Source organism: Geodermatophilus sp. URMC 60 (genome assembly GCF_053502585.1).
Genome location: NZ_CP199958.1, coordinates 3,191,950 through 3,249,620 on the forward strand (window position 1 = coordinate 3,191,950; position 57,671 = coordinate 3,249,620).

The 57,671-nt window shown below is 74.4% G+C and carries 46 protein-coding genes and 3 rRNA genes (2 of these 49 only partly in view); 41 read left to right on the plus strand and 8 right to left on the minus strand.

Going from position 1 to position 57,671, the window contains the following annotated elements; genetic code table 11:
- On the minus strand, positions 1-2,186 hold the 5' portion of the coding sequence (locus ACWIX3_RS15185) for an EAL domain-containing protein (RefSeq protein WP_448608187.1). It extends 79 nt beyond the left edge of the window; only the first 2,186 of its 2,265 coding nucleotides appear in the window; it begins with the start codon at positions 2,184-2,186; its stop codon lies off the left edge, out of view.
- A gap of 150 nt (positions 2,187-2,336) precedes the next feature.
- Here ACWIX3_RS15185 and pheS point away from each other — a divergent pair, with 150 nt between their 5' ends.
- The 3 genes from pheS to ACWIX3_RS15200 are packed head-to-tail and all read left to right on the plus strand — an operon-like array spanning position 2,337 to position 6,683.
- Positions 2,337-3,404: a phenylalanine--tRNA ligase subunit alpha gene (gene pheS / locus ACWIX3_RS15190; RefSeq protein ID WP_448608188.1), complete on the plus strand. Its 1,068-nt coding sequence runs from the start codon at positions 2,337-2,339 to the stop codon at positions 3,402-3,404.
- On the plus strand, positions 3,401-5,887 hold the full coding sequence (pheT, locus tag ACWIX3_RS15195; protein WP_448608189.1) for a phenylalanine--tRNA ligase subunit beta: 2,487 nt from the start codon (positions 3,401-3,403) through the stop codon (positions 5,885-5,887). Before pheS ends, pheT begins: the two co-directional genes overlap by 4 nt.
- Positions 5,880-6,683 carry an SDR family NAD(P)-dependent oxidoreductase gene (locus ACWIX3_RS15200; protein WP_448608190.1) on the plus strand — a complete coding sequence of 268 codons (804 nt, stop codon included), beginning with the start codon at positions 5,880-5,882 and terminating at the stop codon, positions 6,681-6,683. The genes pheT and ACWIX3_RS15200 overlap by 8 nt, the downstream gene beginning before the upstream one ends.
- 45 nt (positions 6,684-6,728) lie before the next feature.
- Here the strand turns inward: ACWIX3_RS15200 and ACWIX3_RS15205 are convergent, their stop codons facing one another.
- A complete protein-coding gene (locus ACWIX3_RS15205; RefSeq protein ID WP_448608191.1) occupies positions 6,729-7,610 on the minus strand; it encodes a diacylglycerol/lipid kinase family protein in 882 nt (293 codons plus the stop codon).
- Between the two features lie 313 nt (positions 7,611-7,923).
- Between ACWIX3_RS15205 and ACWIX3_RS15210 the strand changes: the two genes are divergently transcribed.
- The 16 genes from ACWIX3_RS15210 to ACWIX3_RS15285 all read left to right on the plus strand — a co-directional run bounded on the left by ACWIX3_RS15210 (position 7,924) and on the right by ACWIX3_RS15285 (position 29,402).
- Complete coding sequence (locus tag ACWIX3_RS15210) at positions 7,924-9,540, plus strand: P-loop ATPase, Sll1717 family (protein ID WP_448608192.1); 1,617 nt, start codon at positions 7,924-7,926, stop codon at positions 9,538-9,540.
- Positions 9,533-11,674: a hypothetical protein gene (locus ACWIX3_RS15215; RefSeq protein ID WP_448608193.1), complete on the plus strand. Its 2,142-nt coding sequence runs from the start codon at positions 9,533-9,535 to the stop codon at positions 11,672-11,674. Before ACWIX3_RS15210 ends, ACWIX3_RS15215 begins: the two co-directional genes overlap by 8 nt.
- Positions 11,675-11,769: 95 nt before the next feature.
- On the plus strand, positions 11,770-12,810 hold the full coding sequence (argC, locus tag ACWIX3_RS15220) for an N-acetyl-gamma-glutamyl-phosphate reductase (protein WP_448608194.1): 1,041 nt from the start codon (positions 11,770-11,772) through the stop codon (positions 12,808-12,810).
- Positions 12,807-13,958, plus strand: coding sequence for a bifunctional glutamate N-acetyltransferase/amino-acid acetyltransferase ArgJ (gene argJ, locus ACWIX3_RS15225; RefSeq protein WP_448608195.1), 1,152 nt, complete (start codon positions 12,807-12,809; stop codon positions 13,956-13,958). Before argC ends, argJ begins: the two co-directional genes overlap by 4 nt.
- Positions 13,955-14,965, plus strand: a complete 1,011-nt coding sequence (gene argB, locus ACWIX3_RS15230; protein ID WP_448608196.1) for an acetylglutamate kinase — start codon at positions 13,955-13,957, stop codon at positions 14,963-14,965. Before argJ ends, argB begins: the two co-directional genes overlap by 4 nt.
- Positions 14,962-16,149, plus strand: coding sequence for an acetylornithine transaminase (locus ACWIX3_RS15235; protein WP_448608197.1), 1,188 nt, complete (start codon positions 14,962-14,964; stop codon positions 16,147-16,149). Before argB ends, ACWIX3_RS15235 begins: the two co-directional genes overlap by 4 nt.
- Complete coding sequence (gene argF / locus ACWIX3_RS15240) at positions 16,146-17,090, plus strand: ornithine carbamoyltransferase (protein ID WP_448608198.1); 945 nt, start codon at positions 16,146-16,148, stop codon at positions 17,088-17,090. The genes ACWIX3_RS15235 and argF overlap by 4 nt, the downstream gene beginning before the upstream one ends.
- A 64-nt stretch (positions 17,091-17,154) precedes the next feature.
- A complete protein-coding gene (locus ACWIX3_RS15245; RefSeq protein ID WP_448608199.1) occupies positions 17,155-17,691 on the plus strand; it encodes an arginine repressor in 537 nt (178 codons plus the stop codon).
- Positions 17,688-19,202: an argininosuccinate lyase gene (gene argH, locus ACWIX3_RS15250; protein WP_448608200.1), complete on the plus strand. Its 1,515-nt coding sequence runs from the start codon at positions 17,688-17,690 to the stop codon at positions 19,200-19,202. The genes ACWIX3_RS15245 and argH overlap by 4 nt, the downstream gene beginning before the upstream one ends.
- 38 nt (positions 19,203-19,240) lie before the next feature.
- Positions 19,241-19,843, plus strand: coding sequence for a DNA-3-methyladenine glycosylase (locus ACWIX3_RS15255; RefSeq protein WP_448612474.1), 603 nt, complete (start codon positions 19,241-19,243; stop codon positions 19,841-19,843).
- A gap of 95 nt (positions 19,844-19,938) precedes the next feature.
- Entirely contained in the window at positions 19,939-21,234 is a 1,296-nt protein-coding gene (gene tyrS / locus ACWIX3_RS15260) for a tyrosine--tRNA ligase (RefSeq protein WP_448608201.1), read from the plus strand.
- Between the two features lie 454 nt (positions 21,235-21,688).
- Positions 21,689-23,212 (plus strand): 16S ribosomal RNA (locus tag ACWIX3_RS15265).
- Positions 23,213-23,771: 559 nt separating this feature from the next.
- Positions 23,772-26,906, plus strand: a 23S ribosomal RNA gene (locus tag ACWIX3_RS15270).
- Between the two features lie 139 nt (positions 26,907-27,045).
- Positions 27,046-27,162: ribosomal RNA gene (gene rrf, locus ACWIX3_RS15275) — 5S ribosomal RNA — on the plus strand.
- Together the 16S, 23S and 5S rRNA genes form the textbook arrangement of a ribosomal RNA operon.
- Before the next feature lie 901 nt (positions 27,163-28,063).
- Positions 28,064-28,945 carry a tetratricopeptide repeat protein gene (locus tag ACWIX3_RS15280; protein ID WP_448608202.1) on the plus strand — a complete coding sequence of 294 codons (882 nt, stop codon included), beginning with the start codon at positions 28,064-28,066 and terminating at the stop codon, positions 28,943-28,945.
- A gap of 100 nt (positions 28,946-29,045) precedes the next feature.
- Positions 29,046-29,402: a single-stranded DNA-binding protein gene (locus ACWIX3_RS15285; protein ID WP_448608203.1), complete on the plus strand. Its 357-nt coding sequence runs from the start codon at positions 29,046-29,048 to the stop codon at positions 29,400-29,402.
- 8 nt (positions 29,403-29,410) lie between these two features.
- On the opposite strand, the gene ACWIX3_RS15290 is transcribed toward ACWIX3_RS15285, so the two are convergent.
- Positions 29,411-30,691 carry a DUF1015 domain-containing protein gene (locus tag ACWIX3_RS15290; RefSeq protein ID WP_448608204.1) on the minus strand — a complete coding sequence of 427 codons (1,281 nt, stop codon included), beginning with the start codon at positions 30,689-30,691 and terminating at the stop codon, positions 29,411-29,413.
- Positions 30,692-30,799: 108 nt separating this feature from the next.
- Between ACWIX3_RS15290 and ACWIX3_RS15295 the strand changes: the two genes are divergently transcribed.
- Positions 30,800-31,195, plus strand: coding sequence for a tetratricopeptide repeat protein (locus tag ACWIX3_RS15295; RefSeq protein ID WP_448608205.1), 396 nt, complete (start codon positions 30,800-30,802; stop codon positions 31,193-31,195).
- Complete coding sequence (locus ACWIX3_RS15300; RefSeq protein WP_448608206.1) at positions 31,192-32,262, plus strand: HAD-IIA family hydrolase; 1,071 nt, start codon at positions 31,192-31,194, stop codon at positions 32,260-32,262. The genes ACWIX3_RS15295 and ACWIX3_RS15300 overlap by 4 nt, the downstream gene beginning before the upstream one ends.
- A 128-nt stretch (positions 32,263-32,390) precedes the next feature.
- Here the strand turns inward: ACWIX3_RS15300 and ACWIX3_RS15305 are convergent, their stop codons facing one another.
- Entirely contained in the window at positions 32,391-32,708 is a 318-nt protein-coding gene (locus tag ACWIX3_RS15305; RefSeq protein WP_448608207.1) for an alkyl sulfatase C-terminal domain-containing protein, read from the minus strand.
- A 299-nt stretch (positions 32,709-33,007) separates the two neighbouring features.
- Here ACWIX3_RS15305 and ACWIX3_RS15310 point away from each other — a divergent pair, with 299 nt between their 5' ends.
- From ACWIX3_RS15310 to ACWIX3_RS15330, 5 genes are all read left to right on the plus strand, one after another.
- The gene (locus tag ACWIX3_RS15310) at positions 33,008-33,253 is read left to right on the plus strand and encodes a hypothetical protein (protein WP_448608208.1); all 246 of its coding nucleotides are present in this window, start codon (positions 33,008-33,010) and stop codon (positions 33,251-33,253) included.
- Positions 33,253-34,050 (plus strand): TlyA family RNA methyltransferase, encoded by a 798-nt coding sequence (locus tag ACWIX3_RS15315; protein ID WP_448608209.1) that lies wholly within the window; start codon positions 33,253-33,255, stop codon positions 34,048-34,050. Before ACWIX3_RS15310 ends, ACWIX3_RS15315 begins: the two co-directional genes overlap by 1 nt.
- 156 nt (positions 34,051-34,206) lie before the next feature.
- Positions 34,207-35,241 (plus strand): NAD kinase, encoded by a 1,035-nt coding sequence (locus ACWIX3_RS15320; protein WP_448608210.1) that lies wholly within the window; start codon positions 34,207-34,209, stop codon positions 35,239-35,241.
- Positions 35,216-37,045: a DNA repair protein RecN gene (gene recN, locus ACWIX3_RS15325; protein WP_448608211.1), complete on the plus strand. Its 1,830-nt coding sequence runs from the start codon at positions 35,216-35,218 to the stop codon at positions 37,043-37,045. Before ACWIX3_RS15320 ends, recN begins: the two co-directional genes overlap by 26 nt.
- Before the next feature lie 128 nt (positions 37,046-37,173).
- Entirely contained in the window at positions 37,174-37,890 is a 717-nt protein-coding gene (locus tag ACWIX3_RS15330) for a methylase (protein ID WP_448608212.1), read from the plus strand.
- 10 nt (positions 37,891-37,900) lie between these two features.
- Here ACWIX3_RS15330 and ACWIX3_RS15335 read toward each other — a convergent pair whose 3' ends face one another.
- Both ACWIX3_RS15335 and ACWIX3_RS15340 read right to left on the minus strand, forming a co-directional pair.
- Positions 37,901-38,605, minus strand: coding sequence for a hypothetical protein (locus tag ACWIX3_RS15335; protein ID WP_448608213.1), 705 nt, complete (start codon positions 38,603-38,605; stop codon positions 37,901-37,903).
- Positions 38,606-38,848: 243 nt separating this feature from the next.
- Positions 38,849-39,709 (minus strand): TetR/AcrR family transcriptional regulator, encoded by an 861-nt coding sequence (locus tag ACWIX3_RS15340; RefSeq protein ID WP_448608214.1) that lies wholly within the window; start codon positions 39,707-39,709, stop codon positions 38,849-38,851.
- Positions 39,710-39,874: 165 nt separating this feature from the next.
- On the opposite strand from ACWIX3_RS15340, the gene steA reads away from it, so the two are divergent.
- The 8 genes from steA to ACWIX3_RS15380 are packed head-to-tail and all read left to right on the plus strand — an operon-like array spanning position 39,875 to position 50,470.
- A complete protein-coding gene (gene steA / locus ACWIX3_RS15345; RefSeq protein WP_448608215.1) occupies positions 39,875-41,062 on the plus strand; it encodes a putative cytokinetic ring protein SteA in 1,188 nt (395 codons plus the stop codon).
- Positions 41,059-42,012 carry a copper transporter gene (locus ACWIX3_RS15350; RefSeq protein ID WP_448608216.1) on the plus strand — a complete coding sequence of 318 codons (954 nt, stop codon included), beginning with the start codon at positions 41,059-41,061 and terminating at the stop codon, positions 42,010-42,012. Before steA ends, ACWIX3_RS15350 begins: the two co-directional genes overlap by 4 nt.
- On the plus strand, positions 42,009-43,016 hold the full coding sequence (locus ACWIX3_RS15355; protein ID WP_448608217.1) for a hypothetical protein: 1,008 nt from the start codon (positions 42,009-42,011) through the stop codon (positions 43,014-43,016). The genes ACWIX3_RS15350 and ACWIX3_RS15355 overlap by 4 nt, the downstream gene beginning before the upstream one ends.
- Positions 43,013-44,638 carry a murein biosynthesis integral membrane protein MurJ gene (gene murJ, locus ACWIX3_RS15360; protein ID WP_448608218.1) on the plus strand — a complete coding sequence of 542 codons (1,626 nt, stop codon included), beginning with the start codon at positions 43,013-43,015 and terminating at the stop codon, positions 44,636-44,638. Before ACWIX3_RS15355 ends, murJ begins: the two co-directional genes overlap by 4 nt.
- Positions 44,631-45,752 carry a glycosyltransferase family 4 protein gene (locus ACWIX3_RS15365; protein WP_448608219.1) on the plus strand — a complete coding sequence of 374 codons (1,122 nt, stop codon included), beginning with the start codon at positions 44,631-44,633 and terminating at the stop codon, positions 45,750-45,752. Before murJ ends, ACWIX3_RS15365 begins: the two co-directional genes overlap by 8 nt.
- A complete protein-coding gene (locus ACWIX3_RS15370) occupies positions 45,749-48,163 on the plus strand; it encodes a hypothetical protein (RefSeq protein ID WP_448608220.1) in 2,415 nt (804 codons plus the stop codon). Before ACWIX3_RS15365 ends, ACWIX3_RS15370 begins: the two co-directional genes overlap by 4 nt.
- Positions 48,156-49,877, plus strand: coding sequence for a CTP synthase (locus ACWIX3_RS15375; RefSeq protein WP_448608221.1), 1,722 nt, complete (start codon positions 48,156-48,158; stop codon positions 49,875-49,877). The genes ACWIX3_RS15370 and ACWIX3_RS15375 overlap by 8 nt, the downstream gene beginning before the upstream one ends.
- Entirely contained in the window at positions 49,877-50,470 is a 594-nt protein-coding gene (locus ACWIX3_RS15380) for an NUDIX domain-containing protein (RefSeq protein WP_448608222.1), read from the plus strand. The genes ACWIX3_RS15375 and ACWIX3_RS15380 overlap by 1 nt, the downstream gene beginning before the upstream one ends.
- A 69-nt stretch (positions 50,471-50,539) precedes the next feature.
- Here ACWIX3_RS15380 and ACWIX3_RS15385 read toward each other — a convergent pair whose 3' ends face one another.
- Entirely contained in the window at positions 50,540-51,187 is a 648-nt protein-coding gene (locus ACWIX3_RS15385; protein WP_448608223.1) for a hypothetical protein, read from the minus strand.
- Positions 51,188-51,231: 44 nt separating this feature from the next.
- Entirely contained in the window at positions 51,232-51,864 is a 633-nt protein-coding gene (locus ACWIX3_RS15390) for a hypothetical protein (RefSeq protein ID WP_448608224.1), read from the minus strand.
- A 96-nt stretch (positions 51,865-51,960) separates the two neighbouring features.
- Here ACWIX3_RS15390 and ACWIX3_RS15395 point away from each other — a divergent pair, with 96 nt between their 5' ends.
- From ACWIX3_RS15395 to scpB, 7 genes are all read left to right on the plus strand, one after another.
- A complete protein-coding gene (locus ACWIX3_RS15395; RefSeq protein WP_448608225.1) occupies positions 51,961-52,380 on the plus strand; it encodes a GlcG/HbpS family heme-binding protein in 420 nt (139 codons plus the stop codon).
- 219 nt (positions 52,381-52,599) lie between these two features.
- The gene (ald, locus tag ACWIX3_RS15400; RefSeq protein ID WP_448608226.1) at positions 52,600-53,715 is read left to right on the plus strand and encodes an alanine dehydrogenase; all 1,116 of its coding nucleotides are present in this window, start codon (positions 52,600-52,602) and stop codon (positions 53,713-53,715) included.
- 20 nt (positions 53,716-53,735) lie between these two features.
- Entirely contained in the window at positions 53,736-54,659 is a 924-nt protein-coding gene (gene xerD, locus ACWIX3_RS15405; protein WP_448608227.1) for a site-specific tyrosine recombinase XerD, read from the plus strand.
- 213 nt (positions 54,660-54,872) lie between these two features.
- A complete protein-coding gene (locus ACWIX3_RS15410; RefSeq protein WP_012949033.1) occupies positions 54,873-55,781 on the plus strand; it encodes a ParA family protein in 909 nt (302 codons plus the stop codon).
- Between the two features lie 73 nt (positions 55,782-55,854).
- Positions 55,855-56,352, plus strand: coding sequence for a hypothetical protein (locus tag ACWIX3_RS15415; RefSeq protein ID WP_448608228.1), 498 nt, complete (start codon positions 55,855-55,857; stop codon positions 56,350-56,352).
- A gap of 59 nt (positions 56,353-56,411) precedes the next feature.
- Complete coding sequence (locus ACWIX3_RS15420) at positions 56,412-57,218, plus strand: segregation and condensation protein A (protein WP_448608229.1); 807 nt, start codon at positions 56,412-56,414, stop codon at positions 57,216-57,218.
- Between the two features lie 73 nt (positions 57,219-57,291).
- Positions 57,292-57,671 carry the 5' end (the start) of an SMC-Scp complex subunit ScpB gene (gene scpB / locus ACWIX3_RS15425; RefSeq protein WP_448608230.1) on the plus strand. It continues 454 nt past the right edge of the window, so 380 of the gene's 834 nt are visible here — the first part of the coding sequence; the start codon lies at positions 57,292-57,294; the stop codon falls past the right edge of the window.

Sequence of the window (57,671 nt, forward strand, 5' to 3'; positions counted from 1 at the left end):
ACGCCGACGCTCGCCCGGACGACCACCTCCCGGTCGCCCAGCAGCACCGGGCCGGCGACCACCGCGGCCAGCTCGTCGGCGATCCGCCGCGCCTCGGCAGCCGCCGTGGCCTGGGGGAGGCCGGCGAGCGCGACGAGGAACTCGTCGCCGCCGAGGCGGGCCAGCAGGTCGTCGCGGCGGAGCCGGCCGCGCAGCCGGTCGGCGACCGCGACCAGCAGCTCGTCGCCGGCCGCGTGGCCGAACCGGTCGTTGACCGCCTTGAACCCGACCAGGTCGACGAACAGCAGCGCCACCGCCTCGTCGCGGGCCCGGGCGTTCCAGACCGCGGTGTCGACCTGCTCGGCCAGGCGCCGCCGGTTGGGCAGGCCGGTGAGCGGGTCGGTGCAGGCCAGCTCCTCGATGCGGGCCAGGCAGCTCCGGGTGCGGTCGCGCTCCTGGACGAGCGCCCGCTCGGCCTCCACGCGGGCGGTGACGTCGACCTGGGTGCCGATGTAGTGGGTGACCGTGCCGTCGGGCCCGGTGACCGGCGCCAGGTGCAGCTCGTTCCACCACGGCGTCCGCGCGGGGCCGCGGTGGTTGAGCATCGTCACCCGGCACTCCTCGCCGACGTCGATCGCCCGGCGGACGGCGGCGACCGCGGCCGGGTCGGTGTCCGGGCCCTGCAGGAACCGGCAGTTGCGGCCCAGCAGCTCCGACCTCGGCAACCCGGCCAGCCGCTCGAAGGCCGGGTTGACGTAGACCAGCGGCTGGTCGGGCAGCCGGACGTCGACGATCGCCACCCCGCTCGGGGTGGCCGCCAGCGCGCCGTGCACGAGGGTGTCGCCGGTCGCGCTGACCAGCACCCCGACGTCGAACCGGTCGCCGGTGGACGTCGCGGGCAGCACCGGCGCCGCGGACGGGGGGTGCGGGGCCGGCGGGAGCGGCTCCTGCCGCGGGGCCACCCGGGCCAGCAGCGCCGCGGTCGCACGGACGACGGTGTCGCGGTCGTAGGTGAGGGCGTAGGCGAACCGGCGCCCGGCGTCGGGGCCGTCGTCCCCGAGGTCGCGGGCGAGCAGCGCGGCGGCGAAGTGCGGGCCGAGCACGGTGACGTCCCACTCGCCCCGGACCGGGTCCGCGGGGTCGAGCGCGGCGCCGCGCAGGCCGGGCATCGGCTCGACCGGCAGGTCCTCCCCGAGGGCGCAGACGAAGCCGGTGCGCTCGACCAGGTCGCGGTAGCGCAGCGCCGTCGCCGGGGTGAAGTGCCGGGCCTCCTGGAAGGTCGCGGCCACGACCGAGGCGGCGCCCAGCCGCAGCGCCTCCCGCTCGAGCTGCTTGGACAGCTCGATGAGCAGCGCCTTGGGGGCCTCGCGCAGCGGGACGTCGATCGGCAGGCAGGCGAACGGTGAGACGTCGGCGTCCTCGGTGACGGTGTCCGGGCGCTGGGAGGGCAGCACCAGCGAGCCGGGGACCGCGCCCGCGACCGGGCCGGGGCCGGGACGGCCGAAGAACCAGCCCTGGCCCAGGGTCGCGCCCAGCGCGCGGGCCGTGGCGAGGTGGGCCTCGTCCTCGATGCCCTCGGCGAGCAGCACCGAGCCGGTGCGCTCGGCGTGCGCGTTCACCGCGTTCATGATCTCGGCGATCGCCGGACCGGGGCGCTCCTGCACCAGCCGCAGGTCCAGCTTGACCACGTCCGGTCGCAGCAGCGGCATGAACGCCAGCGACATCGGCTCGGCGCCGACGTCGTCCACCGCGACGCCCCAGCCGACCGCGCGGACCCGCTGGACCGTGCGCAGCAGCTCGGCCGGCCGGGTGGCCAGCGCCCGCTCGGTGATCTCCAGGACCACGCGCAGCCCCCCGGGAGCGGCCTGGGCGATGGACAGCAGGTCCTCCATCGGCGCGCGGTCGAGGACCTCGGGCTCGACGTTGACGAAGAGGGTCAGCGGCGCCTGCAGGCCGGCCGCGAGCGCGCCGGTGAGCGCCGCGTTGCGGCAGGCGGCGTCGAGCTCGGCGAGCCGGCCGGCCTCCCGGGCAGCGGCGAAGAGGTGATCGGGCCGCTCGAGCGGGCCGTGCGGGCCGCGGGCGAGCGCCTCGTAGGCCACCACGCGGCCGGTGTCGAGCTCGACGATGGGCTGGAAGACGCTGCGCACCGTCCCGTTCCGCAGGACGTCGTCGACGGTCGTCACCGGAGCGGCGGGGGTGAGGGTCACGTCCTCCCATCGGACCGTCCGCGCCCGCGTTGAGCGGACCCCCGACGGACTCGCCCCATCGGGGGAGGTCGGGACGGCGGCGCCCGCACGGACGCGTCCGGGCCGAGCCCGGCAGCAGCGCCCGCGCGGACCCGGGCAGAATGGCCTCCCGTGTCTGGCGCCAACGACCCCTACGACCCCAAGCAGGTCGCCGCCCTCTCACCCGAGGCCCTCGACGCCGCGGTCGCCGAGGCCCACCGGGCGTTCGCCGGCGCCGGGGACCTCGAGCAGCTGGCCGCCGTCCGCCCGGCCCACCTCGGGGACCGGGCACCGGTGCTGCTGGCCCGCCGCGAGCTCGGCGCGCTCCCCCCGGCCGCCCGGTCCGACGCCGGCAAGCGGGTCAACGCCGCCCGGGTCGCGGTCACCGAGGCCTACGAGGCCCGCAGGGCCGACCTCGAGGCCGAGCGCGACGCCCGGGTGCTGGCCGAGGAGCGGGTCGACGTCACGCTGCCGTGGGACCGGCTGCCCCGCGGCGCCCGGCACCCGCTGACCACGCTGACCGACCGGATCGCCGACATCTTCGTCGGGATGGGCTACGAGGTCGCCGAGGGTCCCGAGCTCGAGGCCGAGTGGCTGAACTTCGACGCGCTCAACATCGGCCGCGACCACCCGGCGCGCACGATGATGGACACCTTCTTCGTCGCCCCGGAGGACTCCGGCCTGGTGCTGCGCACGCACACCAGCCCGGTGCAGGCGCGCACGATGCTCTCCCGCACGCCGCCGATCTACGTCGTCGCGCCGGGCCGGGTGTACCGGACCGACGAGCTCGACGCGACGCACCTGCCGGTGTTCCACCAGGTCGAGGGCCTGGCGGTCGACCGCGGGCTGACCATGGCGCACCTGCGCGGCACGCTGGACCACCTCGCCCGCTCGCTGTTCGGCGCCGACGCGGTCACCCGCTGGCGGCCGTCGTACTTCCCGTTCACCGAGCCGTCGGCGGAGTTCGACGTGTGGTTCCCCGAGCACCGCGACGGCCCGCGCTGGGTCGAGTGGGGCGGCTGCGGGATGGTCAACCCGCGGGTGCTGGTCGCCTGCGGCATCGACCCGGAGGAGCACTCCGGCTTCGCGTTCGGCATGGGCATCGAGCGGGCCCTGCAGTTCCGCTCGGCCGTCGGCGACATGCGGCACTTCGCCGAGGGCGACACCCGGTTCACTTCTGCGTTCGGAGTCGAGCAGTGAGAGTCCCCATCGGCTGGCTGGCCGAGCACGTCGACGTCCCCGCCGGCGTCGGTGTCGAGGACCTCGACGCCACCTTCGTGCGCCTCGGCCTGGAGGTCGAGGAGATCCACCGGCCCGCGGAGGTCACCGGCCCCCTCGTCGTCGGGCGGGTGCTGGAGATCGAGGAGCTGACCGGCTTCAAGAAGCCGATCCGGTACTGCCGGGTGGACGTGGGCGAGGGCGGTGTCGCAGGCGGCGGTGGGCGGGACGTACGTGGCATCGTCTGCGGCGCCCGCAACTTCGTCGTCGGTGACGCCGTGGTGGTGGCGCTGCCCGGCGCCGTGCTGCCCGGTGGCTTCGAGATCGCCGCGCGGAAGACCTACGACCGCGTCTCCGACGGGATGATCTGCTCGGTCCGCGAGCTCGGCGTCGGCGAGGACCACGCCGGGATCCTGGTGCTGGGCGACGACGCCCCGGCCCCCGGCACCCCGGCCGGCCCGGTGGTCGGCCTGGACGACGTGGTCATCGAGCTCGCCGTCACCCCCGACCGCGGCTACTGCCTGTCCATGCGCGGCATCGCCCGCGAGATGGGCACCGGCCTCGGGGTCGAGTGGCGTGACCCCGGCGCGCTGACCCCGCCGGCCTGGTCGGGTGAGCCGGCGTGGCAGGTCACGGTGGAGGACGCCGACCGCTGCGACCGCTTCTCGATGGTCGCGCTGGAGGGTCTGGACCCGAGCGCGCCGAGCCCGTGGTGGATGCGCCGCCGGCTGGCGCAGTCCGGCGTCCGCAGCATCTCGCTGGCCGTCGACGTCACCAACTACGTGATGCTCGAGCTGGGCCAGCCGATGCACGCCTTCGACCGCGACCGGGTGAGCGGGCCGATCGTCGTCCGCCGGGCGCGGGAGGGCGAGCGGCTGAGAACCCTGGACGGCGTCGACCGCGCGCTCTCCTCCGACGACCTGCTGATCACCGACGACTCCGGCCCCATCGGGCTGGCCGCGGTCATGGGCGGTGCGTCGACCGAGATCGGCGACGGCACGTCCGACGTGCTGCTGGAGGCCGCGCACTGGGAGCCGACCGGGGTGGCGCGCACCGCCCGCCGGCACCGGCTGCCCAGCGAGGCGGCCAAGCGGTTCGAGCGCGGCGTCGACCCGCAGATGACCGTGGTGGCGCTGGCCCGCGCCGCCGCGCTGCTGGCCGAGTACGGCGGCGCGCGGGTCGTCGGCTCGCCGGTCGACGTCGACACCCGCGGTCCGCGGCCGACGATCGCGCTCGACCCCGCGCGGCCCGGCCGGGTCGCCGGCGTGCCCTACGAGCCGGCGCGGGTCACCGAGCTGCTGGCCGCGGTCGGCTGCACGGTCGACGGGAGCGCCGGTCCGCTCACGGTCACCCCGCCGTCCTGGCGCCCCGACCTCACCGACCCGGCCGACCTGGTCGAGGAGGTCGTGCGGCTGGCCGGCTACGACGACGTCCCCTCGGTGCTGCCCACGGCACCGCCCGGGCGCGGGCTGACCGAGCGGCAGCGGCGGCGCCGGGCCGTCGGGCGCGCCCTGGCGGAGTTCGGCTACGTGGAGGCGCCGTCCTTCCCCTTCGTCGGGACGGCGGCCCTCGACGCGCTGGGCCTGGCCGAGGACGATCCGCGCCGGCAGGTCGTGCTGGTGCGCAACCCGCTGTCGGAGGAGGAGCCGGCGCTGCGGACGACGCTGCTGCCGGGCCTGCTGGCCGCGCTGGCGCGCAACCTCTCCCGTGGCATCAGGGACGTCGCGCTCTTCGAGCACGGCGCGGTCTTCCCGGGTGGGGAGCGGTCCGCGGCTCCGCTGCCCGGCGTCGACCGGCGCCCGGACGACGAGACGCTGGCCGCGCTGCTGGGCGCGGTCCCGGAGCAGCCCTGGCACGTCGCCGTGGCGCTGGCCGGCAACCGCGAGCCGCGCGGCTGGTGGGGCGCGGGCCGGCCGGCCGTCTGGGCCGACGCGGTGCAGGCCGCTCACCGGGTCGCCGAGGCCGCCGGGATCGCGCTGACCGTGCGCGCGGGGGAGCGGGCGCCGTGGCACCCGGGCCGCTGCGCGGAGCTCCTGGTCGACGGCCGGGTCGTCGGGCACGCCGGCGAGCTGCACCCGCGGGTGTGCGCGGCCCTCGACCTCCCGGCCCGCACCGCGGTGATGGAGCTGGACGTCGACGCGCTGCCGCCCGCGCGGGTGCCGACGGGCCCGCACCTGTCGAGCTTCCCGCCGGTCTTCGTCGACCTGGCCTTCGTGCTGGACGCGCAGGTGCCGACCGCGGCGGTGGAGGGGTCGATCCGCGAGGCCGCGGGCGACCTGCTCGAGGCGGTGCGGCTGTTCGACGTCTACACCGGGCCGCAGGTCGGTGAGGGACGCAGATCGCTGGCCTGGTCGCTGACCCTGCGCGCGCCCGACCGGACGCTGTCCGGCGAGGAGGCCGCCGAGGTCCGCCGGCGCGTGGTGGCGTTCGTCGAGGGCGCCCAGCAGGCGGAGCTCCGTGGCTGAGCTCGCCGGCGTCGCGCTGGTCACCGGTGCGTCGAGCGGGATCGGCCGGCACCTGGTGCAGGGCCTGGCCGAGCGCGGCGCGGCGGTGGCCGGCCTGGCCCGCAACGGCGAGCGGCTGGCGGCGGCGATGGACGAGGTCGCCGCCGCCACCGGCGCGCGCACGCTGGCCGTGCCCGCCGACGTCACCGACCGGGCCGCGGTGGACGACGCGGTCGCGCGGGTCCGGGAGGAGCTCGGGCCGGTCGACCTGCTGGTCAACAACGCCGGGGTGATCGACGCGGCCGAGGAGCCGCTGTGGGAGGCCGACCCCGACCAGTGGTGGTCGGTCGTGGAGAGCCACGTCCGCGGGGCCTTCCTGCTCGCCCGCGCCGTCGTCCCGTGGATGGTGCTGCGCAACCGCGGCCGCGTGGTGGACCTCGCCAGCGGGATGAGCGTGCGCGCCCGCCCGGAGTACTCGGCCTACTCGGTGGCCAAGACCGGCCTGATGCGGATGACCGAGGCGCTGGCCGGCGCGCTCGAGGGCCTCGACGTGCGGGTGTTCGACGTGGCGCCCGGGGTCGTCGACACCCCGATGACCCGCGCGATGCCGATGTGGCGGGGCTTCACCGACTGGACGCCGCCGGAGCGCGTGGTCGAGCTGGTCACCGCGATCGCCGCCGGTGAGCTCGACCAGTGGTCGGGCCGCTTCCTGCGGGCGGGCGCCGACGACCTCGCCGTCCTGCGGGCCACCACGCCGGAGGACGCCGCCCGGCAGCTGCGCCTGCGCCCCTACGGGGACGACGACCCGCTGGCCTGACCGGCGGCGCGGAGCCCTCGTCGGCCCGCGACCGCCGGCGGTCGGTCAGACGACCGTGGCCAGCGCCCGCGGTGCGATGTCGACGGCGACCGGTGTGTCCGCGTCCAGCTCCACCAGCTCGCCGTCCAGCTGGAGCGGCATGGGGACGAGCGCCGTGAACGCGTAGTGGGTGGCGCTGGGCTGCGGGCCGAGTCCGCGGGTCGCCGCCCGGATGAGCGTCCCCAGCACCCGGAGCTTGCCGGCGCGCCGCTGCGTGATGACCTCGAACCGGCCGTCGTCGGGGCGGCCGCCCTCGCTGAGCGTCGCGTACTTGGCCATCTCGTCGATGTTGGCGAAGACCAGGCTGTCGATCGTGCGCCGCCTGCCGTCCTCGAGCCTGATGGGGAACGGCCGGAAACGGGAGAAGGACCGCACCACGGTCACGATCTCCCGCCACGACCCCTTCCCGCCCTTCTCCAGGTCGACCGCGACGACGGGGGTCAGGCCGACGCCGATGTAGGAGTGCGCGTAGCGGGTCTGCGCCTCGGCGCCGCTGCCGATGGTCAGCCGGAGGAGGTCGATCCGCCGGACGTCCCCGGCCACGATCGCGTCGGCCAGCGGTCGCTGCCGCGTCACCCGGCGGTGGTCGTTGGCGTTGCCGGCGGCCCGCACGGCGCACACGGCCTCGCTGTTCCCGGCCTGCATGACGCCGTCGACGACCTCGTTGTACCCGCCGTCCCCGCTCACCGAGACCAGCAGCGGGCGCCCCGTGCCGGCGACCTCCCTCGCCAGCTCGCGGGCGTGCCCGGCGTGCTGGGTGGGGCAGAGCTCCACCGGCACGGCCGGCAACCGGCGGGCCAGTTCGGCGCGCAGCTCCTCCGCGGACCGCGGCGCGTCCCCGGTGCTGTTCGGATTGAAGATGATCATGATGCGGTCGTACGGACTCACGGTGGGGCTCCTCCAGGGGGCGGGCGCCCGTTGGCTGTGCACCGTCATGCCCGCGGGGCGACCCGGGCACTCGCGAGGGCGCCGGACGCCACCCCGTCGGCTGACCGCTGTGCCACCGGTCTCGCGAGGACGGCGACCCGCTGTCCCGAACGCCGCTGCGGCAGCTCTGCGGAGTCGGCGCTGCACAGCCCTCAGCCGGCCCCGTGGCTCGCCGTGGGCGGTATCTGAGGCAGTCGCCCGCGCCTCCTCCGAGTACAGGTCCCTGCGCTGAGCGTCGCGGGGCTCGTGCTCTTCCCGGACCTTGGGGGACGCCATGGGCGCAGCGCCAGAGGAGCTGATGCGGATCCTCACGCGGAATCAGCCCCTGGGCCCGCCATACACGGAGGAACTGCTCCGGAGCCCGCGCGGCATCTTCGAGCAGCTCTACGACCGCATGAACGGCTGCCACGGCAGTGCCGAGCGTGACGACCCCCTCTACGTCGTCGGTCGCAAGGGCTCCGGCAAGACGGCCTTCCTGGTGGGAACGGCCTTCGTGGACGGCGCGAAGGTCATCCTCATCAAGTCCGAGGACGCCTACCACGAGATCGAGCGGCTCCGGATCCGTTACGCGCGCGAGGTCGGTCCTCTCTTCGCGGAGAACCTCGCGCACGTGTGGCAGGTGCTCCTGACCCACGCCGCGATGCTGCTCTCGTACCGGGTGCCCGGGCTGAGACACACGGACGAGGGCCGGCTCATCGCGTCCTACCTCAGCTCCTACGGCAACCCGTCGAGTCTGGAACCGGGGAAGCTGCTCGCCCGTGTCGGCAGTGCGCTGTCCGACGTCCTCGTCCGGTCGGTCCCCGGTCTCACGGTCGAGGAGATGTGCGCGTCCCTGCGGACCGACGTCGCCACCTATGAGGTCGCCTACCGGTCCTTCGTCGACCTGATCAGGCGCAAGCGGGTGCGCCTGTACGTCGTCGTGGACAACCTCGAGGACCTGCACGTGCACGTGGACGAGCTGCGGACGACCCTGTCCGGGCTGTTCCGGGCCACCCGCGAGTTCGCCACCACGGCCGGGACCCGACCGTTCAAGGTCCGCTTCGCCTTCCCCGCGGAACTCGTGCAGCGCCTCCGGGACCTCACGGCCAATCCCGAGAAGGACTTCCTCGACTACCTCGTCATCCGGTGGACCGCGGCGGAGCTGATGACCATCGCCGGCAACCGGCTGCGGCGCTACCTCGACCTGTACCACCAGGACGAGCTGGAGCGCCTGGGGTTGCCGCACCAGCACGACGAGCGTGACCACCAGATGGCCGAGGTCACCCTGAGGTCGCTGCTGCCCCGGGGAGGGATGAGCACGGGCCTGGGCTCCGACGAGGACCCGGTCGCCTACATCATGCGGCACACGCAGCTCCTGCCGCGCCACCTCATCCAGATCCTGAACGAGATCCTGGCGCGCGCGGCGCGACACCGCCGTGGTGTCCCCGTCGCGACTCCCCTGGACGTCCTGGAGGGCGTTCGGGAGGCGGAGCTGCGCATCGTCGACGGGATCCTGTCCAGCTACTCGCACGACTACCCCTACATGGCAGCGGCACTCGGGTACCTCAAGAACCACATCCCGAACACGCTCACGTGCAGCGAGCTCCATCGCGCCTTCAACGCGGCGGGAGTCGCCCGGTCGGGCGTCGACTACAGCGACTTCCTGGAGGCCGCCCTCGACGTGGGCGTCCTGGGCATCGTCGACGGCTCGACCTCGAGGTACACCGTCGGCCGCTTCTCCTACACCTTCACCGAGACGCTTCGTCCGGTCGAGGACGAGGACGAGGTCTGTGTGCACCCGCTCTTCATGTTCCGGCTCTTCGACCGGGGAGGGATCCGCCGCCTCCGGGACCAGGGGAGGCTCCCGGTGTACCCGTACGGTTCTGACACGGGGCAGTTCGACCGTGACTAGCGGCGGGCGGTGGGCCTACCTGGACGGCGGCTCCGAGGGCCGCAGCGTGCTCGGCATCTCCTTCTCCGGAGGCGGCATCAGGTCGGCGGCCTTCTGCCTGGGTGCGTACCAGGCCCTGTCCCGGCAGGGGCTGTTCCAGAGGGCGCGGTACCTGTCCGCCGTCTCCGGGGGCAGCTACATCGCCGGTGCCCTCACGGTCGCTCAGGGCAAGTCCGATGCCGAGGCCCTTCGCGGGGAGGCTGCGCCCTGGTCCCGGGGCAGTCCGGAGGAGTGGTACCTCCGGACCCACCTCAGCTACCTGGCTCCCGGGCTGGCCGGTCGGCTGTGGCTGGTGGTGAACTTCGTCTACGGACTCCTGCTGAACCTCCTGCCGCTCGTGGTCGGGTCCTATCTCGGCGGCCGGGTCGTCGGGCTGGTGTACGGGGCCACGATCCCTGGCATCGGGAGGCCCGACGGCCGACTGGCCGGCGCGGTCGCGTGGGGGAGCGCCGCGGCGGCCGGCCTCTTCCTGGCCGCGATCGTGCTCGTGGGCGTGCGGCGGTTCTTCGACAAGGGCCGGTTCCGCGCCGTGCCAGGGGAGCGGCCGCTCAGGAGGACCGCGACAGCCCTCGTCGCGGGCTCCGGGCTCGTCGCCGTCCTGGCCGTCTGCCTCCCCCTCCTGGTGCACCTCCTCGGTCTGGCGCTGGCCGATGACCGGCTCTGGGTGGGGAGGGTCGACGACCTGGGGTCCCGTCGCCTGCTCGTGACCGTGGGCATGGTCGTGGGAGTGGTGCTGCTCGGAGCCCTCGCCGTGCTGCTGATGCGGTTGGGCAGGGCCCGTGCGTTCCAGGGCGTCCTCGCGTTCCTGGGCGGCTGGGGGATCCTCGCCGTCCCCTTCCTGCTGGCGGCCGAGGACGAGGCGCGCAGCGGGTGGGACGCCGCGCTGGACGGGTGGGTGCTCCTGGGGCTGCTGGCCACCTTGGCCGTCTGCGGCTTCTTCATCCACAACCGTCGGTACTCCATGCACCTGTACTACCGGGAGCGCCTGAGCCACGCGTTCGTCCTGAAGCGGACCAGTTCGGCCGGTGGCGTGCGGGTGGCGCCCGTCCCCTACGACGACGAGGTGAGACTCAGCGACGTCGGCCGGGAGATCGAGGCCAAGCGCAGGTCGGGTCTGCCGTTCCCCGAGCTCATCGTCTGCGCGGCGGTGGCGGCCCGGGAGGGGGACGTGCCCAACAAGAGCTGGGCTGCCCCCTTCACGTTCGACGCGTGCCGGTCGGGGTGCGTCGACCTGGCACCTCTCGTGGAGACCTCCGAGCTGGAGCGGACGCACACGAGGGGCGGCAGCGGCCTCACGCTGCCGTCGATGATGGCGATCTCGGGGGCCGCCATATCGCCGACCATGGGGCGCTTCACCCTCCCCGCGCTGCGGCTGCTGATGGCCCTCGCGAACCTCCGCCTCGGGGTGTGGATCCCCAACCCGTTCCGGCGCGGTGACGTGGCGGCTCCTCCGCCGGTCGGCCGCTCGCGGGTGCGCCGGGTGGGACGGGCGCTGGCCGCGGGGTGGCGCGAGCCGGGCGGGCTGTACGTGCTGAAGGAGGCGATGGGGCTGGCGGGGACCCGGGGGCGCTTCATCCACGTGTCGGACGGCGGGCACTGGGAGAACCTCGGCCTGGTGGAGCTGATCAGACGCCGCTGCACGCACATGATCGTCGTGGACGCCAGCGCCGGTGGTCTGAGTCCTCTGCAGGACATCGCCCGCGCAGCGGCCCTGGCCCGGTCCGAGCTCGGTGCCGAGGTGCGGCTGGACCCTGCGGCCACCCTGCCGGCGGCCGATACCGGCATGGCCGAGGAGCCGGTCGCGGTGGGGAGCGTGACCTATCCCGACGGCAGCATGGGGGTCATCTACTACGCACGCTGCGTCCTGTGGGACGGCGTCCCGATGGACCTCGCGGTGTTGCGGGAGAAGGACCACCAGTTCCCCCAGCACCCGACGGCGAACCAGTTGTTCTCGGGCGAGCAGTTCGACGCCTACCGGGCGCTGGGTTGGGAGGTGGCTGTCGCACTGGCACAGCGCGCCAACGTGCCCCTCGACCAGTTCGACGGTGGGGAGGCCGACACCGAGGAGGCGGACGACTCGGTGCTCGTCGTGTGAGGGTTCCCGGTGGGGTGGACCTGGGCCGCCCGGCGGGCAGGGCGGCCGTGGACCCCTCATGAACAGTCATGCATGGCCGTGTATGGTCATGCACCGTGAGCGGAACGCGGACGTGGACGGTCGGGGTCACCGGCGCCACCGGGTACGCGGGGGGTGAGGTGTGCCGGTTGCTGGCCGGGCATCCGGACCTCCGGCTGGCCGGGGTGCACGCCAACGCGAGCGCCGGCCGACGCCTGGGTGAGCTGCAGCCGCACCTGCTGCCCTTCGCCGATCTGGAGGTGCGGCCCAGCGGGGTGGCGGACCTGGCCGGTTACGACGTCGTGGTGCTGGCGCTGCCGCACGGGGAGTCCGCCGCGATCGCCGCGGGGCTGCCCGCCGACACCCTGGTGATCGACTGCGGCGCCGACCACCGGCTGAACGATCCGGCGGCGTGGGCGCGGTGGTACGGCGGCGAGCACGCCGGGTGCTGGCCCTACGGGCTGCCCGAGCTGCCCGGCCGGCGCGAGCAGCTGGCCGGCGCGCGGCGGATCGCGGTGCCGGGCTGCTATCCGACCTCGGTCACCGTGGCCCTGGCCCCGGCGCTGGCCGCGGGCCTGGTGGAGCCGGAGGTGGTGGTGGTCGCCGCCAGCGGCACGTCCGGCGCCGGCAAGTCGGCCAAGCCGCACCTGCTGGGCAGCGAGGTGATGGGGTCGGTGAGCGCCTACGGGGTGGGTGGGGTGCACCGGCACACGCCGGAGATGGTGCAGAACCTCTCGGAGGCCGCGGGCGAACCGGTGGTCGTGAGCTTCACCCCGACGCTGGTGCCGATGAGCCGGGGCATCCTGGCCACCTGCTCGGCGAGGCTGCGGGCCGGTGTCGACGCCGCGTCGGCCCGCGCCGTGTACGAGAAGGCCTACGGCGACGAGCCGTTCGTGCACCTGCTGCCCGAGGGGCAGTGGCCGGCGACGGCGCAGGTGCTCGGCGCCAACACCGTCGCGCTGCAGGTCGCGGTCGACCCCGACGCCGGGCGGCTGGTCGTGGTCGCCGCGGTGGACAACCTGACCAAGGGCACCGCCGGCGCGGCGATCCAGTGCGCCAACCTGGCCCTGGGCCTGCCCGAGACCACCGGCCTGCCGGTCGTGGGGGTCGCCCCGTGACGACGACGGCTCCCAGGGGCTTCCGGGCGGCCGGGGTGGCCGCCGGGCTCAAGAGTTCCGGCGGCCTCGACGTCGCCGTGGTGGTCAACGACGGTCCGGACGACGCCGCGGCGGCGGTGTTCACCACCAACCGGTTCCCGGCCGCGCCGGTGCTGTGGAGCCGGCAGGTGCTGGCCGGTGCGCGGGCCCGGGCGGTGGTGCTCAACTCCGGCGGCGCGAATGCCTGCACCGGACCGGAGGGGTTCGCCGACACCCACGCCACCGCCGAGCACGCCGCGAAGGCCCTGGGCCTGGGCGCGATCGACGTGGCGGTGGCGTCCACCGGGCTGATCGGGATCCGGCTGCCGATGGAGAAGCTGACCGCCGGGGTCACCGCCGCGGCCAAGGAGCTGTCCGAGGACGGCGGGCCGGACGCGGCCCGGGCGATCATGACCACCGACAGCGTTCCGAAGACGACCGTGCAGGCCCGCGACGGCTGGACCGTCGGGGGGATGGCCAAGGGCGCGGGCATGCTGGCGCCGAGCCTGGCCACGATGCTGGTCGTGCTCACCACCGACGCCGTCGTGCCGGCGGAGATCCTGCAGACCGCGCTGAAGCAGGCGACCGGCGTGAGCTTCGAGCGGGTGGACTCCGACGGCTGCCTGTCCACCAACGACACGGTGATCGTGATGGCCAACGGCGCCAGCGGGGTCACCCCGTCCGCCGCCGAGGTCACCGAGGCGCTCACCGCGGCGTGCACGGACCTCGCGATGCAGCTGCTGGCCGACGCGGAGGGCTCGACCAAGGACATCGCGATCACCGTCCGGGGTGCGGCCAGCGTCGAGGACGCGCTCACCGCCGGCCGGGCGTGTGCGCGCAACAACCTGCTCAAGACCGCGTTGTTCGGCAACGATCCGAACTGGGGGCGGGTGCTGGCCGCGATCGGCACCACCGACGCCGCCTTCGAGCCCGACCGGGTCGACGTGACCATCAACGGGGTCACCGTCTGCCGGGGTGGCGCGATCGGCGATCCCCGCGAGGGGGTCGACCTCACCGGCCGGGCCATCGCCATCGACGTCGACCTCGGCGCCGGCGGCGAGCAGGCCACGATCTGGACCAACGACCTGTCCATCGCCTACGTGCACGAGAACTCGGCCTACTCCACATGAGCGAGCACCAGGACCCGACGCCGCCGGACGTCCGGATCGACGAGCCGACGCCGCAGCCGCGGCTGCCGCGGACGATCGGGACCCGCCGGGTCATGCGGAAGAACGATCCCGAGGGCGATGCGCTCAAGGTCGCCGTACTGACCGGGGCGCTGCCGTGGCTCAAGGAGTTCCACGGCAACGTGGTGGTGATCAAGTACGGCGGCCACGCGATGATCGACGAGGCGTGCCGCCGGGCCTTCGCCGAGGACATGGTCTTCCTGCGGACCTGCGGCATCCTCCCCGTGGTCGTCCACGGCGGCGGACCGCAGATCACCAGCATGCTGCGCCGGCTCGGCATCAAGAGCGAGTTCCGCGGCGGGCTGCGGGTGACCACGCCCGAGACCGTCGAGGTCGTCCGCATGGTGCTCACCGGGCAGGTCGGCCCGGACATCGTCGGGCTGATCAACGAGCACGGCCCGATGGCCGTGCACCTGTCCGGCGAGGACGGCGGGCTGTTCACCGCCGAGCGGACGACGGCGGTCGTCGACGGCGAGCCGGTCGAGATCGGCCTGGTCGGCGACATCGTGGCGGTCGACCCCACACCGGTGCGCGCGCTGCTCGAGGTCGGGCACATCCCGGTCGTGGCCAGCGTGGCACCCGACGTGGTCGGCGTGGTGCACAACGTCAACGCCGACACCGCGGCGGCCGCACTGGCCGCCGCGCTGGGCGCGGTCAAGCTCGTCGTCCTGACCGACGTCGAGGGGCTCTACGCCGACTGGCCGAACCGCGACTCGCTGGTCCAGCAGATCGACAGCCGCGAGCTGGCCGAGATCCTGCCGACCCTGGACGCCGGGATGCTCCCGAAGATGGCCGCCTGCCTGCGCGCGGTCGAGGGCGGGGTGCGCCGGGCGACCGTGGTCGACGGCCGCACCCCGCACGCCCTGCTGCTCGAGATGTTCACCACCGAGGGCACCGGCACGATGGTCGTGCCGGCCCTCCCGGCCACGGAGGAGGGGTCGGCGACATGACGCACACGGAGGAGCTGGCCGCCCGTTGGTCGGCGGTGATGATGGGCAACTACCGGACCCCGCCGGTGGCACTGGCCCGCGGCGCCGGGGCCAGGGTGTGGGACGTCGACGGGCGGGAGTACACCGACCTGCTCGGCGGCATCGCCACCACCATCCTCGGCCACGCCCACCCCCGGGTCGTCGAGGCCATCACCGCCCAGGCGCGGACGCTGGGGCACGTGTCCAACCTGGCGGTGCACGAGCCCGGCGTGGCCCTGGCCGAGCGGCTGATCGAGCTGGCCGGCCGGCCCGGGCGGGTGTTCTTCGGCAACTCCGGCGCCGAGGCCAACGAGGCCGCCTTCAAGCTGTCCCGGCTGACCGGGCGCACCGAGGTGGTCACCGCCGAGGGCTCCTTCCACGGCCGCACCATGGGCGCGCTGGCGCTCACCGGCCAGCCGGGCAAGGCCGCCGCCTTCGCCCCGCTGCCCGGCGGCGTGCGGCACGTGCCCTACGGCGACCCCGACGCGCTCGAGGGCGCCGTCTCCGCGGCCACCGCGATGGTGCTGCTCGAGCCGCTGCTCGGCGAGGGCGGCGTGCAACCGGCGCCGCCGGGCTACCTGCCCGCCGCCGCGCGGACCGCCGCGGCGGCCGGCGCGCTGTTCGCCGTGGACGAGGTGCAGACCGGCACCGGGCGCACCGGGCACTGGTTCGCCCACCAGGCCGAGGGCCTGACCCCCGACGTGATCACCCTGGCCAAGGCGCTCGGCGGCGGCCTGCCGCTGGGCGCCACGCTGGCCTTCGGCGACGCCGCCGAGCTGATGGGCGCCGGCAGCCACGGCTCCACCTTCGGCGGCAATCCGATCGCCGCCGCCGCCGCCCTGGCCGTGCTCGACACCATCGCCGAGGAGGGCCTGCTGGAACGGGCCAAGGAACTCGAGCACCGGTTCACCGCCGGCATCGAGGGCCTCGGCCATCCCGGCGTGGCCGGGGTGCGGGGGCGGGGCGCGCTGCTGGGCGTGGTGCTCACCGCCGAGGTCGCCGCCGGGCTGGAGACCAGCCTGCGGCAGGCCGGCTTCCTCACCAACGCCGTCGCGCCGGGCGTGCTGCGCCTGGCGCCGTCGCTGGTGCTCACCGACGCCCAGGTCGACGCCTTCCTCACCGCCCTACCGGCCGCCCTCGACGCCGCGATGGAGAGTGCCCCGTGACCCGGCACCTCCTCCGGGACGACGACCTCGGTCCCGCCGAGCAGGCCGAGGTGCTGGCCCTGGCCGCCGACCTCAAGCGCACCCGGCACACCGAGGCCGCGCCCACCCCGCTGCGGGCGGCCGGAGGCGTCCCGCGGGCGGTCGCGGTGCTGTTCGACAAGCCCTCGACCCGCACCCGGGTGAGCTTCTCGGTCGCCGTCGCCGAGCTCGGCGGCCACCCGCTGGTCGTCGACGGCGGGAGCAGCCAGCTCGGCCGGGGCGAGTCGGTCGAGGACACCACCCGCGTGCTCGACCGGCAGGTCGCCGCGATCGTCTGGCGCACCTTCGGCCAGGACCGCATCGAGGCGATGGCCGCGGTCAGCCGCGTGCCGGTCGTCAACGCGCTGACCGACGCCTTCCACCCCTGCCAGATCCTGGCCGACCTGCAGACCGTCGCCGAGCGCAAGGGCGTCCTCGCCGGGCTGACCATGAGCTACCTCGGCGACGGCGCCAACAACATGGCGCACTCCTACCTGCTGGGCGGCGCGACGGCCGGCATGCACGTGCGGATCGGCTCGCCGGCGCCCTTCCAGCCCTCGAAGGAGGTGCTGGAGCGCGCCGAGGAGATCGCCGCGGGCACCGGCGGCTCGGTGCTCTGGACCGACGACGCCGCGGCCGCCGCCGACGGCGCCGACGTCCTGGTCACCGACACCTGGGTGTCGATGGGGCAGGAGGACGAGTACGACGCCCGGATCGCGCGGTTCCTGCCCTACGCGGTGGACGACGACGCGCTGGCCCGGGCCGCCGACGACGCCGTCGTCCTGCACTGCCTGCCCGCCTACCGCGGCAAGGAGATCGCGGCCGGCGTCATCGACGGGCCGCAGAGCGCGGTGTGGGACGAGGCGGAGAACCGGCTGCACGCGCAGAAGGCGGTGCTGATCTGGCTGCTGGAGAACTCATGAGACCAGCCGCCGCCTGTCGCGCCCCTGAGGGCGCGCCTCCCTCGCGACACCTGGAGCGATCGGGATGACGACGACCCTGACCCGCTCCGCCCGCCAGGCGCGCATCCGCGAGCTGATCGAGGCCCAGCCCGTCACCTCGCAGACCCAGCTGGCCGCGCTCCTCGCCGAGGACGGCATCGAGGTCACCCAGGCCACGCTCTCGCGCGACCTCGAGGAGCTGGGCGCGGTCAAGCTGCGCGGTTCCGACGGCGCCCCGGCGTCCTACGTGCTGCCGCCGGAGAACGCCCCGCTGCGCCCCGCGCAGGCCGCCCCGGCCCGGCTCACCCGGCTGCTGGGCGACCTGCTGACCTCCGCCGAGGGCAGCGCCAACCTCGCCGTCGTCCGCACGCCGCCGGGCGCCGCGCAGTTCCTGGCCTCCGCGATGGACAAGGTCGGCCTCCCCGACGTCCTGGGCACGATCGCGGGGGACGACACTCTGCTGGTCGTCTCCCGCCGTCCCGACGGCGGAGCCGCCCTCGCCGACCGGCTGCGGGCGATGGCCGAGCGCACCCCGGCCGCCGACGCCCGACCGAGGAACGACCTGGAGGACCCCGCACCGTGAGCCCGGCCGACCCCGCTGTGCCCGCTGCCGCCGGACCCGGCACCCCCGCCGTGCCCGCCGCCGCCGGACCCGGCACCCCCGCCGGGCCGTCGCAGACCCGCCTCTGGGGCGGTCGCTTCGGCGGCGGCCCCTCGCCGGCGATGGCCGCGCTGTCCAAGTCGACGCACTTCGACTGGAAGCTCGCGCCCTTCGACCTGGCCGGCTCGCGGGCGCACGCGCGCGTCCTGCACCGCGCCGGGCTGCTCACCGACGACGAGCTGGCGCAGATGCTCGGCGCGCTGCACGAGCTGTCGGCCGAGGTCGCAGCCGGCACCTTCACCGCCGTCGAGTCCGACGAGGACGTGCACGAGGCCCTCGAGCGTGGTCTCACCGAGAAGCTCGGCACGCTCGGCGGCAAGCTGCGCGCCGGCCGCAGCCGCAACGACCAGATCGCCACGGACCTGCGGCTGTACCTGCGCCACTCCGTCCGGGCGCTGGTCGGCGAGCTCTCCTCGCTCGAGTACGCGCTCGTGGGCCTGGCGGAGCGCTACCAGGACGTGCCGGCCCCCGGCATGACGCACCTCCAGCACGCCCAGCCGGTGCTCATCGCCCACCAGCTGCTGGCCCACGCGCACGCCATCGCCCGGGACGTCGACCGGCTGCGCGACTGGGACCGCCGCACCGCCGTCAGCCCCTACGGCTCCGGCGCGCTGGCCGGCTCGTCGCTGCCGCTGGACCCCGACGCCGTCGCCGCCGAGCTCGGCTTCGACCGCGCCTCGGACAACTCCGTCGACGGCGTCAGCGACCGCGACTTCGCCGCCGAGTTCTGCTTCGCGGCGGCGCTCATCGGCGTCCACCTCTCCCGGCTGGGCGAGGAGGTCGTCCTCTGGACGTCGACGGAGTTCGGCTGGGCCCGGCTCGACGACGCCTGGGCCACCGGGTCGTCGATCATGCCGCAGAAGAAGAACCCCGACATCGCCGAGCTGGCCCGCGGCAAGTCCGGCCGCTTCGTCGGCAACCTGACCGGCCTGCTGACCATGCTCAAGGGCCTGCCACTGGCCTACGACCGCGACCTGCAGGAGGACAAGGAGCCGGTCTTCGACTCCATGGAACAGCTCCTCCTGCTGCTGCCCGCGGTCACCGGGATGGTCGCGACCCTGACGCTGCGCCCCGAGGTGCTGGAGGCCGCCGCGCCCCAGGGCTTCGCGCTGGCCACCGACGTCGCGGAGTGGCTGGTCCGGCAGGGCGTGCCGTTCCGCTCGGCGCACGAGATCTCCGGGGAGATGGTCGCCTTCTGCGAGCAGGCCGGTCTCGAGCTCGACCAGCTCGACGACGACCAGCTCGCCGGCATCGACGAGCGGCTCACCCCCGAGGTGCGGTCGGTGCTCTCCGTGCCGGGCGCGCTGGCGGCCCGCAGCGCCCGCGGGGGGACGGCGCCGGAGCGGGTCGCCGGCCAGATCGCCGCGCTGGAGGAGCTCGCGACCGAGCACGCGCACTGGTCGTCGGCCTCGCCCGTGGCGGCAGCGCTCTGAGCGACCTCGAGCCCGGGCCGCTGCTGACGCCCGCCGAGCTGCTCGGGCCACCGGAGGCCGTGGCGCCCACCCTCCTCGGCTGCTGGGTGGTCACCGAGCGCCCTGCCGGCCGGGTCGGGCTGCGGCTGACCGAGGTCGAGGCCTACGCCGGGAACGGCACCGACCCGGCGGCGCACTCGCACCGCGGGCCCACGCCGCGCGCGGCGGTCATGTTCGGCCCGCCCGGGCGGCTCTACGTCTACTTCAGCTACGGCGTGCACTGGTGCGCCAACGTCGTCGTGGGTGCCGAGGGCCAGGGCTCGGCGGTGCTGCTGCGCGCCGGGGACGTCGTGGTGGGGGAGGACCTGGCCGCCTCCCGCCGTCCCACGGCCCGCACGGCCCGCGACCTCGCCCGCGGCCCCGCACGGCTGACCCAGGCCCTCGCGATCGGCCCCGACGACAAGGACGCCGACCTGCTCGATCCGTCGTCCCCCGTGCGGCTGCACCGGGGCGACCCGCCGGCCGACGTCTCGGCCGGCCCCCGGGTCGGGATCACCGTGGCCACCGAGCTGCCGTGGCGGTTCTGGGAGACCGGGGCGGCCTCCGTCAGCGCCTTCCGCCCGGGTGGGAAGCCCCGCCGCCGCGCCGGACGGACGAGCTGATCAGGCAGGATCGAGACCGTGACCGAGCTCGCGAGGTCACGCGAGGACGGAGCACCCCGGGCACGGGGCCGACGAGCGCCAGCGAGGATGGACCCGTGACCGACGTGATCGACGAGCTGCACCGGCGCGGGCTGATCGCCCAGAGCACCGACGAGGAGGCGCTGCGCAAGCACCTGGTCGACGGCCCGGTCACCTACTACTGCGGCTTCGACCCGACGGCGGAGAGCCTGCACGTCGGGCACCTGATCCAGTTCATGGTCCTGCGGGCGCTCCAGCGGGCCGGGCACCAGCCGATCGTGCTGGTGGGCGGGGCCACGGGGCTGATCGGGGACCCGCGACCGACGTCCGAGCGCGTGCTCAACGACCCCGCGACGGTCGCCGGCTGGGTGGACCGGATCCGACGCCGGGTCGCGCCGTTCCTCGACCGGCCCGCCGCCGAGCAGGGGCTGCGACCGCCGGTCTACGTCGACAACCTGGACTGGACCGCCCCGCTGTCGGCCATCGACTTCCTCCGCGAGCTCGGCAAGCACTTCCGGGTGAACCGGATGCTGGCCAAGGAGGCGGTCTCGGCCCGCCTGAACAGCGACGCCGGGATCAGCTACACGGAGTTCAGCTACCAGATCCTGCAGGCCAACGACTTCCGCGAGCTGTTCCTCCGGCACGGCTGCACGCTGCAGACGGGTGGCTCCGACCAGTGGGGGAACATCACCGCCGGCGTCGACCTGGTCCGCCGGACCGAGGGCGCGGCGACACACGCCCTGTCGACCCCGCTGATCACCACGGCCGACGGCCGGAAGATCGGGAAGACCGAGGGCGCCACCATCTGGCTCGACCCGGAGCTGACGAGCCCGTACGCGTTCTTCCAGTACTGGCTCAACATCGACGACGTCGACGCGCGCTCCTGGCTGCCGCTGTTCTCCGAGCGGCCGGCCGAGGAGGTCGCCGCGCTGATCACCGAGTCCGAGGAACGCCCCGCCTCCCGGGCACCCCAACGAGCGCTGGCAGCGGAGCTCACCCTCCTGGTGCACGGCGAGGAGGAGCTGCGCCAGGCGGAGGCCGCCGGCCGGGCGCTGTTCGGCCGAGAGGACCTCACCGCCCTGGGCCCGGAGACCCTGGGCGCCGCCCTGCGGGAGGCCGGCAGCACCACCATCGGCGAGGGGACGCCGACCGTCGCCGCCCTGCTCCAGCAGACCGGACTCGTCAGCAGCCTCTCCGAGGCCCGGCGCACGGTGAAGGAGGGCGGCGCCTACCTGAACAACCAGCGGGTCACCGACGCAGACGCCGTGCCGGGGGAGTCCGACTGGCTGCCGGGGGGCTGGCTGGTGCTGCGCCGCGGCAAGCGCTCGGTGGCCGGCGTCCAGCGTGCCGGATCCCGGGTGAACGGCGTGTGACGGCACCGTTCCGGACAGGTGTCGGGCGTCACCCCGGACCGGTTTGACAGCGCGGACGACACGCACGTAACTTTCTTTCTGCGCCCGGCGAGACCGGAGCGGGACGGAGACCGAGTCACCGCCCGCGGGTCGGACCAGGCGCCGCCAGCCCAGCAGCTGAGCGGGCCCCGGGAACACGATCCGGGGGACGCCGGTTGCACTGGGTACCGCCGCTCCGAGCGCCGAGCCCGGGTCCTGGACCCGCCGCTTGACGGACACGCAGAGCGGCGTAACGTGGAACAGCCGCCGCGATCGAAGGCCCACCCGGCCGGGTGTCGCGAGCGTCCGCTCCTTGAGAACTCAACAGCGTGCCGAAAGTCAGTGCCAAGTAACAACCCCTTTTTTGTGGGTTTCTTTGGGTTGATGGATGTACGAGAGTGTCAGCTCTTGGTCTGTCAGGCCGGGATGTCAAGCATCTACGGAGAGTTTGATCCTGGCTCAGGACGAACGCTGGCGGCGTGCTTAACACATGCAAGTCGAACGGTGAACCGTCTTCGGATGGGGATCAGTGGCGAACGGGTGAGTAACACGTGGGCAACCTGCCTCCGGCTCTGGGATAACTCCAAGAAATTGGGGCTAATACCGGATATGACCGCTGACCGCATGGTCTGGTGGTGGAAAGGGTTTCCGGCTGGGGATGGGCCCGCGGCCTATCAGCTTGTTGGTGGGGTAGTGGCCTACCAAGGCGACGACGGGTAGCCGGCCTGAGAGGGTGACCGGCCACACTGGGACTGAGACACGGCCCAGACTCCTACGGGAGGCAGCAGTGGGGAATATTGCGCAATGGGCGGAAGCCTGACGCAGCGACGCCGCGTGGGGGATGACGGCCTTCGGGTTGTAAACCTCTTTCAGCAGGGACGAAGCCGTGAGGTGACGGTACCTGCAGAAGAAGCACCGGCCAACTACGTGCCAGCAGCCGCGGTAATACGTAGGGTGCAAGCGTTGTCCGGAATTATTGGGCGTAAAGAGCTCGTAGGCGGTTTGTCGCGTCGGCTGTGAAAACCCGGAGCTCAACTCCGGGCCTGCAGTCGATACGGGCAGACTTGAGTGTTGCAGGGGAGACTGGAATTCCTGGTGTAGCGGTGAAATGCGCAGATATCAGGAGGAACACCGGTGGCGAAGGCGGGTCTCTGGGCAACAACTGACGCTGAGGAGCGAAAGCGTGGGGAGCGAACAGGATTAGATACCCTGGTAGTCCACGCCGTAAACGTTGGGCGCTAGGTGTGGGGGCCATTCCACGGTCTCCGTGCCGCAGCTAACGCATTAAGCGCCCCGCCTGGGGAGTACGGCCGCAAGGCTAAAACTCAAAGGAATTGACGGGGGCCCGCACAAGCGGCGGAGCATGTTGCTTAATTCGATGCAACGCGAAGAACCTTACCTAGGCTTGACATGCACGGAAATCTCGCAGAGATGCGGGGTGCCTTTGGCGTCGTGCACAGGTGGTGCATGGTTGTCGTCAGCTCGTGTCGTGAGATGTTGGGTTAAGTCCCGCAACGAGCGCAACCCTCGTTCCATGTTGCCAGCACGTAGTGGTGGGGACTCATGGGAGACTGCCGGGGTCAACTCGGAGGAAGGTGGGGATGACGTCAAATCATCATGCCCCTTATGTCTAGGGCTGCAAACATGCTACAATGGCCGGTACAAAGGGCTGCGATACCGCGAGGTGGAGCGAATCCCAAAAAGCCGGTCTCAGTTCGGATTGGGGTCTGCAACTCGACCCCATGAAGTTGGAGTCGCTAGTAATCGCAGATCAGCAACGCTGCGGTGAATACGTTCCCGGGCCTTGTACACACCGCCCGTCACGTCACGAAAGTCGGTAACGCCCGAAGCCGGTGGCCCAACCCCTGGTGGGAGGGAGCCGTCGAAGGCGGGATCGGCGATTGGGACGAAGTCGTAACAAGGTAGCCGTACCGGAAGGTGCGGCTGGATCACCTCCTTTCTAAGGAGCATCTCGCCGCCGGGTCCCGGATCGGGGCCGGTGGTGCAGAGCCGCGCTCAGCACGGGATGGTCGCTCCGGTCGGAGCGGTCGCGGGTTGCTGGGGTGGTGCTCGAGGGTGGAACGCTGACCAGTTCGGCCGCCGGCTTGTTGCCGGCTCCTAGTACGGCATGCCTCCTGGTGGGGTGTGCGGGGAACGGGGTCGGTGGCGGGTGCGGGGTCGTAGGCACGCTGTTGGGTCCTGAGGGAGCGGACCCCCGGAGGCCGGCGCGGTGCGCCGGGTGGGGGTGTGTTGTCTCGGTCGGGGCCGCCCGGGTCCTCGTACCACTCGCCGTCGCTCCTGCGTTGTTCGCGGGGGTGGGGTGGGGTTCGGCGGGGCGCAGCACCGGGTGGTGGCCGGTTGGTCGTTGAGAACTGCACAGTGGACGCGAGCATCTTCTTTGATTGCAGGCCCGCGTGACATCCGCAGGTCTTCTGCCGTGGTCGTTTCGTTCTTCCCGCGTGGAGGAGTGGAGCGGCCGGTGGGGGTCGGGGTGTGCGTGGGGTGTGTTGTAGTGGTGTGGCCAAGTTGTTAAGGGCACACGGTGGATGCCTGGGCACCAGGAGCCGATGAAGGACGTAGGAGGCTGCGATAAGCCTCGGGGAGCTGCCAACCGAGCGTTGATCCGAGGATGTCCGAATGGGGGAACCCCGCACCAGTCATGTGGTGTGACCCGCGCCTGAACACATAGGGCGTGTGGAGGGAACGTGGGGAAGTGAAACATCTCAGTACCCACAGGAAGAGAAAACAACCGTGATTCCGTGAGTAGTGGCGAGCGAAAGCGGATGAGGCTAAACCGTTTCCATGTGATACCCGGCAGGGGTTGTGGAAGCGGGGTCGTGGGACCGTTCGCGCCAGTCTGCCGGCTGGCGAGGGAGTGAGAAAGTGCTGTCGTTAGTGGAAGGCCTCTGGAAGGGGTCGCCGTAGAGGGTGAGAGCCCCGTACACGAAAACGCTGCACCTCCCGAACGTGTTTCCCAAGTAGCACCGAGCCCGTGAAATTCGGTGTGAATCCGGCGGGACCACCCGCTAAGCCTGAATACTCCCTGGTGACCGATAGCGGACGAGTACCGTGAGGGAAAGGTGAAAAGTACCCCGGGAGGGGAGTGAAATAGTACCTGAAACCGTGTGCCTACAAGCCGTGAGAGCCGTGCAAGCGCACCTTCGGGGTGCGGCGGTGATTGCGTGCCTTTTGAAGAATGAGCCTGCGAGTTAGTGGTACGTGGCGAGGTTAACCCGTGAGGGGTAGCCGTAGCGAAAGCGAGTCCGAACAGGGCGTGTGAGTCGCGTGCTCTAGACCCGAAGCCGAGTGATCTACCCATGGCCAGGTTGAAGCGCGGGTAAGACCGCGTGGAGGACCGAACCCACCAGGGTTGAAAACCTGGGGGATGAGCTGTGGGTAGGGGTGAAAGGCCAATCAAACTCGGTGATAGCTGGTTCTCCCCGAAATGCATTTAGGTGCAGCGTCGCGTGTTTCTTGCCGGAGGTAGAGCACTGGATGGCCGATGGGCCCCACAAGGTTACTGACGTCAACCAAACTCCGAATGCCGGTAAGTGAGAGCGCGGCAGTGAGACTGCGGGCGATAAGGTTCGTAGTCGAGAGGGAAACAGCCCAGATCATCGGCTAAGGCCCCTAAGCGTGTGCTAAGTGGAAAAGGATGTGGGATCGCAGAGACAACCAGGAGGTTGGCTTAGAAGCAGCCATCCTTGAAAGAGTGCGTAATAGCTCACTGGTCAAGTGGTTCCGCGCCGACAATGTAGCGGGGCTCAAGCACACCGCCGAAGCCGTGGCACTCCGCCGTTCGCCCGTCGGCACCCTCGGGTGCCGGCCAGGTGGCGGGGTGGGTAGGGGAGCGTCGTGTGGCGGGTGAAGCGGCGGAGGAATCCAGCCGTGGACGCCACGCGAGTGAGAATGCAGGCATGAGTAGCGAGAGGGGAGTGAGAACCTCCCCCGCCGGAAGACCAAGGGTTCCTGGGCCAGGCTAATCCGCCCAGGGTGAGTCGGGACCTAAGGCGAGGCCGACAGGCGTAGTCGATGGACAACGGGTTGATATTCCCGTACCCGCGAAGGAACGCCCATGCCGAACCCAGCGATGCTAACCCACCGAAGCCGGTGGGCCCACTTGTGGGCCCGGCGGTGGAGCTGGGGGCCCGGACTGGTAGTAGGCAAGCGATGGGGTGACGCAGGAAGGTAGTCCTACCGGTGAGTGGTAGTACCGGTGCAAGGGTGTGGCCCGTGGAGCAGGTAAATCCGTTCCACACGTGGGTGAGGCCTGACGCATAGCCGATTGCGGTGAATGGGATGATCCTATGCTGCCGAGAAAAGCCTCTAGCGAGTTCCGAGCGGCCCGTACCCCAAACCAACTCAGGTGGTCAGGTAGAGAATACCGAGGCGATCGAGCGAACTGTGGTTAAGGAACTCGGCAAAATGCCCCCGTAACTTCGGGAGAAGGGGGGCCGTTGACCGTCAAGCACCTAGCGTGCGGCAGCGGTGGGCGGCCGCAGAGACCAGTGAGAAGCGACTGTTTACTAAAAACACAGGTCCGTGCGAAGTCGTAAGACGATGTATACGGACTGACGCCTGCCCGGTGCTGGAACGTTAAGGGGACGGGTTAGTGCACGTTCGTGTGCGAAGCTCAGAACTCAAGCGCCAGTAAACGGCGGTGGTAACTATAACCATCCTAAGGTAGCGAAATTCCTTGTCGGGTAAGTTCCGACCTGCACGAATGGCGTAACGACTTCTCAGCTGTCTCAACCACAGGCTCGGCGAAATTGCACTACGAGTAAAGATGCTCGTTACGCGCGGCAGGACGGAAAGACCCCGGGACCTTCACTACAGCTTGATATTGGTGTTCGGTTCGGCTTGTGTAGGATAGGTGGGAGACTGTGAAGTCCGCACGCCAGTGTGGATGGAGTCGCCGTTGAAATACCACTCTGGTCGAATTGGATGTCTAACCTCGGTCCGTGATCCGGATCAGGAACAGTGTCAGGTGGGTAGTTTAACTGGGGCGGTTGCCTCCCAAAATGTAACGGAGGCGCCCAAAGGTTCCCTCAGCCTGGTTGGCAATCAGGTGTCGAGTGCAAGTGCACAAGGGAGCTTGACTGTGAGACCGACGGGTCGAGCAGGAGCGAAAGCTGGGACTAGTGACCCGGCACCGGCATGTGGAAGCGGTGTCGCTCAACGGATAAAAGGTACCCCGGGGATAACAGGCTGATCTTCCCCAAGAGTCCATATCGACGGGATGGTTTGGCACCTCGATGTCGGCTCGTCGCATCCTGGGGCTGGAGTAGGTCCCAAGGGTTGGGCTGTTCGCCCATTAAAGCGGTACGCGAGCTGGGTTTAGAACGTCGTGAGACAGTTCGGTCCCTATCCGCCGTGCGCGTAAGAGACTTGCGAAGAGCTGTCCCTAGTACGAGAGGACCGGGACGGACGAACCTCTGGTGTGCCAGTTGTACCGCCAGGTGCACTGCTGGTTGGCTACGTTCGGCAGGGATAACCGCTGAAAGCATCTAAGCGGGAAGCTCGCTTCAAGATGAGGTCTCTCACCGGATCAACCGGGTAAGGCCCCCGCCCAGACCAGCGGGTTGATAGGCCGGAAGTGGAAGCACCGCAAGGTGTGGAGCTGACCGGTACTAACAGGCCGAGGGCTTGACCACACGACTACACCACCCCCCACCGCTGTTCGGGGGCCGGTCGTGCCCAGAAGCAGATGTCACGCGTCCACTGTGCGGTTCTGAACGCACCAACCCCACCCCGCATCCGCGGGGCGCCCCGGGGTCGGGAAGTTCGCAGTGTTACGGCGGCCATGGCGAGAGGGAAACGCCCGGTTCCATTCCGAACCCGGAAGCTAAGCCTCTCAGCGCCGATGGTACTGCCCTGGAGACGGGGTGGGAGAGTAGGACGCCGCCGGACAACCGTCCCGAACGGGGGTCGGAGCCACGTGCTCCGACCCCCGTTCTGTCATGTCCGGACCCCCGTCCTGTCGTTTCCCCACACTTCTCGTGGCACCCACGCGTGCTGCACGCACTCCTGAGGTACGCACACGCTCATGACTTCACCGCGACGAGGCGCCGGCGGTACCGGCGGGCAGGGCCCCCGAGGGGGCCGTGGCGGCTCCGGGCAGGGCCGTCCGCAGGGGCGGGGCGCCGCTCCGCGCGGTGCGGGAGCTGGTCGCGGCGGCCAGGGATCCTGGCAGGGGCGGCGTCCCACCGGTGGGCGGTCCGAGGACGACCGGAGCGGCTGGCAGGAGCGTCGTGCCCAGGGTGAGCGGCCGCAGCGCCGTCCCCAGGGGGAGAGCGACCGGGCGGAGCGCCCCGGGCGCTCCGACTGGCGCGACCGTCGTCCGCAGCGCGAGGGTGGCAGCGGAGCCGGCGGCCCTCGTCGTGAGTGGCAGGACCGGCGACCGCCGGGTGACCGCCCCACCGGGGGCCGCACCGACTGGCGGGACCGCCGTCCTCAGGGCGAGCGGAGCGGAGACGACCGACCCGGTCGTCCCGACCGGCGGACGGAGCGGGAGCGCCCGGCGCGCGGCGACCGGCCGGACCGTCGGCCGGTCGCCGATCGGGACCAGGCCCCCCGCAGTGGGTGGCGCGACCGGCCGCGCGCAGCTCGCACCGACGGACCCGGCGCGGACCGGCACGAGGGGCGCCCGCAGCGTCCCGGGAGCCCGCGCGGCGAGTGGCAGCACCGGGAGGGCCGCCCGGGTGGACAGCGGAGCGACTGGCGCGACCGCCGTCCCGGCGACGACCGCCGTGGCCGTCCGGAACGCGCTCCGCGGCCCCCTCGAGGTGGGGACCGGACGCCGCCCGCGCCCGTGGGCCCGGAGATCCCCGAGTGGGCCGACCCGCGCGACCTGGACCGGTCGGTCCGGGCGGCACTGCGCGGACTGGACCCGCGCAACGCGCAGAGGGTGGCCGGCCATCTGGTCGTCGCGGGCACGCTCGTGGACGACCAGCCCGAGGAGGCGCTCGCCCACGCACGGGCGGCACGCGACCGGGCGTCGCGCATCGCCGTCGTCCGCGAGGCCGTGGGCGTGGCCGCCTACCACGCCGGCGACTACGCCGAGGCCGCCCGAGAGCTGCGCGCCTACCGCCGGATGACCGGTGACCCGGGCTACCGGGCGGTGCTCGCCGACTGCGAGCGGGCCCTGGGGCGCTCCGAGGTCGCACTCCGGCTGGTCCGTGAGGCGCTGGCCGAGCGGCCCGACGCCGAGGAGACCGCCGAGCTCCGCCTGGTCGAGGCGGGGGCGCGGCAGGACCTCGGTGAGCTCCCCGCGGCCCGGCTCGTCCTCGAGGGCGCCCTCGGCGGGTCCCCGCGATCGGACTCGGTGGACCTGACCGACCCCACGGTGCTGCGGCTCGCGACCGCGTACGCCGATCTCCTCGAGGCGGCCGGGGAGACCTCGGCCGCCGAGCAGTGGCACGCCGCGGTGGCGGCGCACGCACCGGAGGAGACCGACGTCGAGTTCTCCGAGGAGGAGCTGCCCCTGGCCGACGCGGCGCCGGACGCGGACGAGGAGCCCGTCCCGGCGGTGTCCGGACCCGGAGACCCCGGAGCGGCGGACGCGGCCGTCGACGATGCGGACGACCACGGCGGCGCCGTGGCCGACGACTACGACTTCGACGAGGACGTCGAGGCCGAGGTCGCCGAGTTGCTGGGCGAGACCGACGGCCCCGAGGACGACGCCGAGCACTGACCACCGACAGACGCAGCGGCGTCGTCCACACCGGCCCAGCCGGTCCACAGACCGCCGGCAGGCGTGGGCGGGCCGGGAGCGGGCGGCGAGGCTGCCGTTCATGAGCGTGGCTGTGATCGACCGGAACGACGTGGTGCTCCGCGGGAAGCTGTCCGCCCCCGCCGAGGTGAGGATCCTGCCCAGCGGCGACACGCTGGTCAGCTTCCGGCTGGTGGTGCGCCGGCCCGAGCCGCGGGCCAGGGGGCAGTCGACGGACACGCTGCCGTGCATCACCTACGACCGCAGGCTGCAGCGGCGCATCACCGCGTGGCAGGCCGGCGACGTCGTCGAGGTCGAGGGTGCGCTGCAGCGACGGTTCTGGCGGACGGCCACCGGCACCGCGTCGGTGACGGAGGTCAACTGCCGGCGCGGGCGCAAGGTGCCGCGGTCGGCGGGGCCCGACGCCCGCACCGCCTGAGCAGCCGGTCAGTCCCCGTGCGGTCGCAGCACCAGGCCGGTCCGCGGCTTGGGCACGAACAACGTCGACTTCTGCGGCATGCGGGCGTTCGCCCGGGCCACGGCGGCCACGTCGGCCGGCGAGGGCGCCCGCAGCAGAACGGCCACGCCGGAACGGCTCCGCGCGCCGTCCATCGCCTCTTCGAGGCGGTGCGCGATCAGCACGTCCTCGTCGTCGCGGCCCCACAGCCGCTGCACCAGGCCGTGGTGGGCGAGCACGACGTCCAGACCACGCCACGCCGCGGGCGCCTCCGCGGGGACGGCGTCGAGGACCTCCTCGGACGGGGAGTCCAGCCGCACCAGCCGCAAGCCGTCGCTGACGAGCAGACCCGACTCCCCGGGGTCGGCGATCCAGCGACGGACAGCCCCCGTGGGGCTGCCGGTAGCCCCGGTCAGCTCGGTGACCCGGAAGCCGGATGCGGCCGCGGCGATCGCCTCGTCGAGGGCCAGGTCGGGCACCACCCGGTGGATCGGCTGCACTCGCAGCCCGCCGGGACCCATGGGGGTGACCAGCGCCAGGATGGCGGTCGCCCCGTGCGCTCGCGCAGCGGCGAACCGGTGGTGCCCGTCGGCGATGACCGCACCGGTGTCGGCGAGCGCGGCGGTGACCGCCCCGGTGAGTGCCGGGTCGGCGACCCGCCACAGGGCGTGCCGGACGCCGTCGGCGTCGGTCACCTCGAGGGTCGGGGCGCCGTCCTGGGCCGCGGCGGTCAGCGCCGGGATGTCCGGGTGCGGATCGTGCGCGAGCACGATGGGCTCCAGATCGGTCGCGGTGGCCGCGAGCAGGGCGCGGCGTCCCTCCACGGCGCCGGGGAAGGTGTCCTCGTGCGGCAGGACGGCGCGGGAGCCGGCCGGGGGCAACCCCACCGCGGCCAGCCAGCCGACCGTCTCGGGGGCGCCGTCCGCGGGACGCAGGGCGTAGACCCACAGCGCCGGGCCGGGGTCGCGCTCGAGCACACCAGCGCTCTGCCACGCGCCCAGCGTCCCGGCGGCCTCGGCGACCGAGCGGTGCAGCGCGTCGGCGCCGTCGGGACCGGACGCGACGCGGGGGAGGATCAGGCGCACGATGTTGTGCGGATCGGCCGCGGCCAGGCGGTCCCGGCCCTCCGGGGTCACCAGGTCGTAGGCTGGCGAGCTCACCCGGGCGAGGTGGTGGGGTTCTCGTCGCCGATAGGTGAGGGCGCGGAAGGGTCGGACCTCGAGTCCCGTCGCAGCTGCCGGGTGCGCGGAGTCCGCCGACGACGTGAGCACGACGGGAATCGTAGGAGCGGTGCGCTCCGGTGGGTGCGGATTGCGGGCTGCGGGGCAGGGCCGGCGATCCCGACACCGTCCGGCGGCACCCGGACCGAGGGAGCGACGGTGTCCGAGGCGGGGGTGCCCGACGGCGACGTCTACGACTGGTACCAGCGAGGGCTGCAGCTGCTGGCCAACCGTGACCCGGCGGCGGCCGCGACGATCCTGGCGCGCGCCGCCGAGGCCGAACCGGGTTCGCGCAGCCTGCTGGAGGCCCTGGCGCGTGCCCAGTACGACGCCGGCCGCTACACCGAGGCGGTGGGGACGTTCCGCGAGCTGACCGTCCGCAACCCGGCCGACGACTACGCGCAGTTCGGCCTGGGCCTGGCGGCCAGCCGCGCGGGCGACCTGGAGCTGGCGGCCGAGCACCTGGCCCTCGCCGTGGCGATGCGGCCCGACCTCGGCCACTACTCCCGGGCGCTGCGCGGGGTGCGGGCTCGACGCAGCGGGGGGACCTCGTGAGCGGTCCGCTGGTCCCGCTGTCCGCCGGCGCGGCCGAGCCGTACCGGGAGTACGACGTCGCGCTGCTCGACCTCGACGGCGTCGTCTACGTCGGCCCCGAGGCCGTGCCCGGCGTGCCCGAGGCGCTGGCCGCGGTGCGGACGGCGGGCATGCGGCTGGGCTTCGTCACCAACAACGCCTCCCGCACGCCGGAGGAGGTCGCCGGCCACCTCACCGCCCTCGACGTCCCGGCGAGCGCCTCCGAGGTGATCACCAGCTCACAGGCGGCGGCCACGGTCGTCGCGCAGCGGCTCGGCCCCGGAGCACGGGTGCTTCCGGTCGGCGGACCGGGCGTCGCAGCCGCGCTCGAGGCCGCGGGACTGACCGTGGTGGCCCGCGCCGAGGACGAGCCGCTCGCGGTGGTGCAGGGCTACGGCCGCGACGTCGGGTGGACCCAGTTGGCCGAGGCCGTGGTGGCGGTCCGCAACGGCGCTGAGCACGTCGCCACCAACGCCGACGCCACCATCCCGTCGCCGCGCGGCCTGCTGCCCGGCAACGGTGCGCTGGTGGGCGTGGTGAGTGCCGTGACCGGCCGGCCTCCGCTGGTGACCGGCAAGCCGGACCCCGCCATGCACGCCGAGTGCGTCCGCCGCACGCGGGCACGACGGCCGCTGGTCGTGGGGGACCGGCTCGACACCGACGTCGAGGGCGGGCGGCGGGCCGGTGCGGCGACGCTGCTGGTGCTCACCGGCGTCACCGACCCGGCGACGCTGCTGGCCGCCGGGCCGGACCGGCGACCCGACCTGCTCGCGCCCGACGCCGCCGGCCTGCTCAGCACCCATCCGGCGGTCGTCGCCGAGGACGGGGGATGGCGCTGCGGGGAGTGGACGGTCCGGTCCCTCGACGGTGCCCTGCGGCTGGGGCGGGACGCCACCGGGGCGCTCGCGAGCCCCGACGGGCTCGACGGGCTGCGTGCGCTGTGCGTCGCGCACTGGACACGGCACCCGGAGGCCGCCGCACCGCCGCGGGTGGGGGCGGCGGACGAGGTCGCGGCCGGTGCGCTGCGGCAGTGGGGCCTGCTGTCCTGAGGTGGCCCGGTGAGCCGCACGGCCCTCCCGCAGGAACCCGCCGGGAGCCTGCGAGCGGCAGGGGGCAGGCGGCCCGGTCCCGGGTCCCACCCTGAGCTCGGGAGGGGTGGGGGGGACGGGGTCCTTCCTCAGAGGAGGGAGCGCAGCCGGAGCATGTCCCGCAGGCCGGCCTCCAGCTTGACCCGCCCCGACGCCCAGGCCGGGCCGAACGAGAGCCGGCCCTCGGTCAGGGCGACCAGGTCGTCACTGGTCATGGTGAGCCGGATGTCGGCCTTCTCCAGCGCCTGGCCGTCGGCCTCGGCCCGCAGCTCGCGCACCGATCCCCGGGCCAGCCGGCCGCGGACGACCTGCCCCAGGTCGGTCAGCCGGCAGGACAGGCTGCGGTCGAGGCCCTGGGCCGCCGGCTTGGCCGCGAGGTCGCCGAGGATCCCCTCGAGGGCGGTCATGCACTGCTCCATCGTGGCCACGCGGGCACGCCTCCATCGGGTTCGGGGACCGGGCGGCCGAACGCTAGCGCCCGCCGGCGACCCGTGCGCGTCACCCCGGGCCGGTACCCTCGCGGGCCGGGGCAACAGCACCGGGCCGCGCCCGGGACGCCGGTCCCCGAGGCCCTGCCGGCGCCCACCCGTGCCGTGCCCGTCCACCCGAGAGGCCAGCGATGACCGACCCGACGCGACCGCGACCGGTCCCGGGGCCGCCCCGGCCCGGCCCGTGGGGCGGTCCGGCGCCGGTCGGGACCGGGGCGGTGCCGACCGGGGCGGTGCCGACCGAGGGCCTGGCGGCCGGGGCGGTGCCGACCGAGGGCCTGCCGGCCGGGGCGGTGCCGACCGAGGGCCTGCCGGCCCAGGCCGTGCCGACCGAGGGGCGGGGCACGGGCGGGGGTGCGACCTTCGCCGACCTCGACCGGCGGCCGGTGGCCGAGCACGTCGCCGTCTTCGAGGCCGAGCACGCCCGGCTGCAGCGCGAGCTCGGCACGATCGACCAGCTCTGATGGTCCGCCGCAGCCGGCTCGACGCGGAGCTCGTGCGGCGGGGGCTGGCCCGCTCCCGGGAGCACGCCGTCGCACTCATCGCCGAGGGGCGGGTCGCCGTCTCGGGGCGGGCCGCCACCAAGCCCGCCACCGGGATCGACGCCAACACGCCCGTCGTCGTCCGCACCGATCCCGACGAGCCGACCTGGGTCTCCCGCGGAGCGCACAAACTGCTCGGCGCCCTGGAGGCCTTCCCCGTCCCCGTCGAGGGCCGCCGGGCGCTGGACGCCGGCGCGTCCACCGGCGGCTTCACCGAGGTGCTGCTCCGCCGCGGCGCCCGGGAGGTCGTGGCGGTCGACGTCGGCTACGGGGAGCTGGCCTGGTCGCTGCGGACCGACGAGCGGGTGCGGGTGCTCGAGCGCACCAACGTCCGCACGCTCACGCCCGAGCAGGTCGACGGCCCGGTGGACCTCGTCGTCGCCGACCTGTCGTTCATCTCCCTGCGCCTGGTGCTGCCGGCCCTCACCGCGTGCGCCACCGCCGGAGCCGACCTGCTGCCCATGGTCAAGCCGCAGTTCGAGGTCGGCCGCGAGCGCCTCGGCGCCGGCGGCGTGGTGCGCGACCCGGCGCACCGGCAGGACGCCGTCCTGACGGTGGCGCGGGCGGCCACCGAGCTGGGCTGGGGGACGGCGGGCGTCGTCGCCAGCCCGCTGCCCGGGCCGGCCGGCAACGTCGAGTTCTTCCTCTGGCTGCGCCGGGACGCCGGGCCGCCGCAGGAGGACGACGTGCGCCGCGCCGTGGAGCAGGGCCCGTCATGACGGGTACCCACGACCCGTCGGCCGGCGAGCACCGCGGAAGCGTCGGTACCCCGCCGGCCCCCGCCCCCGAGGAGGACCAGTGACAGAGCTTGCGAGGTCGCACAGGGACACAGCACTGCCTGGCACACGACTGACGAGCGCAGGCGAGGAGGAAGCGTGACAGAGGTCAGCCCCACCGTCTGGGCACCCAGCGGCGGACGGCACGTGCTGCTCGCCGTGCACACCGGCCGTCAGGACATCGTCGAGCTCGCCCGCAGCTCCGCCGCCCGCCTGGCCAAGGGCGGCATCACCGTCCGGCTGCTGGAGGACGAAGCGGAGGCGCTCGGCATCGAGGGCGCCCACGTGGTGCCCGCCGACGCCGAGGCCGCCCGCGGCGCGGAGATCGTCATGGTCTTCGGCGGCGACGGCACCTTCCTGCGCGCCGCCGAGCTCGCCCGTTACAGCAACGCCGCCCTCATGGGCGTCAACCTCGGCCGGGTCGGCTTCCTCGCCGAGACCGAGCCCGAGGCGGTCGAGGAGACCCTCACCGCGATCGAGCGGTGCGAGTACTCGGTGGAGAAGCGGCTGGCCATCGAGGTCGACGTCCTCGACGCCACCGGCGCCGTCGTCGGCTGCACCTGGGCACTGAACGAGGCGTCGGTGGAGAAGTCCGAGCGCTCGCGGGTGCTCGACCTGGTCGTGGCCATCGACGGTCGCCCGCTGACCAGCTTCGGCTGTGACGGCGTCCTCTTCGCCACGCCCACCGGGTCCACCGCCTACGCCTTCTCCGCCGGGGGGCCGGTCGTGTGGCCCGACGTGGAGGCGATGCTGGTCGTCCCGTCGAACGCGCACGCGCTGTTCTCCCGCCCGCTGGTCACCTCGCCGGACTCGGTGCTCACCGTGGCCATCCCGGCCGACGGCAACCGGGCCCGGGTCTCCGCCGACGGGCGCCGGGCGCTGGAGGTGCCCGAGGGCGGGCGGGTCGACGTCCGCCGGGCCGCCCGGCCGGTGCGCATCGCCCGGGTGCACGCCACCACGTTCGGCGACCGGCTGGTGGCCAAGTTCGGCCTGCCGGTGCGCGGCTTCCGGGACGCGCGCCGGCACGACCCCGGCCACGAGATGGCGCCGGACCGCAACGTGCTGACCCGCGGCTACGTCCGCGGGGACGGAGAGGAGGGAGGCCGCGGTGGCGGCACGGACGACGACGCGTGAGACCCGGCGGCCGGCCCGCGCGGCCGAGCCGGTGGAGGTCCTCCCTGCGGCGGCCGAGGACGGGACGCCGCTGGGCCGGCTGACCGAGCTGCGCATCCGCGGGCTCGGCGCCATCGACGACGTCACCCTCGAGCTCGGTGACGGCCTGACCGTGGTCACCGGCGAGACCGGCGCGGGCAAGACGATGGTCGTCACCGGGCTGACGCTGCTGTTCGGTGGCCGGGCCGACCCCGGCCGGGTGCGCGCCAACGGGCGGGCCGGCGTCGAGGGGCGGTTGGCGCTGCCCGCCGACTCCCCGGTGTGGGAGCGGGCGGCCGACGCCGGCGCCGACCCCGACGAGGACGGCACGCTGATCCTGGCCCGCACGGTCAGCGCCGAGGGGCGGTCGCGTGCCCACCTCGGCGGCCGGAGCGTCCCGGTCGGCGTGGTGGCCGAGCTGGCCGAGGGGCTGCTCGCGGTGCACGGGCAGAGCGACCAGCTGCGGCTGTCCCGCCCGGCCGAGCAGCGCCGGGCCCTGGACCGCTACGCGGGCACCGCGCACCTGGAGCTGCTGGACCGCTACCGCGAGGCGTACGGCCGGTGGCGGCAGCTGGCCGGCGACCTCGGGCGCCGCCGCAACCAGGCCCGGGAGCTGGCGCAGGCCGCCGACGTCCTCCGGCACGGGCTGGAGGAGATCGAGGCCGTGGGCCCGCAGCCGGGGGAGGACGACGAGCTGGACGCGCAGGCCCGGCGGCTCAGCGACGCCGACGCGCTGCGCGCCGCCGCGGACGAGGCCCGCACCGCGCTGGTCGGCGACGTCACCGGCGACCTCGGCGACGACCTGCCGCAGGACGCCAGCGCCGCGCTGGCCATCGCGGAGCGGGCACTGGCCGCATCCGACGACCCCACGCTGGTGATGCTGGCCCAGGACCTGAACGACGCGGTCGCGGTCGTCTCCGACGTCGCCGGGCAGCTCGCCACCTACGTCGCCGACCTCGACGCCGATCCCGCCCGGCTGGCCGAGGTGATGGACCGCCGCGCGGCGATCACCGCGCTGGTGCGCAAGTACGCCGACGTCGGCGAGGGCGTGGCCGGCGTCCTGACCTGGGCCGAGGACGCCCGGCGCCGCCTGGACGAGCTCGACGTCTCCGACGAGGCGCTCGAGGCGCTGGAGGCCGCGCGCGACGCGGCCCGGGCCGAGGTCGACGACCTCGGCGCGCAGGTGTCGACCGGGCGGCGGGCGGCCGCTGACGGCTTCGCCGCCGAGGTGGGCCGCGAGCTGGCCGGCCTGGCCATGAGGAGCGCACGCGTCTCGTTCTCGATCGAGAGCGACCCGGACACCCCCGGCCCCGAGGGCATCGACGAGGTGGCGCTGCTCATGTCCGCGCACCCCGGCGCCCCACCACGGCCCGTGCACAAGGGCGCCTCCGGCGGTGAGCTGTCGCGGGTGATGCTCGCCATCGAGGTGGTCTTCGCCGGGGCCGACCCGGTGCCGGTGATGGTCTTCGACGAGGTCGACGCCGGGGTCGGCGGGCAGGCTGCCGGCGAGATCGGCCGGCGGCTGGCGCGGCTGGCGCGGCGGCACCAGGTCGTCGTCGTCACCCACCTGGCCCAGGTCGCGGCGTTCGCCGACACCCACCTCGTGGTGGACAAGTCCCCGGACACCGGTGCGGGCGTGACCGCCACCGACATCCGGGCCGTCGACGGCGAGGACCGGGTCCGCGAGCTGGCCCGGATGCTCTCCGGTCTCGTCGACAGCGACACCGGGCAGGCGCACGCGCGCGAGCTGCTCGCCGTGGCCGCGACCGCGCGCACGGCGGCGTAGCAGGGGGCGGGGCGGCGGGCAGGAGTGACGGCGGAACGAGTGGGGTAGGGCCGGATCGTGCCCCACCGACGTCGCACCGCCGCAGCTGCGCGGCCTCCCGTCTCCCGCCCGCTGACCGGCGCCGCCCGGTGAGCTGCTTCTCCTCCGCCGACGAGTCGGCGCACTACGGGTTCAGTGTCTGCATGCTGCTGCAGCAGTACCGCGAGCAGCTGGGCTGGACGCGTGAGGGCGTCGTCGAGCTCGGGACCGGCGACGCCACCGCCATCGCCGACGTGGTGGCCGGCCTGCCGGAACTCCGGGTGCGCAGCTTCGACATCAGCGCCCCCTCGGTCGAGCGGGCGCGGCAGAACATCGCCGCCCGCGGGGTCGCCGACCGCTACACCGTGGAGCTCGGCGACTTCTTCGACGGCGCGGACTCCGCGGCCGCGCCGCGGGTGGCCACGGTGATCGCCAACCCGCCCTACATCCCGGCGCCGGACCGCGACATCCTCATGCCGGAGCTGTGGGGTGGGGTGTACGGCAACGACCTGGTGCTGCAGCTGCTCAAGGCCGGCTACCGCACCGTCGTCACCGCGGTGCCGAGCTACGCCGATCCGGAGACGACTGTCCGGACCGCGGAGGACCTCGGCTACCGGGTCGCGAACTTCCTCGCGATGGGGCTGGACTACGGCGAGTACAGCAGCGAGCCCAAGGTCCGCGACCACATCCGCCGGCTGGTCGCAGAAGGCCGCGGCTGGGCGGGGGAGGGCGAGTACATGGTCGCCGTCGCGCTGTTCACGCAGGACCCGGACATCCCCGGCGACCGCGGCGGGCAGCTGCTGCGGGCCCTGCAGCTGCCCGCCTGAGCGGAAGCGGTCAGCCCAGCGGCGCGCACAGTGCCGTCGGGTCGTCCGGGCAGCCGCCGGACCGGACGGTGACCCGCTCCCACGGGCCCTCCGCGTTGCTGCCGGCCTCGTTGCGCAGACCGGACACCCGCAGCAGCAGGTCCGTGGCGGGCACCTGTGCCGGCGCGACGACGTAGGCGGTGACCGTCGCCTCGGTCCCGCCCGGTGCGGAGGTCGAGAACCCGTCGACGGTCGGCGTGACCGTGCCGTCCTGACACCAGCGGACACCGGGGGCCGAGGACTCGACGAAGACGGCCGAGCCGGGCGCGGGCGGGCCGCCGTCGGCCGCCGTCAGCGTGACGGTCGCGCCGAGGGCGGCCATCGCCACGTCGCTCGTGTCGGCGAAGGTGACGTCGACGGCGGTCGCTCGCACGGAGCCGTCGTCGGCCAGCGCGCAGTCGGTGGGGAAGGACCGCGGGAGCGGGGGCAGCCCGTCCACGGGCGAGACGGCGACCCGCACGGAGCCGGTGAACTCCAGCCCGGCGTACCGGTCGGCGAGGGCGGCGGCCGCGACGCCGACCGGCTCGGGCGGGAGCGGGGGCAGAGCGGCGGCCGCCGGGGTGGAAGGTGCGGCCGGCGGGTCGGGCTCGGCGAGGTCGGCGAGGAAGGCGCAGCCGGACGTCGTCAGGACCAGTGCCGCCGCCGAGGACACGACCGTCAGTCGTCGGATGGTCACGGTCCGGGAGGGTGCCAGAACCGCGCCGGTGGCGGCGCGAGCCGTCCCGTGTCCGGTTCGACGGGTGGCCGGGAGGGTGACGGGTCGGCTCGGCTCGGCTCGGGGACGGCTCCCGGCCGCGGTGGGACCGGTCGCGGGCAGCGGCTCAGCACAGCCGGAGAACGGCTCCCGGCCGCGGTGCGGTCCGGAGGACCACGGGGTCATCGCGGTGTCATCGCGGTGCCGGCCGGTGGGCCGACCGTGTCACCGCCGCTTGGCGTAGCCCGCGAGTCCGAACTGCAGCAGGGCCAGGCCGCGCTCGCCGCGGGCACGCAGCTCCGCGGAGAGCTCCGGCCCGGAGACGCCGGCGAGCACCCGGTCACGGGCGAGCTCGAGCAGCGCGGCGTAGAGGCTGAGCACCGCGTGCGCGGCCAGCCACGGCGCCAGCTCACCCGGCTCGGGCTGCGCCTCCTCGGCGATGAGCTCGGCCAGCGCGGTGGTCAGCTCGCCGAGGATCTCCCGCTCGCGCACCTGCAGGGTGCGGCTGCCGCGGATCACCCGGGCCATCTCCGCCACACCGGCCGCGGCCTCCGGGGCGCCCAGCCCGCTCATCGCCCGGACGACGAAGGTGCCGGCGGCCGCGCTCACCGACTCGCCGGCGGGTCGACGGCGCACCGCCTCGAGCAGCGCCGCGCGCATCGGCGGGTCGGCCTCGAAGACCAGCCCCTCCTTGACCGGGAAGTGGTTGAACACCGTCTTCTCGACCACGCCGGCCCGCTGCGCGATCTCCACGACGCTCACCGCGTCGAACCCGCGCTCGGCGAAGAGCTCGGCGGCGGCCTCGATGATCGTCGCGCGGGTCTGCTGGCGGCGCCGGTCGCGCAGACCCGGTCCGCGCAGGGCCCGCCGCCCGCGCCGGCCGCGGGCGGGCTGCTCGGGCTCGGCGCCCGCGGGCGGAGCGGCCGGGGTGGTGGCGCCGGGCAGCGGGGGCGCCTCGTGGTCGTCGTGGTCGTCGTCGGCCGGAGGCTCCGTCGCGGGCAGCTCGTGGACGACCGCCTCGGGCGTCTCCGGCCGGACCTCGTCGTCGGAGTCCGTGCGGCCGGCTGCCTGCGCCCCTCGAGTCATCCGCCCAACGCTAGACAGCACGCCTGGGAGCTCCGGCGGGGCTGGTGTGGCACGCGTGTCCGGCGTGTCGCCGTTCCCGTGGTGTCGGACACTCTGCGTTACTGGAATGTCGCCGATGCGCGTCGGACGGCAGCGGCCGGAGGCCTCCGTGGGAGAGTGCAGGTCATGCGCATCGGCTCTCTCCGCCGTGGCCGGGCGCCCGAAGCGGCCCCCGGAGTGACCGGCACCGTGCGGCTTGACCGCCGCACCAAGAACCTCACCAAGCGACTGCGCCCCGGGGACGTCGCGGTGATCGACCACGTCGACATCGACCGGGTCAGCGCCGACTCGCTGGTCACCTGCCGGGTCGCCGCGGTGGTCAACGCCGCGCCGAGCACCTCCGGCCGGTACCCGAACCTCGGCCCCGAGATCCTCGTCGGCGCCGGCATCCCGCTGATCGACGGCGTCGGCAAGGACGTGATGTCGGCGGTCAAGGAGGGGACGACGGTCCGCGTCGACGGCAACCGGCTGCTGCTGGCGGACGGCACCGTCGTCGCCGAGGGCACCGAGCAGACCCCGGACAGCGTCGCCGAGGCGATGGCCGAGGCGCGGACCGGGCTCTCGGTCCAGTTGGAGGCCTTCGCCACCAACACGATGGAGTACATGAAGCGCGAGCGGGCGCTGCTGCTCGACGGCGTCGGCGTCCCCGACGTGGCCACGCAGATCGAGGGCCGGCACGTGCTGGTCGTCGTCCGCGGCTACGACTACAGGGAGGACCTGCAGGCGCTGCGGTCCTACATCCGGGACTACCGGCCGGTGCTCGTCGGGGTCGACGGCGGCGCGGACGCGCTCGTCGAGGCCGGATACCGCCCGGACATGATCATCGGCGACATGGACTCGGTGAGCGACGAGGTCCTCAAGAGCGGCGCCGAGGTCGTCGTCCACGCCTATGCCGACGGCCGCGCCCCGGGCCTGGCCCGCGTCCAGGACCTCGGTGTCGAGGCGATCACCTTCCCGGCCGCGGCCACCAGCGAGGACATCGCGATGCTGCTGGCCGACGAGAAGGGCGCCAAGCTCATCGTCGCCGTCGGCACCCACGCCACGCTGGTCGAGTTCCTCGACAAGGGCCGCGGCGGCATGGCCTCCACCTTCCTCACCCGGCTGCGGCTGGGCGGCAAGCTCGTCGACGCCAAGGGCGTGAGCCGGCTCTACCGCAGCCGCATCTCGACGCTGACCCTGGTCGTCCTGGTGCTCGCCGCCTTCATCGCCATCGGGTCGGCCCTCGCCGTCTCCGCGGCCGGCCGCGTCTACCTCGACCTGATGGTCGACCAATGGAACAGCTTCGTGTTCTGGCTGGAGAACCTCTTCTCGTGATCGACTTCCGCTACCACCTGGTCTCGCTGATCGCGGTCTTCCTGGCCGTCGCGCTGGGCATCGTCATCGGCACCACGGCGCTCAACGCGCCCATCCTCGAGGACCTCGAGGGGCAGGTGGCCACGCTCGCCGAGGACAAGCGGGAGCTGGAGACCCAGACCCGGGAGCTGCAGGCCCAGCAGGACACCAGTGACGCCTTCGAGCAGGCCGTCGCCCCCACCCTGGTCGCCGGCAGCCTCGCCGAGCGCAGCGTGGTGCTGGTCGCCACCGACGAGGACGTCGCCCCCGAGACCGTCGAGGAGGTGTCCACCCTCGTCGGCCAGGCGGGGGGCACCCTGACCGGCACCATCCGGCTGCAGCCGGAGTACAGCGACCCGGCCACCGCCGCGGAGGTGCAGAGCTACGTCACCGGCCCGGGCCTGCCCACGGGCGTCACGCTGCCGGAGACCGACGACACCGGTCAGCTGGTCGGCTCGCTGCTGGCCCAGGTGCTCATGCGGCCGGCCGCGCCCGGCGCCGAGGTGCCGGACACCGCCGCGCTCTCCAGCGTCCTCGCGGGCCTGCGCGCGCTCGACGTGCTGGACGTGGAGTCGACCTCCGTCGCCCCGGCCGACTTCGCCGTGCTGCTCACCGCGGGCGTCCCGGTCGAGGAGGACGCCGAGCAGCGCACCGACACCCTGGTCGACCTCGCGCTGGCGCTGGACGCCGCCGGCTCGGGCGTCGTCGTCGCCGGTGACCCCGCGTCGGCCGGCGAGACCGGGCTGATCGGCGTGATCCGCGCCGACCCGGAGGACTCCGCGGCCGTCTCGACCGTCGACGACGTCGACTCGGCGTCCGGCCGGATCAGCACGGTGCTCGCCCTCGGACGGGAGAGCGAGGGCACGTCGGGCGCCTACGGCGTGGGCGAGGACACCCAGCCGGTGCCGCCGGTCCCCGCCGCGGCCCCGTGACCGGCCGGCGGTCCGACGGCGGCGCGCGGCGCCGGGCGCTGCTCGCCCTCGGTGGCGCGGCCGCGGCCCGGCTCGCCCTCGCCGGTGCGGCGGCGCTCGACGCGCGCCAGGCCGGTGCGCCCTGGCGGCGCACCAACTACGCCGGCCGGCCGGTGACCCTGCTCGGCGGCCCGGCCCTGGCGGCGGCCGCGACGGCGTCCGCGGTGGCCGGCGCCCCGACCGGGACCCGTGCGGCCGCCGCGCTGGTCGGCACCGTGTCCGGGCTGGTCGGCGGCTACGACGACCTGGCCGGCGCCCGCCCCGAGCAGGTCCGCGACAAGGGGCTGGCCGGACACCTGCGCGCACTGCGCGCCGGCCGGGTGTCGGCCGGCGCGGTGAAGGTCGCCGGCATCGGTGCCGCCGCCGCAGCAGCCGCGGCGCTGCTCCACCAGGACCCCGCTGCCCCCCAGCGGCCCCGTCCAGGGCACCGCCCCGAGCCACGATCGGCCCTCCTGCGGGGTCCCGCCGCGAGCTCGCGAGTGGCGGAGGGCAGGAGGGTCCTTCGCGGGGGGGACGGGGTCCTTCTGCCTGCAGCGGGGCCGCTCCACCGCCTCACCACGCTCGCGGACGCCGTCCTCACCACCGGGCTGGTCGCCGGCACGGCCAACCTGGTCAACCTGCTCGACCTGCGCCCCGGCCGTGCGGCCAAGGCCGCCGCGCTCGCGGCCGCCGCCGGGCTGGGCGGGCCGTCGGGCCCGCTCGTCGCGGGCCCCCTCGGCGCGAGCCTGGCCGTGCTGCCGGCCGACCTGGGGGAGCGGGTGATGCTCGGGGACTGCGGCGCCAACGCCGTCGGCGCGCTGCTCGGGCTCCGGGCAGCTGCGGTGCCGGGCCGGCGCGCCCGCGCCGGGGCGCTCGCCGCGGTGGTCGGGCTGACCCTGGCCAGCGAGCGGGTGAGCTTCACGCGCGTCATCGAGGCCACACCCGGACTGCGGGAGCTGGACCGGCTGGGCCGACTCCGGGCATGACGTCGAGGCAGGTCGTCCGGGGGGTCGCCGGCGCCGCCGCGCTGATCGCCGTCCTCACCGTGCTCGCCCGGCTGGCCGGGTTCGGCCGCACGCTGGTGTTCACCAACGCCGTCGGCGCCGGCAGCACCGGCGACGCGTACCTGGCGGCCAACAACGTCCCGAACATCGTCTTCGAGGTGGTCGCCGGCGGTGCGCTGGCCAGCCTCGTCGTCCCGATGCTGGCCGGCGGCATCGCCACCGGCGACCGCGAGCAGGTGCGGCGCACCGCCTCGGCGCTGCTCGGCTGGAGCCTGCTGGTGCTCACCCCGCTGGCCGTGCTGCTCGCGATCTGCGCCGAGCCGGTCGCCCGGCTGCTGCTCGGCTCGCAGGACCCGGTGCAGGTCGACCTCGCCGCCCGCTTCCTCGTCGTCTTCGCGCCGCAGGTCGTGCTGTACGGGATCGGCATCGTGCTCACCGGCGTGCTGCAGGCGCACCGCCGGTTCGCCGCACCCGCGCTGGCGCCGCTGCTGTCGAGCGTCGTGGTCGCCGGGGCCTACCTCACCTTCGCCGCCATCGGCGGCAGCCGGACGGCGGAAGGGCTGGCCACCCCTGCCGAGCTGGTGCTGTCGGTCGGGACGACGCTCGGTGTGGCTGCGCTGTCGCTGTCCCTGCTGCTGCCCGTGCGGCGGCTGCGCCTGGGCCTGCGGCCGTCGCTGCGCTTCCCGGTCGGCGCCGCGCCGCGGGTGCGCCGCCTCGCGGTGGCGGGCGTGCTCACCCTCGCCGGGCAGCAGCTGCTGGCCGCGGTGGCTATCCGGCTGGCCAACGCCGGCGCCCCCGAGGGCACCCAGGTCGTCTACGTCGCCGGGCTGACGGTCTTCCTCGTGCCGTGGGCCGCGTTCGCGGTGCCGCTGGCCACCTCGGCCTACCCGGGGCTGGCCGAGCGCGCCGGAACGGGCGACGAGGCCGGCTTCCGGCGGGCGCTGGCCCCGGTCACCGCCCTCGTCGTCGTCGCCTGCACGGTCGCCGCGGCGGTGCTGGTCGCGGTCGCCGGGCCGATGGCCGGGGTGTTCCTCACCGGGGAGCCGGCGGCCGTCGTCGCTGCGCTGCGGGACACCATCGTCGCCTTCGCGCCGGGGCTGCCCGGCTACGGGCTGGTGGCCGTCCTCTCCCGCGCGCTCTACGCCCGCGGGCTGTGGAGGGCGCCGACGGCCTGCGTGCTCGGGGGCTGGCTGCTCGCCGTGGTGGCGGACGTCGTGCTCGCGCAGGTGCTGCCGGCGGTCGACCGCGGCGTCGCCCTCGCCGCCGGCCACAGCGCCGGGGTCACCGCGGGCGGGCTCGCGCTGCTCGCCGTCGTCGCGCGGGTGGTGGGCCCGGCCGGGCTCGCGGGGGTCGCCCGCACCGGGCTGCCCGCGCTCCTCGCCGCCACCCTCGCTGCCACCGCGGGCCTCGCCGTCGCCGGCGCGCTGGGCGCCGACCCGGTGCCGGAGGGCCGTCTCGCCGCGACCGTCGGCGCCGGGGTGCTCGCCGCGGCGGCCGCACTGGCCGTCGCCGCGGCGGTCATGATGGGAACCGCGCGACGACCGCTGCTGGCGGCGGTGCGCGGGCTGCGTCGGAGCGATCGCCAGGAGGTGCACGGTGGCTGAGCGGCACCCGCTGCAGGGCCGCCGGGTGGCCGAGGTCCTGGCCACCAGCACCGGTGGGGTCGGCACGCACGTGCGCGCGGTGCTGCCCGCCCTCGCCGCGGCCGGCGCCGACGCGCGGGTGTGCGGCCCAGCGGCGACCGAGCGGCTGTTCGGCTTCACGGCCTCCGGGGCGACCTTCGCGCCGGTCGAGATCTCCGCGGGCCTCTCACCGGTGGCCGACGCCCGCGCCGTCGCCGCGCTGCGCCGGGCCACGGCCGACGCCGACCTGGTGCACGCCCACGGTCTGCGCGCAGGCCTGGTCGCCGCGGCGGCCCGGCGGCGCGGCGGCCGGCCACTGGTGCTCACCCTGCACAACGCCCTGCCCGAGCGCGGCGGCGCGCTGCGCCGGGTGCTGCGACTGGTCGAGCGGGCCACCATCCGCGGCGCCGACGTCGTCCTGGCCGCCTCCGGCGACCTCGCCGAGAACGCCTGGCGGCAGGGTGCGCGCGACGTCCGGGTCGCGCCCGTCTCCGCTCCGCCGCTGCCCGCGCCGCAACGGCCGGCGGCCGAGGTCCGCACCGAGCTCGGGGTGGCCGACGGCCGGTCCCTGGTGGTCGCCGTGGGGCGGCTGCACCCGCAGAAGGGCTACGACGTCCTGCTCGACGCGGCCGCCCGCTGGGCCGCCGGCTCGCGGCCGCCGCTGGTCGCCGTCGCCGGCGACGGCCCGCTGCACGACCGGCTGGCCGCCCGGATCGCGGCCGAGCGGCTGCCGGTGGTGCTGCTCGGCCGGCGCGGCGACGTCGCCGACCTGCTCGCCGCCGCCGACCTCGCCGTCCTGCCGTCGCGGTGGGAGGCCCGCTCGCTGACCGCGCAGGAGGCGCTGCGTGCCGGCACCCCGCTGGTCGCCACCCGCACCGGCGGCCTTCCCGAGCTGCTCGGCGACGGCGCCGCCCTGGTGCCGGTCGGCGACGCGGCGGCGCTGGCCGACGCGGTGACCGGGCTGCTCGACGACCCGGCGCGCGCCCGGTCGCTGGCCGAGGCCGGCACCCGCCGGGCGGCGACGTGGCCGGACGAGGCCGCGACCGCGCGTCAGCTCGTCGCCCTCTACCGCGAGCTGCTCGGCGCACCGCGGTGACCCGGCTCGCGCGGGCCGCGGCGCTGCTCCTCGCCGTCCTCGCCGTCCTGCTCCCCACCGTGCTGGTCACCGTCCCGCCCGCGGGTGCGGCACCGGCCGAGGGGGACCGTGCCGACCGGGTGGTCGTCGTCGGCGTCCCCGGCCTGGTCTGGGACGACGTCGACCCCGAGGCGACGCCGGCGCTGTGGGCGCTGGCGGAGGACGCGCCGATCGGCGCGGTGTCGGTGCGCGCCGCGCGCTCCACCAGCTGCGTGCTCGACGGCTGGGCAACCCTCGGCGCGGGCAACCGCGCGCGCTTCCCGGCCCCCGACGAGTCGATCCCGCCGGTGCCGCTCCCGACCGTGCCCCTGCCCGGCGAGGCGCCGGCCGATCCGGGCGCCGCCGGCCCCGAGGAGCAGACCCCACCGGTGCCGCCGGCCAGCCCCGCGCTGTCGCACTGCGGCCTGCAGGAGCGGCTGGCCGCGGCCGGCCTGGCCGATCCGCAGGCCGCCGTCGCCGCGGTCGCCGGCGACCCCGCCACGGCGCGCTTCGGTGCGGAGCCGGCAGCGCTGGGCGCGGCCGTCGGCTGCGCCACCGTCGTCGGCCGGGCGCCGGCGCTGGCCGTCGCCGCGCCCGGCGTGACGATCGGGCAGCGCGAGGAGCTGCCCGCCGACCCCGGCGAGCTGCTGACCGGCTGCCCGCTGGTGCTGGTGGGCCTCGACGACCTGGTGGACGCCGGCGAGCCCGCGCTCGAGGGCAGCGACACCGGCACCGAGCCGCGGCCCCGCGCCGCGGCGCTGGCCGCCATCGACGCCGCGCTCGCCCGGCTCGGAGCCGCCGTCGAGGCGGCGCCGGGGGAGACGCTGCTGCTCGTCCAGGGCATCTCCGAGGTCAACGACGGCCGGGCTCAGCTGCACGTCGGCATCGCCTCCGGCCCGGGGTCCCCCGGTGCCCGGTGGCTCACCTCGGCGAGCACCGGCCGCGCGCCGTTCGTGCAGCTGATCGACACCGCGCCCACCGTCCTCGCCGCGCTGGGCCTGGAGCGGCCGGTGTCGATGAACGGCCAGGCGCTGCAGGCCGACGGCGAGCGCCCCCCGCTGGCCGAGGCGATCGGGGTGCTCGAGCGGGCCAACACCGCCGCCTCCGTGCACTACCGCAGCACCGGGGCCTTCTTCATCGGGCTGGTGCTGATCGACGCCGCCGTCGTCGGGCTGGGCCTGCTCGTGGCCGGGGGACGGCGCCGCGACCGGGCACCGCGGCCGGTCGGGGAACGGTTGCGCGGCGCGGCCCGCCCGGTCGCCCTCGGCGCCGCCGCGGTGCCGGTGGCCAGCTACCTCGCCGGGCTGCTGCCGTGGGAGCTGGCTCCGGCGCCGCGGCTGGCGCTGGCCGGCAGCGTGCTGCTGGCCGCGCTGGCCGTGCTCGCGATCGCCGCGCTGGGCCCGTGGCGGCGCCGTCCGCTGGGCCCGCCGGCCGCCGTCCTGGCGATCACGCTGGGCACCCTGGCCGGTGACGTGCTCACCGGTTCGACCCTCGAGCTCAACGGGTTGCTCGGCTACGACCCGATCGTGGCCGGGCGCTTCACCGGCTACGGCAACCTCGGGTTCGGGCTGCTCGCGGTCAGCGCCCTGCTGCTCACCGCCGCTCTCGCCACGGCCGCCGCCCGCCGGGCACCCATGGGCCGGGCGCGCGCGGTCACCGCGGCCGTCGTGCTGGGCGCCGGAGCGCTCACCGTGCTGGTCGTGGGGTCGCCGGCACTGGGCCGCGACTTCGGCGGGGTGCTCGCCGCGCTGCCCGGCTTCCTGCTGCTGGCGATGCTGCTCACCGGCACCCGCGTGACGGTGACCCGGATGGCTGCGGTGCTCGCACTGGCCGTGGCGGCGGTGGGCACGCTGGCCTTCGTCGACTGGCTGCGGCCGGCCGCCGAGCGCAGCCACCTGGGCCGCTTCGTCGAGCAGCTGCTCACCGGCGAGGCGTGGACGGTGGTCAGCCGCAAGGCGCAGGCCAACCTCGACATCCTGCTCGGCAGCCCGCTGGCCTGGCTGTTGCCGGTCGCGCTGGTCGCCGCGGTCTGGCTGGTGCGCCCGGCGGGGGGCCGGTGGGGTGGGTGGACGCAGCGCCTGCTGCCGGCGCCGCTGCGCGGGCCCGGTCTGCTGCGGAGCCGCCGCGACCTGCTGCCGCCCGGCGACCTCGCGGTGCTGCGGGCCGGGCTGCTGGCCGGCGCGCTGAGCCTCGCTCTGGGGGCGGCGGCCAACGACTCCGGGGTGGCCCTGCCGGCGACCGGGGCGTCCCTGCTGGTGCCGCTGCTGGTGTGGCTGGCCACGGGTCCGCGGGCCGGCGCCCAGGTGGCCGACGGCACGGCCGCGGCCCCGGCGGGCGAGGGGACCGATCGTGTTACGGTGGTCTCCCGTGGATCGACCGTATGGAATGCGTGACCTCGGGCTCCTCCACAACTCCCAGCCGACGAAGTTCGTCTTCGTCACCGGTGGAGTTGTCTCCTCTCTCGGCAAGGGCCTGACGGCCAGCTCCCTCGGCGCCTTGCTGTCCAGCCGTGGCCTCAGGGTCACCATGCAGAAGCTGGACCCCTACCTCAACGTCGACCCCGGGACGATGAACCCGTTCCAGCACGGCGAGGTGTTCGTCACCGAGGACGGCGCCGAGACCGACCTGGACATCGGGCACTACGAACGGTTCCTCGACACCGACCTCACCGGCAGGTCGAACGTGACCACCGGGCAGGTCTACTCGGAGGTGATCGCCAAGGAGCGGCGCGGCGAGTACCTCGGCGACACCGTGCAGGTCATCCCGCACATCACCAACGAGATCAAGGCCCGGATCATGGCCGCGGCGATGTCGGCGGAGGAGGGGGCCTCCGAGCGGGTGGACGTCGTCATCACCGAGGTCGGCGGCACCGTCGGCGACATCGAGTCGCTGCCCTTCCTCGAGGCCGCGCGGCAGGTGCGCCACGAGATCGGCCGGGACAACTGCTTCTTCCTGCACATCTCGCTGGTGCCCTACATCGCGCCGTCCGGTGAGCTGAAGACCAAGCCGACGCAGCACTCGGTCGCCGCGCTGCGCAACATCGGCATCCAGCCCGACGCGCTGGTGTGCCGCTCGGACCGGGAGATCGGCACCGGCCTCAAGCGCAAGATCAGCCTGATGTGCGACGTCGACGCCGAGGGCGTCATCTCCTGCCCCGACGCGCCGTCGATCTACGACATCCCCAAGGTGCTGCACCGCGAGGGCCTGGACGCCTACGTCGTCCGCCGGCTGGGCCTGCCGTTCCGGGACGTCGACTGGACCGTGTGGGGCGACCTGCTCGACCGGGTCCACGCGCCCAAGCAGACGGTGACCATCGCGCTGGTCGGCAAGTACATCGACCTGCCCGACGCCTACCTCTCGGTCACCGAGGCGCTGCGCGCCGGCGGGTTCGCCCACCGCAGCCGGGTGCAGATCCGCTGGGTGCCCTCCGACGACTGCCAGACCCCGGAGGGCGCCGAGCGGGCGCTGGCCGGCGTCGACGGCGTCTGCATCCCCGGCGGGTTCGGCGTGCGCGGCATCGACGGCAAGCTGGGGGCGATCCGCCACGCGCGGGTCAACGGCCTCCCGCTGCTGGGGCTGTGCCTGGGCCTGCAGTGCATGGTCATCGAGGCAGCGCGCAACCTGGCCGGGCTGCCCGACGCCAACTCCGCGGAGTTCGACCCCGACACCCCCGACGCGGTCATCGCCACGATGGCCAGCCAGGTCGACGTCGTCGCCGGCCGCGGCGACATGGGCGGCACCATGCGGCTGGGCAGCTACCCGGCCACCCTGCAGAAGGGCTCGGTCGTCGCCCAGGCCTACGGCGGCACGGAGATCACCGAGCGGCACCGGCACCGCTACGAGGTGGCCAACGCCTACCGCGACCGGATCGGCGAGGCCGGGCTGGTCTTCTCGGGCACCTCGCCCGACGGCCTGCTGGTCGAGTTCGCCGAGCTGCCGCGCGAGGTGCACCCGTTCTTCGTCGGCACCCAGGCCCACCCCGAGCTCAAGAGCCGCCCGACCCGGCCGCACCCGCTGTTCGCGGCGTTCGTGCAGGCGGCGATCGACTTCTCGGAGTCCGCGCGGCTGCCCGTGCCGGTCGACGAGGCGGAGAAGGTGGGGATCTGATGACCGAGCCGGCGCGGCCGGGGGAGTACGAGGTCCTCGCCAGCGAGACCGTGCACGAGGGGCGGATCATCACCCTCGTCAAGGAGACCGTCGCGATGCCCGGCGGCGGGGACAGCGTGCGGGAGATCGTCCGGCACATCGGCGCCGTGTGCGTCGCCGCGGTGGACGACGAGGGCCGGATCGTGATGGTCCGCCAGTACCGCCACCCGGTGCGCGGCTACCTGTGGGAGCTGCCCGCCGGCCTGCGCGACGCCGACGGCGAGGCGCCGCTGACCACCGCGAAGCGCGAGCTCGCCGAGGAGGCGGGGCTGGCGGCCGAGCGCTGGTCGCTGCTGGCGAACAACTACTCGACGCCGGGCTTCTGCGACGAGGAGATCCTCGTCTACCTGGCCGAGGGGCTCACGTCCGCAGACCGGCCGGAGGGCTTCGTCGTCGAGCACGAGGAGCTCGACATGACCGTGGAGCGGGTGCCGCTGGACGAGGCGGTGCAGCGGGTCTTCTCGGGCGGGATCCGCAACTCGTCGGCGGTCATCGGCGTGCTCGCCGCGGCGCAGGTCCGGGCGACCACGCCGCAGCTGCGCCCCGCCGAGTGAGGACCCCCTTGCCCCCGCCACCCGCAGGCTCGCGGTGGGACCCAGCGAGGGGTGAGGAGGACGGGGTCCTCACCGGATGACGGCGGGGGCCGAGGTGCCCACCTGCACCCAGCGCAGCACGCCGAGGGTGTCGGGCACCTCCTCCTCGAGCCAGAACACGTAGGGGACGCCTGAGGTCAGGCCGGCGAAGGTCACGGTGACCGGCCGGCAGCCGGCGGGCCGGGGCGCGACCAGCGACGGCGGCTCGGGCTGCAGGCCCGGGACGAGCCGCTGGCTGACCGCCTGCACCCGGTACCGCCGGACGTCGGTGTGCCCGTCGGCCTGCCAGCTCACCGTGGCCGAGGCGACGCCGGGCACCACGCCCGGGAGGATCTGCCGCGGGTTGGCGTAGCCGCCGCACGACGAGGGCGGCGGGTCGGTGTCGGGCATGACCCCGTGCGGCACGCCGGGCCGCACGCGGACCTCGATCTGCTGCGGACGCGGGACGTCCACCACGCTCACCGGCGGGACGGCGGCCGGCGCGGGCGGTGCCGCGGCGACGACCGTGACCGGGCGGGGGAGCGCGGCCGCGGGAGCCGGGACCGCGGGCAGTGCCGTCCGGGTGGCGGTCACCGTGGCGGCGACCTCGGTCGCCGGCCCGCTGAGCGCGATCAGCCCGACCGCCGCCACCGCGGCGACCGTGCCGGTCCCGCGTCCCCGTCGTGCCCGCCGTGCCACGCAGTACCTCCTGGTGTCCCCCCGGTCATCGGCAGTCCCAGGCGTCACCTCAACCCCAACGGGCGCTCGTCCCGCCCGAGGGTGTCCGCGGGCAGGCCGAGGCGGGCGAGCTCGACGGCGGCCAGCGTGCGGGTCGCGGCCGGGTCGCCGGCGCGCCACGCGTCGGCGGTGCCGGGCGGCAGGTCGGCGAGCCGCCCCAGCGGCGCGGTGGCCAGCGCCCGGGCCGCGAGCACGGCGGGGTCCGCGGTCGCCAGCCGCCGCGCGGCGCCGGCCTCGCGCACCCAGCCCAGCCGCCAGGGCAGCCAGTGCAGCAGCAGCCAGCCCACCGGGAGGACGACGAGGACGACGGCGAGCACCGTGGCCAGGGTGCCGACGGCGTCCTGCGCGGCCTGCCCCGCGCCGCCGACCGACCCGCCGGCCGAGCCCAGCGCCTCGAAGGGCGCGGCCAGCTCGTCGCCGACCACGGGGACGTCCTCGGCGGCCTGCGCGGCCGAGGACATGCTGCCGGCCACCGAGGCGCCGAGGTCCTCGACGGCCCGGCCGGGCTCGGCCAGGGCCAGCACCGCGCCGTGCGCCGTCCGGGCCACCAGCACCCAGAGCACCAGCCAGGCCAGCAGCCCGACGTCGGCGCCCAGCTGGCGACCGCGCAGGGCGGGGGACGGGGCGTACAGGGGCACGGAACTCCTCCTGTCGGACGGGGGGACCCGCCCACCTTCCGCCGCGGCCGCCCTCCCCGCAGGCGGAGACCCCGGGGGCGCTGGCAGGCTGACCCCGTGCTGACCTCCGAGCAGGCCCTGGCCCTCCTCTCCGCAGCCCGGGAGGAGTGCGCCCGGGTCGCCGTCCCCATGTCCTTCGCCGTCATGGACGCTGCGGGCCACCTCGTGGCCCTGCTGCGCACCGACGGCGCACCGTGGATCTCCACCGACGTCGCCCAGGGCAAGGCCTGGACCGCGGCGGCCTACGGCATGCCCAGCGCCGGGCAGAAGGCCAAGATGGAGACCCTGCCGAACTTCTCCACCGCGCTGACCACGATGACCGGGGGCCGCTTCACGCCGCAGCCGGGCGCCGTGCCGGTCTACGCCGACGGGCAGCTGGTCGGGGCGCTCGGCGCCAGCGGGGGCACCGGCCAGCAGGACGAGGACGTCTGCAGCGCGGCCGTCACCGCCTGCGGGTACGCGACCAGCGCCGGCTGAGGGAGCACCCCGGCCCGTGCAGGGGGCCCGCCGCGAGGCCCCGTCCAGAGGCTCGCCGCGCGGACCGCTCGCAGGGGCCCGCCACGAGCGTGCGAGTGGCGGGGGGCGAGGGGGTCCTTCTCCTACACTCCGCGCGAGGCGCGCCCCGACCGGGTGGGCCCACGACGCGGTGCGGCGCCCGTCACCCTCGGGACGTCCCACCGGGACCAGGAGCGGACGATGCGGGTCGGGGTTCCCCGAGAGGTCAAGAACCGGGAGTACCGGGTGGCGCTCACCCCCGCGGGGGTGACCGAGCTGGTGCGGGCCGGGCACGCGGTGCTCGTCGAGCGGGGCGCGGGGGAGGGTTCGTCCATCCCGGACGGGGACTACACCGCCGCGGGGGCGACGATCGTGGCCGACGCCGACGACGTGTGGGCCGACGCGGACCTGCTGCTGAAGGTCAAGGAGCCGGTCGCCGAGGAGCACTCCCGGCTCCGCACCGGGCAGACGCTGTTCACCTACCTGCACCTGGCGGCGTCCAAGGAGTGCACCGACGCGCTGGTCACCTCCGGCACCACCGCGATCGCCTACGAGACGGTGCAGACCGCCGACGGCGCCCTGCCGCTGCTCGCCCCGATGTCGGAGGTCGCCGGACGGATGGCGCCGCAGGTCGGCGCGCACAGCCTGGAGCGCGCGCACGGCGGCCGCGGGGTGCTGCTCGGTGGCGTCTCCGGGGTCTACGCGGCCAAGGTGGTCGTCATCGGCGCCGGCGTCTCGGGCATGAACGCCGCTGCGATCGCGCTGGGCATGCAGGCCGAGGTCGTCGTCCTGGACAGGGACATCGACAAGCTGCGCGCCGCCGACCGCATCTACCAGGGGCACCTGCAGACGGTGGCCTCCAACGCCTACGAGGTCGAGCGGGCCGTCCTCGACGCCGACCTGGTCATCGGGGCGGTGCTGGTGCCCGGCGCGAAGGCGCCCACGCTGGTCGGCAACGAGCTGGTGTCGCGGATGAAGCCCGGGTCGGTGCTCGTGGACATCGCCGTCGACCAGGGCGGCTGCTTCGAGGACACCCGACCCACCACGCACGACGACCCGACCTTCCGCGTGCACGGGTCGGTCTTCTACTGCGTGGCCAACATGCCCGGTGCGGTCCCCAACACCTCGACGCACGCGCTGACCAACGTCACGCTGCCCTACGTCATGGCGCTGGCCAACGAGGGCACCGCAGCCGCCGTCCGCTCGGACCCGGCCCTGGCCCACGGCGTCAACGTCGTCGCCGGGCAGGTGGTGCTGCCCGAGGTCGCCGAGGCCCACGGGATGACCGCCGTCCCCCTCGAGGAGGTGCTCCTCTGACGACGTCCACCACGTCGGCGGTGGAGCGGGTGGTCACCGGTTACCTCGACCACCTCACCGTCGAGCGCGGCCTGTCGGCCAACACGATCTCCGCCTACCGCCGCGACCTGCGCCGCTACACCGAGTTCCTCGACGCCGCGGGCGTGCGCGGGCTGGGCGAGGTGGCCGAGTCCGACGTCGCCGGCTTCCTCGCCGCGCTCCGCCAGGGGGACGACGACCACCCGCCGCTGTCGGCCACGTCGGCGGCGCGCGCGGTGGTCGCCGTCCGGGGGCTGCACCGGTTCGCGCTGCTCGACGGGCTGGTGCCCGACGACGTGGCCCACGAGGTGCGGCCACCGTCCCCGGCGCGGCGGCTGCCCAAGGCGATCCCGGTCGAGTCGGTGGTCGCGCTGATCGAGGCCGCCGGCGCACTGGAGGGGCCGCGCGGGCTGCGCGACCGGGCGCTGCTCGAGCTGCTCTACGGCACCGGGGCGCGCATCTCCGAGGCGGTCGGGCTGGCCGTCGACGACCTCGACCGCGGCCAGTCGGTGGTGCGGCTGGCCGGCAAGGGCGGCAAGCAGCGGATCGTGCCCGTCGGGTCCTACGCGCTGCGGGCGGTCGAGGACTACCTGGTGCGGGCCCGCCCGGCGCTGGCCGCTGCCGGCCGCTCCGGTGTGCGCGGCGGCGCGCTGTTCCTCAACGCCCGCGGCGGTTCGCTGTCGCGGCAGAGCGCCTGGTCCATCCTGCGGACGGCGGCGGAGCGGGCCGGGCTGGTGGTCGAGGTCTCGCCGCACACCCTGCGGCACTCCTTCGCCACCCACCTGCTCGACGGCGGCGCCGACGTGCGCGTCGTCCAGGAGCTGCTCGGTCACGCCTCGGTGACCACGACGCAGGTCTACACGCTCGTCACCGTCGACCGGCTGCGCGAGGTGTACGCCAGCAGCCACCCGCGCGCGCTCACCTGACAGCCACCGACCCGTGCCTTGGCGTCTTCTGCCAGGAGCTCCGGCCGGATGTGACAGTTGAGTTGGCACGGGTCGCCAAGTCGACACGACGTGCGGCGTGCCTCCTCGGTCAATGGTGTCGATCTCCCTACCGTCGGTGCATCCCGCGCGGCAGAACGGCTGACCGCTCCCGGTGCGAGCCGGAACGGGCACGAGGTGGAGGACACGACAGCGATGGCGATCCGAGGGGACGCGGCCGGCCAGGCCTTCGCGCTCCCGACCGACCCCGAGCCCGAGATGGGTGCCGCCGCCCCGCGGCTGGACCCGGCCCGCGCGCGCATGCGCCGGCTGCCGGACCCCAAGCCGCTCACGCAGCACGGCCCCGCGCGGATCATCGCGATGTGCAACCAGAAGGGCGGCGTCGGCAAGACGACGTCGACGATCAACCTGGGCGCCGCGCTGGTCGAGTACGGGCGCAAGGTGCTGCTCATCGACCTGGACCCGCAGGGAGCGCTGTCGGTGGGGCTCGGCGTCCCGGCGCAGAACCTCGACCGGACCATCTACAACGCGCTCATGGAGCGGCGCACCTCGCTCAAGGACGTGCGGGTGTCCACCGACATCCCGGGCCTGGACCTGGTGCCCAGCAACATCGACCTGTCGGCCGCCGAGGTGCAGCTGGTCAGCGAGGTGGCGCGTGAGCAGACCCTGCTGCGCGTGCTCGCCGACGTCCGCGACGAGTACGACTACATCCTCATCGACTGCCAGCCCTCGCTGGGCCTGCTGACGGTCAACGCCCTGACCGCCGCGCAGGGCGTGGTCATCCCGCTGGAGTGCGAGTTCTTCTCGCTGCGCGGCGTGGCCCTGCTCGTCGACACCATCGAGAAGGTCAAGGAGCGGCTCAACCCCGAGCTGGAGATCTCCGGGATCCTCGCCACGATGTACGACGCGCGCACCGTGCACTGCCGCGAGGTGTTCAGCCGCGTCGTCGAGGCCTTCGGTGACACCGTCTTCCAGACCGTCATCCAGCGGACCGTGCGCTTCCCCGAGACCACGGTCGCCGGTCAGCCGATCACCACGTGGGCGCCGACGTCCACGGGGGCGTCGGCCTACCGCGACCTGGCCAAGGAGGTCCTGGCACTGTGATCGGGCTCGCGGGATCACACGGGGACGCAGCACCCCGGGGCACGCGGACGCCGAGCGCCGGCGAGGTGGCGGCGTGACCCGCCGTCCCGTCCTGCCCGGTGCGGCGGAGCTGTTCCGCCGCACCGACACCGCCCCGGCGCCGGAGGTCACCGAGCTGCCCAGCATCAGCGCCACGGTGAGCTCGCCGGTGCTGCGCGGCGGGGCCGCCCGCCGGGGCGAGGGCGCGGCCGAGCCGACCGCCCCGCTGACGCTCGTCCCCGGTGGTGCGGAGGACGCCGACCCGCTGGCGTCCTTCCGTCAGCCCGCGCCGGCCCCGGCCGTGACCCCGGTCCGGCCGACCCGTGGCCGGGCGCAGCGCAGCGAGCGCGTCAAGCACGACGAGAAGATCACCGTCTACATCTCCGCCGAGGAGCTGCTCGCGCTGGAGAGCGCCCGGCTGACGCTGCGCGGCCAGCACGGCGTGGCCGCCGACCGCGGCCGCATCGTCCGCGAGGCCATCGGCGTGCTGCTGGCCGACCTGGCCGAGCGCGGCGAGGACTCGGTGCTCGTCTCGCGGCTCAAGGGGAAGTGATCCCTCCCGCGGTGTCCTGGGGTGCCGCCACCGTCGGTGACCGCTCCTAAGCTGACCGTGTGAGTGCGACGGACACCTCGGCGGTCGGCAGCGGGCGGTTCACCGTCCGGCTGACGAACTTCGAGGGCCCGTTCGACCTGCTGCTGCAACTGATCGGCAAGCACCGGCTCGACGTCACCGAGATCGCGCTGTCGCAGGTCACCGACGAGTTCATCGCGCACCTCGACGCCATGGGCGACGAGCTGGACCTCGACCAGGCCAGCGAGTTCCTCGTCGTCGCCGCCACGCTGCTCGACCTCAAGGCCGCCCGGCTGCTGCCCGCCGCCGAGGTGGAGGACGACGAGGACCTCGAGCTGCTCGAGGCCCGCGACCTGCTCTTCGCCCGGCTGCTGCAGTACCGCGCCTACAAGCAGGCAGCAGCCTTCCTCCGGGGCCGCGAGGCCGACGCCGTCCGCAGGTACCCCCGCGACGTCGCACCCGAGCCCCGCTTCGCCGACCTGCTGCCCGAGGTCCTGCTCGGCGTGACCCCCGAGCAGTTCGCGGCCCTGGCGACCAGGGCGCTCACCCCCACGGTGCCGCCCACGGTCGGCGTCTCGCACCTGCACGCGCCGCCGGTGAGCGTCTCCGAGCAGCTCCTGCTGTTGCGCGACCAGCTCATGGCGGCCGGGACGTCGAGCTTCCGCGCGCTGACCGCCGACTGCGGGCACACCCTCGAGGTGGTGGCCCGGTTCCTCGCCCTGCTGGAGCTCTACCGCCAGCAGCGGGTGGTGTTCGACCAGCTGACCCCGCTCGGCGAGCTGCACGTGCGCTGGGTGGGCGGCGCGGATGCCGGACCCGAGGTCCTCGTCGACGGGGAGTACACGTGACCGAGCTCGCGAGGGCACGCGGGGACGCAGCAGCGCCGCGCGCGTGGCCGACGAGCGCCGGCGAGGAGGACGCGTGAGCGAGGGGGAGCGGCCGCCCGTCTCGTGGGACGCGCTGGCCGCCGAGCTGGCCGCCACCCGCGAGGAGGCCGAGCGGCGCGACGACGCCGACCCCGCCACCTGGGACGCCGTCGCCGCGGAGCTCGCCGCCCGCGTCGCCGAGCGGCCGGCACCGGTGGCCGAACCCGCCCCGGTCGAGGAGCCCGCGCCGCTGGCCCCGCCCGTCGCCGTACCGTCGCGCGAGCCGGACCCGGAGCCGGAGCCGGCGCCCGAGGCCGAGCCGGAGCCCGACCCCGACCTCGATCCGGCCGCGCTGCGCGGGGGGCTGGAGGCGCTGCTGTTCGTCGTCGACAGCCCGGTCGACGAGGTGACGCTGGCCGGTGCGCTGCGCTGCCC

Bases quoted from the DNA above. Each gene is read 5' to 3' on its own strand.
- ACWIX3_RS15380 (WP_448608222.1), top strand. From the start codon at position 49,877: ATGACCGAGCCGGCGCGGCCGGGGGAGTACGAGGTCCTCGCCAGCGAG.
- ACWIX3_RS15315 (WP_448608209.1), top strand. From the start codon at position 33,253: ATGGTCCGCCGCAGCCGGCTCGACGCGGAGCTCGTGCGGCGGGGGCTG.
- ACWIX3_RS15235 (WP_448608197.1), top strand. From the start codon at position 14,962: ATGACGCACACGGAGGAGCTGGCCGCCCGTTGGTCGGCGGTGATGATG.
- argB (WP_448608196.1), top strand. From the start codon at position 13,955: ATGAGCGAGCACCAGGACCCGACGCCGCCGGACGTCCGGATCGACGAG.
- ACWIX3_RS15375 (WP_448608221.1), top strand. From the start codon at position 48,156: ATGCGTGACCTCGGGCTCCTCCACAACTCCCAGCCGACGAAGTTCGTC.
- ACWIX3_RS15245 (WP_448608199.1), top strand. From the start codon at position 17,155: ATGACGACGACCCTGACCCGCTCCGCCCGCCAGGCGCGCATCCGCGAG.
- ACWIX3_RS15305 (WP_448608207.1), bottom strand. From the start codon at position 32,708: ATGACCGCCCTCGAGGGGATCCTCGGCGACCTCGCGGCCAAGCCGGCG.
- steA (WP_448608215.1), top strand. From the start codon at position 39,875: ATGCGCATCGGCTCTCTCCGCCGTGGCCGGGCGCCCGAAGCGGCCCCC.
- ACWIX3_RS15210 (WP_448608192.1), top strand. From the start codon at position 7,924: ATGGGCGCAGCGCCAGAGGAGCTGATGCGGATCCTCACGCGGAATCAG.
- ACWIX3_RS15410 (WP_012949033.1), top strand. From the start codon at position 54,873: ATGGCGATCCGAGGGGACGCGGCCGGCCAGGCCTTCGCGCTCCCGACC.
- ald (WP_448608226.1), top strand. From the start codon at position 52,600: ATGCGGGTCGGGGTTCCCCGAGAGGTCAAGAACCGGGAGTACCGGGTG.
- ACWIX3_RS15340 (WP_448608214.1), bottom strand. From the start codon at position 39,709: ATGACTCGAGGGGCGCAGGCAGCCGGCCGCACGGACTCCGACGACGAG.
- ACWIX3_RS15285 (WP_448608203.1), top strand. From the start codon at position 29,046: ATGAGCGTGGCTGTGATCGACCGGAACGACGTGGTGCTCCGCGGGAAG.
- murJ (WP_448608218.1), top strand. From the start codon at position 43,013: ATGACGTCGAGGCAGGTCGTCCGGGGGGTCGCCGGCGCCGCCGCGCTG.